Genomic DNA, 47,149 nt, shown 5'->3' on the forward strand with positions numbered 1-47,149 from the left:
GCTTTCACGTCAATTTTTTATAGGTTCCTTTATAATATGTCTCAGCATTTATTAGCAAGCGTGTCTGATGAATCAGACCACCCTATTTCTCATTAGAGAAATGGGAAATTTGCCAAACTACAGTAATTATTTTTATCAAGAAAATAAATGAAAAGAAATGAAGCGATACGCTTATTTCCGTCTGTAAACGGATGGTCTTTAATCGTTAAATATAGCAGATGCGCAGCTTTTTCTTCAACACTTTTGTATAATTCCTTACCGTCAAATGTTTGATATAAGTTTTTTGTAATACTCTCTAATTTTTTCCCAACCTCTTGTCCGAAAAGTTCGCTTGCCTGTTTTTTGGATATAAGCTCTGCCTTAATACTGGAAATAATTTCAACGCAGTTTTCATATCTTAAAACAAATGATGGTTTTTTCCCTTTGATAAGAGTTAATTTATTAGTATCGTATTGTTCTAAAATAGAAATTGATTTTGCATATTCCGATAATAAATTCAAAATCTCTTGTGCCTTGCTTTGTAAAAGTTGATGTCCTGATTTTTCCTGAAGAAATTTAATAGTATTTTGCAATTCTTTAAGTTTTTCAGATTGTAAAAATAACCTTTTTTGATTAATGGTATATCCTTTTACAATATGCTCTTTTAAAACTTTGGTTGCCCATATACGAAATCGGGTTCCCTGTTGAGATTTAACTCTATATCCCACAGAAATAATTACATCCAAATTATAGAAATTTGTCTCGTAAGTTTTACCGTCGCTGGCAGTTATTCGGAATTTCCGAATAACTGAATCCTCAACCAGTTCTCTCTCCTTGAATATATTTTTTATATGTTCGTTGATTGTAGGAATACCTTTCTGGAATAATACCGACATCTGTTTCTGTGTAAGCCAAACAGTATCTTTCTCCAATTTCACTTCAAGTTGAATCTGGTTACTTTTTGTTTTATAAATAACGATGTTGCCCTTACCGGATTTATTTTCGCCGATTTTAGTTTCTGTTGTCTTCATAATTATTTTACTTAAATTTCAATTACACTGGCATTTAGGACCCCAAATCAAATAAACTTCATACTTTCTCTTTAAATCTTTTTTTAACTTTTTCAAATTAGCCGTTAATGTTTTGTCAATTGGTTCTTCCTTCCAATTCCATAACGCCACAATTGGTTGTCTTTTATGACAACGCTTAACTCTACGTGAACTTTTTTTAAGTTTAGAAGATAACTTTTCTATTTTTTTTGCAAAAGTACTAAAACCTGTATGATATTTTGGTTTCATTAATCTTATTTCAACCAATAAACGATCATTAATATTCATATCTATATAACATTTTTTCTTCCCTACGTTTATTGTATCTTCAGTCCATATTTTAATGGGTTGTATTCCATCATTAAGCAAAACATGATATAAATAGCAGGTTATATCATTTTCCTGTTGAGGTTTTATTTTGCCTTTAGAATAACATTGCTCAAGTTTTTCCCAAACTATTCTGAATTTCTTATTGTAAATTCCCATACTGTTTTGAATCTTTCTCTTTACTAAAAATTTTGGAATGATATTATTCTCAAAGTTTTATACCAGTTTCTTCTTCAATATCTCGTTGACCAGTTTCGGGTTGGCTTTGCCTTTGGATTTTTTCATAACCGCGCCAACAAGTGCGCCTATTGCCTGCTGTTTGCCTAACTTAAATTCAGCGACTGCTTTCTGGTTTTCTGAAATCGCTTCGTCAACCATTTTTTCTATTTCTTTTTCGTCTGATATTTGAACAAGTGCTTGTTCTTTAACTATTTCGGAGGCAGTTTTTTTATTTTTGAACATTTGTTCAAAAACGGTTTTTGCGATTTTACCTGATATAGTACCGTTCGCAATAAGTTTAACAAGTTCTGCGAGGTTTTCGGCAGAAACGGGTGAGGCAGAAATATCCTTATTTTCAGCATTGAGTTTGCCCAGCAGTTCTGTTGTTATCCAGTTGGATAATTGCTTTGCAATGGATTGGAGATTGGAGATTGGAGATTGGAGATTGGAAAGGCAATCCTCAAAATAGTCAGCAAGCGCCTTTTCAGAGATTAAAACACTTGCATCATACTCTGAAAGTCCAAACGATTCTACAAATCTCTTTTTACGCGTATTTGGTAGTTCAACAAGATTTTTTTTGACCTCATTTAAAAATTTGTCGTCAATTTCAACAGGTGCTAAATCAGGCTCTGGAAAATATCTGTAATCGTGTGCCTGTTCTTTTGAACGCATAGAAATTGTTGTGCCTGTTTCTTCATTCCAAAGCCGTGTCTCTTGGACAATTTTTTCGCCGTTATTTAATACTTTCTTTTGTCTTTCTACTTCATAATTTAACGCATCACGAACTGCCTTAAACGAGTTCATATTTTTTAGTTCTACTTTTACGCCGAGTTTTTTTTCGCTGACATGCCTCAACGAGATATTAGCATCGCACCGCAGCGACCCTTTTTCCATATCACAATCAGAAACACCGATATATCTTAAGATGGCTTTCAAATTGGTGAGATATTGATATGCTTCTTCAGGTGATGAAATATCCGGCTCGGATACGATTTCCAGAAGTGGGATTCCAGTTCTGTTATAATCAACAAGCGAATAGCCCAGTTCTGTAGAACCAATTGCGTGTAAAAGTTTTCCAGCATCTTCTTCAAGATGTATTCTTGTGATACCTATTTTTTTTGTTTTACTGCCAACATCTATTGTTAAAAAACCATTTTTACAAAGTGGCAGTTCGTATTGCGAGATTTGATAATTTTTCGGTAAATCTGGATAGAAATAATTTTTCCGTGCAAAAACAGAATATTTTGCGATTTCACAGTTAAGTGCGAACCCTGTAAGAACCGCAAACTCAACTGCTTTTTTGTTTAACACAGGCAGCACACCCGGCTGTCCTGTGCAGACCGGGCAGATGTTTGAATTCGGTTCGGCACCAAATTCAGTTGAACACCCACAGAACAGTTTTGAGTTTGTTTTTAAATGAACATGCACTTCTAATCCAATAACAGTTTCGTAATCCATAAAATATCAGTTTTATTATACAAAATTATTGTTATTAAATCAATTGACTTTTTACTGTAAGTTTTGTAAAATTTAATTATTCTTGATATAATGTTACCTGGAATTGATGGGTATACTTTACTCAGAAAACATGATAAAATTTAATAAGGCAAAAAAAATAATTATTGAGAATGTAAAACAACTATCTGCTGAAATCGTGCCGCTTAATGAGAACTGTCTCAATGCCGTTCTTGCCGAGAACATAATTTCACAAGAAAATATACCTAATTGCGACAATTCTGCGATGGATGGTTATGCGGTCAAATCTGCTGATACAAAAAAAGTACCCATCAACCTGAAAATTATTGGTGAGTTAAAGGCAGGCAATATCTTTCCTAAAAAATTGGGAAACGGTGAAGCGATAAAAATTATGACAGGTGCGCCAATACCTCAAGGTGCTGATGCAGTTGTGATGGTGGAAAATACTGAAAGTCCGAAGTCCGAAGTCCGAAGTCCGAAGTTAATAAAAATATTAAAATCAGTAGAACGGGGAGAAAATGTAAGGAAAGCAGGCGAGAATATAAAAAAAGGGGAATTGATTTTAACAACGGGCACAATTTTGACACCTGCGCATGTTGGTCTTATTGCTTCTATTGGAAAAACAAAATTCAAAACATTCAAAAGACCAAAAGTAGTAATCATTACGACTGGTGATGAAATTGTTTCAGCGTCGGTAAAAAAACTTCCAACAGGCAAAGTCAGAAACTCAAATCTCTGGACACTTACAACTCTATTAAAAAGAGACAGCGCTATTCCTGTTCAGTTTGAAACAGTGCCTGATAATATATCCAAAATAAAATCGGTAATTAGAAAAGCAATCTCTGTATCTGATGTAGTAATAGTTTCTGCTGGGATTTCTGTTGGTAAATACGATTATGTAAAAACCGCATTGAACCAACTTGGTGCAAAACTTTTATTCTGGCAGGTTGCAATGAAACCCGGCAAACCATTCGCGTTCAGTAAAATAAAAAGCATTCCTGTATTTTCGCTTCCTGGTAATCCGGTATCAACAATGGTTACATATTTAGAATTGGTAAGACCTGCTGTATTAAAAATGGCTGGTAAACAGCCGGCATCACTACCGGTTTTAAAAGCAACTTTGTTGTTCGGTATCCGAAAAGAACCGGGAAGAAAAGAATTCCTGCGTGGATTTTTCATACAAAAAAACGGGAATTATTTTGTAAAGCCCGTTGATGCACAGGGCTCTGGAATATTGAAATCAATGTCAAACGCAAACTGCTTTATCGTATTAGACGAAAAAACTGCTTTTATAAAAAAGGGTTCGTTGATAGATATAGAAATTTTAGATTTTTGAGGTTTAATCGTTCCCTAGTTAGCGAGAACGTGAGAACATATAATGTCAATCGTATCAATTGTAAAATGTGATTCATACAATGATGTTGGACCTGCAATAATAGAATCGCTAAAACTTCTTGGCGGAACGGAAAAATTTTTTACCAAAGGGCAGAAGGTTTTAATCAAGCCGAATATACTTTCTGCAAAAGCGCCTGAAAAGTCGGTAACGACACATCCCGAAATCGTAAGAGCAATTATCAGAATTGTCAGACGAGTTGGCGCGATACCATCAGTTGGTGAAAGTCCTGGCGGGGTTATTGGCGGTGCTGAAAGATTCTGGGAAAAAAGCGGTATCAAAAAAATCTGTATTGAAGAAAATTGCGAGATGCTGTATTTTGAAAGAACAGGAACCGTTCGCGTGCAATCCAAAAACCCAAAAAACAAAATATTAAAATATTTAGAAATCGCTAAACCTTGTTTTGAATACGATTGCATCATCTCCGTCCCGAAATTCAAAACTCACAATCTTGTTTTTTTAACAGGTGCGATAAAAAATCTTTACGGCTGTATCCCAGGATTACGAAAATCAATGTATCATAAATTTGCACCACATCCTGACGAGTTCTCCGAAATACTTGTAGATATACTCGCAATTGTAAAACCTAAACTTTCTATTATGGATGCTGTGGTCGGGATGGAAGGCGAAGGTCCCGCAGCAGGCAGTCCACGAAATATCGGCTTGATTATGGCGTCTGATGATGCCGTTGCAATTGATACAGTGATGTGCCAAATTGCTGATTTTGATATAACGAAAGTTTATTATTTAAATTCTGCGGCTGCTTTAAAACTTGGAACAAACAAAATTGAAGAAATAAAAATTGTTGGAGCGCCTATTGAAAAGGTTGCATTAGCAAAATTCAAAGTGCCAACTAATTTTTATCTGTATTTTATACCTAAACGGGTTGCAAAATTTTTCGGCAAATTTGTATCAGCGTTACCTGTTATGGATAAAAAAAAATGTACAAAATGTATGACTTGTATAAAGTCGTGTCCTGTGAACGCTATAGCACTTAACGAGATACCCAATGTTGACAAATCAAAATGTATACTCTGCCTCTGTTGCAGTGAACTCTGTCCGGAAAATGCAATAAAAATAAGATACTCATTATTTGTTAGATTATTTTTTCTGTTAAGACAAATCAAACGAGCGTTAAAATAAAACACTTGACAAAATCAAAAAAAAGTGTTATACTAATAGTGTTGAAAAATCCCAACAATCTTTGACTCCAACGATAAAAACACAGATTACGGAGATAAGTGATTCTTCGGTAATCGCTGTAATCGTTCTTTTCAGCAAGAGGCTGATCTGCTTTCGGCATGACAATCAATGACCACGAAAACACGGAGTCACGGAATAGATTCCCGATACAGACATTCGGGAATGACATTACTTGTAATGGAGGACGACTAAAATGGAAGAAAAAAAGGGGGGGAAGTTTCAGCGAAAACAGATTCTGATTAACAAAAAATTTCAGTTCAAATTTGCGGCAGTAATTTTGGTAACATTATTTGTTATGCTTGGTTTGGTAGAATGGGATATTTTTTATACAATGAAAACGATTCTGCCAAAGGTTTTTTTTATGGAAGAAATCAGGCAGGACCTCACTGCATTTCATTTATTACTTGCTGTAAAATCGCTTGTCTTTATGGTGCTGGTTGCATTTATCTCAGTATATTTTTCGCATCGGATTGCAGGACCCATTTACCGACTTGAAAAAGACCTTTTCAGAATGATTGAAGAAAGTGATTTAACAAGACAGTTTCGACTCAGAGAAAAAGACGAACTGAAAGAACTGGCAGATGCATTAAATACAATGACTGCAAATTTAAGAACAAAACTGTTGGCAGATGAGCAGTTTCGTGAAGAAACAAGAGCGCAGATAGATGAGATACAAAAAATATTGAAAGAAAACGAGACGATCACATCAGACAACAGAAACCTGATTCTCTCAAAAATAGAAGCAATCTCAAATGCATCCACAGTTTCACCGGTAAGTTTTAAGATATAAAACGCAGATTACGCAGATGAAAAACGCAGATTACGCAGATGAAAAACTTACTCGCTTAATTGCTCAATCGCTTAATCGCATCCGTGCTTACACGCTTGTTGAGATAATGATAGCGGTGGTGGTTTTAGTGCTTGGTTTGATTCCACTGGTGAAACTGATTGGCGATGCATTGGTTTCTACAAGCGATTTGGGTTCAAGGAGTGTTGCGAACGAACTTGCACAGGATTTGATGGAAGAGATAAAGCAGCGGAAATGGGATGAAACATCTGTGCTTACTAGTTCTACAACAACACCTTCAGAAATCGGAATTACAGCAGCTGAAGCAGCGCAGGGTGAAACTGCTACCAACAAAACAACTTTTGATGATATTGATGACTACAATGTTTTGCAAGACGCAAATGCTGAACACCCGCCAAGAGATGCTTCAAACAACACTCTCTCGCAGTACAGCAAATTTACAAGAAGTGTCACGGTAAGATATATGACATATACAGATTTGGGTGGAGGAACTGGTAGATTTGATCCAGCAGGTGGCACTACCAATTACAAACAGATTGAAGTACGGGTCAGTTGGACCTCCGGCGGTGGAAAAACACGAGAAGTAGTACACCAAACAATAATGGCGAACATTGCCAGAAGATAAGCAAGTACTAAAAAGTGGTTATGTTATTAGTGGTTAAGTGATTAGTTATGGGTAAAGTGAAAAACTATACTGATTTATTGGTGTGGCAGAAAAGTATTGAATTAGTAAAGGAAGTGTATATTATTACCAAAAGTTTTCCAAAAGAAGAAATTTACGGATTAACAAGTCAAATGCGAAGAGCGGCAGTATCAATACCATCAAACATAGCAGAAGGTTTTCTACGCCAACACAAACCAGAAATAATTCAATTTCTATATATTTCACTTAGTTCTTGCGGTGAATTGCATACCCAATTTCTCATTGCTAAAGAATTAAAGTTTGTAAGTGATGAACAACTTAATCACTTATTCACTAATCACTTGTTTTTTATAGTCAGGATGTTGCAAAATTTAATTAAAAGTTTGAAAAATAAATGAAATACAAAAACTTAACCACTTATCCACTTAACCACTTATTCACTTTTTCTAACGGCGTGACCCTTGTAGAACTGATGGTTGTTGTTGCATTACTTGCAATAATTTTCTTCCCACTGGTACAGGTTTTTAAGTCATTTTCAAACGCATGGTGGGCTGGTAAGGCACGAATGTCAGTCCAATCAGATGCACGGGATGCAATGTACTGGTTTGTAAAAGATTTAAAATCCGCATACAGACATTCTGTTGGGAATCTGGTCTCAAACGGCAGGCTTGATTCACCGGGTAGTTTAACTACAAACCCGGATAATTGGGATACCTTAGCAGCCGGTGTGGTAGTAGAAAATTCAACATCAACCCGAGGTGTCTGTATTGGTGTTTCCCAAGGAGTTACATATTCTTCAACATATACATTCCAACTTGTAAACGGGGTTAGATATCTCCTATCAGGTAAGATAAGAAATACTGACGCGCCACTTGGAAAGGGAAGAATTGAGGTTATAAATATAAGCGGGATACCAGTATATGCTTCAACAGAAACAGACCATACATCCTGGTGGGAAATAGTCACAGCCGATGGAAGTAGTGATGGCACATTCCTAATGGCTACAACAGATACTGATTGCATTATCCGATTGTCTAATACTGGTGCTGTGGGCAGTGTAGCATACTTTGAAGATATTTCAGTCGCTCCTAAAAAAGCAGTGCTGGTTGAAGACCCTGATAAACCTGCTGAAACATGGGCGTGGAAAATCCCATATACAGGCGAGATGACAACTGGAACAGGTTATACATTTTTAACACAACAGGAAACAGGTGGTAGCGCACCAAGTTTGGCACGCTTTAGAATCCAGTACACAACCGATAGCTCAGGTAAAGAGCGAAAAAGAATCTGGCGACAACAGGGTAACGAGTTGAACCCATCAACAGGCTGGGAATCTATTGACTACAATCATATTGCGGAGTACTGCACCAAACTTGAAATCGGGTATGAGGTGTCTGATGATTTACTCAAAGAAAATGGCGCTGATAATGGTATCAGTATACATCTTGAATTCAAACGTTCTGCAGGTGGCTCAAAACTACAGCCATACAGTATGAAAACTTTTATATATCCACAGAGCCCATGAGAGGCAATTAAAAATGAAAAATGACGCTTCGCTAAAATTAAAAATTAAAAAACTTTTACCAAGTCGCCAAGTCGCTAAGTCGCTAAGTCGCTACAGTTCAGGTTTCACACTGATTGAACTGATGATTGTGGTTGCAATTGTAGGACTTTTGATTGCGATAGTTGTGCCTAAATTCGCAGGTATAAAACAAAAAGCAACCGAAGGCGCAACAAAAGGCGCACTCGGTACAATCCGCGCTAATATCGCTGTCTATCGTGGTGAAAATATGAATACAGCACCGGTTCTTATTACAAATGCACCTGCAGTAAATAACTGGGATAATACGATGCACCCTGATTTCAGAAACTTCTGGAAAGGCGATGATACACAACTACCTGAAAATCAGGTTGGCACACCAATTGCGCCGAGAACTCGCAGATGCTGCTACAATTCTAATATATATGTTTCAACAAGTGATATAACAACGAATGTTAATTTTGGTCAAGGTGGCTGGTTTTATGGAAATGCGGATGGTGAGATTCTTGTAAATACACCCAATACAGATTTGAAAGGCGAGCACTATACAAACTGGTAGAAAAAAGGCAGGTTAAAGGCAGGTAAACGACAGGTTAAAGGTTAAAGGTTAAAATTAAAAACAAAAAAGGACCTGACAGGATTTACAGGATTAAAAGACAGCCATAGAAATACACAGAATAACACTGAAAGCACCTGTCTGCCGTCAGGCATGGAAAACCTAACAGAATATTCTGTGATTTTCTGTGAAATTCAGGCTAAAAATAAAATTCTGTTAATCATGTCAAAATGTAAGCAAATGCTTACATTTGAATTTTGCTCGTCGGTAAATTTTGGTTTTTCAATTAGGACAAATGTCCTAAACCTGTTCTGAAAAGTGATTCTTTAGGATTAGTTTTTTCTTAATCTCTTACTTTTTACTTGCCGTTAACAGGGAGGCAATTAAATATGAAAAACCTCAAAAAACTATTCACTATTCACTATTCACTATTCACTGCCTCTAACGGTTCTGCACTTGTATTCGCAATGGTAGCGATTCTGTTTTTAGCAGGTGTTGGCTTAACATTTATTTTCTGGCTTTCGTCAGAATCACGGCAAACCGGTAAACGACAGGCGGTAACAAAAGATTATTATATTGCAGAAGCAGGCACAGAAAAAGCACTGCTTGATGTAAAAAATACAGGATATACCTGGCAAAAAGGAACTTCAACACAACAAACTTATATAATCAACGGCGAAAGCGTAACTGTTACAGTTACAAATGTAGGTGAAGAATAATAAAAGAGGCAGATTAAAGGTTAAAGGTTAAAGGTTAAAAAATAGAGCAGGGATGAAAAAAATCTTAATTGCAGTTGCTGCGGTTATTATCGTTGTGGTTGGATTTCTTATTCTTTCAAGACCTAAACTTGATGAAACTGATGCATTCAGGATTTTAGAATCTGCGAGAGCAAATTATAGTCGCGATAATCTTGGTGGCGCATTAGAACAATTCAGATTGCTGCTCAAAAAATATCCGAAATCAAAATATGCGGAAGAATCTCAACGGTTTGTAATTTATATCTATGAAAAGAAACAGGATATTACTGGTCTGGTGGCTGAATACGAAAGATATTTAAAAAAATTCAGGAATACACCATATACTGCAGAATTCTCGTATAAAACTGGCTATATACTTTACAAATTTTTATCAAAAGAAAAGCCAGCACGGGTTGTTTTAATACGGGTAGTTAAAGAATATCCGGATAGCGAGTGGACAAAAAAATCAAAACAACTGATAACAGAGATTTACAAGGCAAAAGGAAAAAATGATGAAATCATAAAACTGGCACAGGAATATCCGGAAAAAGATACTGATAATATTCCTTTCAATATCTCACAAATGGAAGCATACTGGCGAGAAGGCAAACATGACGAAGCATACAATATAGCCAAAAAAATTCCTAAAAAAACCAGTCAAATTCAGGAACATACAATCTACTGGCAACTTCTGGTTAAATACGAGCCAAGCCGTGAAAACTATTCAGGACTCGCAACTGCGTATCAAAAACTCGGCTTTCCTGAAAGAGCACAGGAATACAGAAAAAAAGCGGCACAAATAAAAAAGTAAAAAGTGAAAAGTGAAAAGATATATTTTTCTAATAATTTTGGTAGGGTTGATTGGCAGTTTTTTTTTATATCAGAATACAGCAGAACAAAAATCACAACGATTCTTGAACAAAGGCAACAAATTATTCAAACAAGGTAAATATATAGAAGCGATTTTATCGTATCAGAAAGTACTAGAAAAAGGGGGAGGAGGAGGCGGATTGGGGGGTACTACAACATCTAAAAAAATAGCCGCAGAAGCGCACTACCAACTTGCAACCTCTTGTTTGGCATTAGCGCAGTATTCATCTGCAATCACAGAATATAAAAAGGTAGTAAACGACTACAAGGACTCGCCGTTTGCTGAGGATGCACAGTTTATAGTTGCAACAATTTTTGATGAACGGCTTGGTAATAGCGAAAGAGCGAAACAGGAGTTCAAATTTTATTTAGATAATTTCCCAAATGCAAAATATCGGTTTGAAGCAAAACGCAAACTTTTTAAAAAAAATACTTGACAAATTCATAAAAATTCTTTATAATTATAGTGCCAAGTCGATGTAATTGGCGATGCGCTTAATTATATCGCTTCTGATATAATTCTATATTAGAGGCTGGTTGTATCAGAAATTTGGAATTTGGTGCTTGGAATTTGAAATTTGCCGTTATATCAGGGGGGAATTATGGTTAAAAAATTGATTTCAGGCTTGTGTGGGTTGGGATTGATAATGGTTTTATCAGCCAGTTTGCAATCAGCAGGGCAGCATCTCGGCGAGCAGAATATGCTGGATGTCCAAATCATTTTTTCTAATTCTTACGGCACTACAATCACAAACGCTGCGGGAACTTATTACAATTTCTTCGGCTATACATTCTATGAGAATAAGGTCTACCCGTCTCAGTACTGGGGTAGTTTCCCGCTCTATTTTTTTGGCACACAGGTTGGAGTAACAGTAAAAGTCACCAATAAAGGTCCTCGTGCAAAATCTAAAATAAGAGTCAAGTCAGAATCGTATGCTCTATTAACAAACGGTTCTTCAGGTGTTGCATTGACTGACCCGAAAAGTATTGATGTAGCAGTAAACAAAGGCGAGACAAAAACAATAGATGCATCGTTTGTAGCAGAATACAGAGAAGGCGCTGATTCAGGATTAGACCGCTTTGTTGTTAAGGTTCTACATATAAATGAAGGTGGTGGACCGGGTAATTCAGAACCTGCTTTAATTATGCAAAAAGAAGGTATCTTCTGCCCACCAAAATATAAAAAGTAAATAATATATTTTATGCAGTTATTCGGGTCAATTCGTGATGTGTACCTTTATTCGTAAATAATTCGCGATATAAAAAAAGTACTTGACAAATTGTAGATTTTGTGTTATACTAAAAGTGTAGAGAAGATGAAAAACAATGGTTTTGAGAAAAAATTTGCAGAATTAGATAAGAAATTTGAGCAATATGATAATCTTTTTAAACGCGAAGATATACTGAAGCGGATGGCATTACTATTGTTGAAAGAGCATGAAAAGAATTTGAAAGAACATAAGAAATTGTGGGAAGAGCATGAAAAAAATATGAAAGAACATGAAAAATGGTTAAGAGACCATAATGTAAGATTTGGATTGCATTGGCAAGAGATTCATCGGCAACACAAATAAACAAAATGTTGAGCATAGCGAAATCCCGATACATATCGGGAAAAAAAATACTGATTATTATTGCTGTTTTTGGTGTTTTGTTTTTTGTCTTAAACGACAACTGTGCGGCTTTTGTTTCGCCTGATGAACTTTTACAGATAGCACAACTCACAGAACAAAACCAACTTACTGTTTCAGATATCTTAAAAAAAGCAACTGCGGATAAAACCACGATTTCCTCGCAACCGCTAAAAATTGAAAACATTTCAACACAAAAAACATTAAATCTGAAAAATACATTTCTGGGTAGATGGCAAAGGGAACCGCTAAACTATGCACTAACAGTGCGATGCCTGAGGGCAACGGATGACCTAATTGTCTTCTGCCCGTGTCATCATTATATATTAGAGTTGCGACTATAATTTTTTGTATCAGTGCAGGTTTTGCCCCGCATCTTAAAAAATTTTGCGACTAGATCGCTTATTAAATTTGGTGCGGGGCTATACCTGCATTTTTATTTTTACGAAAAGGAGAAATTGATATGGGGATTGATTATGGTTTATGGAGTATAGTTTTAGCGATACTTGGTGTCTATTATGCGGTTGATTCTAACCGCAGAACAAACAAAACAATAAAAGAATTTCGGGAAAGCACACAAGCGTTAATAAAGAGTGAAGATGAACGTGCAAAACAGATTTTAGAAAAAATTGAAAAACATATTGACGAAGGAAACAAACGCACACAACAGATGATTGATGAAGGTAACAAACGACTTGAAGAAGGCAATAAACGACTTGAAGAAGGTGACAGAAGACTTGAAAAAATTTTAGCACATATTTCTGATAGTTTTGCGAAAGCAATAGAAAAATCGGAAGTAGCAGGTGCTGGCTATTTAAGAGATAAACAATCAGATAAGTAGACGGCACTTAAATGCCGTCTACCAGGAGGAGCAAAATGGCTAAATTTTACAGGTTTATTGACGAACAAGGTAAACGGCACTTAAGTGCCGTTTACAAAACGGACAAAACAGACAAAACGGGAAACAAAGTCATAAAAAAATGGTTTACTGGGCTTTTACTTTCTCACTTTCTCACTTTCTCACTTTCTCACTTTCTTTTCAGTGCACCCTGGTGGGACCTGCGTTTCACCGATGGGAACAACGGCACATATGATACCTCAATTGAAAACATGCTGGAAAGTTACATCTTGGGCTCATCGTCAATGGTATATCTGGCAAACTATTCTATACCATCGGTTGATACGAAAATTACAACCTCTATGAATAACCGTGATAGTGCAGACCTTGATGTAAAATATGTTGGTGATGGTGATGAGGGAAATTATACCGGTTTACAGGCAGGTATTCCAGCTGTGCTTGAACCTGCAGGCAGTCCTATCATGCATAACAAATTCTTAATTATTGACCCGAACTCATCAACTAAAAGAAAATTAGTAACTGGAACCGGAAATTACACTTCCGGTGGATGGGGAACACAGGATAACGCATGGCTGACTATCACAGATACCAATATAATAAACAAATATGTCGCTGAATATAACGAACTATTTGGTGGAACTTTTCACGGTGGGAGTGCAACATCTAATCCGATTACCACTGCAAACGGTATTACGGTTCATACGCTTTTTTCATCTGAAGACGGTCCGTGGCTTGTTAACAATATTGTTGACACCACAATCCGTGCAGCAACCGAGAGCGTATTTTTTGAGACAACCAGTCATGATCCAACAGATACGGGCACGCTTGATTTTGATGAAGCAATCTGGTCTGTTTTAGACGATGCTGAAAAACCAAACTTTTTCTGTGAAGGTGTTGTTAATTCTATGGGTGGCAATCAACCAACTTTCTCAGGAACCGCACTTACCAATTACAATAATAAAGGTGGTTATATCCGTCAGTCAGCAGAGACATCATATGACAAACACCACTTAAAATATGTTGTTATTGATATGGACTGGATCGGTGTTGGCTCTATGAATGCAAACAAATCATCTTCCGAATATATCGGTGCATCAGGCAACGATGAGAACCACATTTTTATAAACGATTTCCGTCTTGCAAGAGCGTTTATGAAAGAGTTCTCAAGACATTATAAATTAGATAATACAGTCGGTTCTGTTGACAATTCTGATGTCACCGAGCCACACGATTGGACAGCACCTGCAGATCCTACAGGGCTATCTGTTACACCTACTGCGAATTCATTTGATGTTACCTGGACAGCACCTGCAGATCCCGGCGATTTCTCAAGATACTATATTTTTATCTCAACATTAAATACAATCGCAACCGCAAAAAATGAAATTACAGAAGCAGATGGTTCCTTCCGTGCATCAGTTTTAAGACCTGAAATGCAGAAAAAAGGGCTTACTACAACCTCCGCAACACTCACAACCTATAATGAAGGCGATACACTTGTTTCCGGAAAAAACTATTATATCGGCGTTGTCTCTGTAGATAAATTCGGGAATGAATCATCAGCACTCACTGGCGGGCCTTATCAACTTGGCGGCAATCAGCCGCCAAACAATCCGGCATCAATGGGACAGTATAAATCAGATGGTATAACAGTAATTACAGAAGGCGGGACAACTGATGAATCAACAGTAAATTTCAAAGCAACTATTTCAGACCCTGATGCCGGGAATGTAAAATTACAGGTAGAAGTGAAACCGACAGCGAGCGCATTTGATGGTACTGGTTTATTAGATTCCGGCTTTGTTGCAAGTGGCTCTGTTGTAACTTTATCAAGCACTTCTATGCCAAACGATAATTATCACTGGCGGGCAGTAGTTATTGATACCTGTTCTGCAAGTTCTTCATGGCTGGAATTCGGTACTGCAGGAAACACTGATTTTACTGTGAATGTTACAGGACCCAACAATCCACCAAATGCACCCACAGGTGGAACAACCACGCCTGATGGCTCTGTTAACTGGATAAATGATAATACTCCACAATTTTCATGGACTTTTTCAGACCCTGATACAGGCGATACACAGTCTGCATACCAACTCACAACCTCAGTTGGCTACGATACACTCAAAACAGCATCAGCAAGCTCGTCACATACGCCAGCTTCAGCACTTGCAGATGGAAATTATACCTGGAATGTAATGGTCTGGGATAATAACGATGCAGTAAGTCCTGTAAGTTCAACTTGGACCGTAAAAATTGATGCCACATCACCTACAACTCCAGCTGGGTTTGATGCCGGATATAATGGCACTTCTTCCACACTTACCTGGAGTGCAGCATCAGATGCAACTTCTGGTATAAAAAATTACAAAATTTACAGAGCAACTGTTACCATAACAGATGCAAACAGAGCAGGTTATTTTTTAGCAAATGATGATGCAACACCGGGCTACACTGACTCAACGGTTCAACTTGGTAAAACATATTATTATGTTGTAACAACTCTGGATAATGCCGAAAATGAGAGTTCTGTTTCAAATAATAGACAGGTTATCTGTGGAGTAGCACCAAATCCAGATGACATTGTAATAAACGAGGTATTTCCAGACCCACCCGGTGCGGATGGTGCTGCTGAACTTGTTGAATTGTACAATAAAGGTAATACATCAGTAAATATAAACGGCTGGCTTTTTGCAGAACGCGGTGAAGCAGGTGATGGTATCTCTGATTACACCGGTGCACATGATAAAGGACAGGCAGGAACTACTCTTCAACCTGGCTGGTATGCTTTAATTGTTGATAGTGATTATGATGGTTCTTACACAACCTGTATAAATGCGCATGCTAATACATCAAACCTGATAATGGTAACAATGTCTGGTTCTTTTGGACTTGCCAACGGTGGCGATACTGTTTGGATTTCTACAAAAGATGCGTCAAACAATACCATCATTACCAGTTCGTTCACTTGGTTAAGTTCAACCGCTGGTAAATCCTGGGAGAAAATATATTCAACAGGGACTGCAATTGACAGGTCTGATTCAGGCAACTGGGATTATTCAACACATGTCCATTTTTCAACTTATTGCACACCGGGATTTGCAAACAGTGTCTCACCGGTTCCTGATACATTTGCACCCGGGAAGGTTGGGCTTGTAACACCTGTAAATAATGCGGTAAATGTTGCAACCACAACTGCACTCACTGTAAATGTTTCAACTGATGCAACGCCAGATATCTATTATTATATTGAATTAGCACTGGATAGTGGGTTCACAACCGGGTTACAAAACTCCGGCTGGATTACTTCAACAAGTTGGAATCCGACACTTGGATATGATACAATTTACTACTGGCGGGTTAAAGCGAAGGACTCAGCACCAACTCCAAATGAGACGACTTTTAAGGGGCATACACTTGATGCAGCCGGCTACGGAACTTTTACAACTGTTGCACCTAATAATCCACCAAATGCACCAACAGGTGGAACAACTACACCCGACGGCTCTACAAGTTGGATAAACAATAATAAGCCAGAATTCGCATGGACTTTTTCAGACCCTGATGCAGGTAATACACAATCTGCATACCAATTAACAACTTCCGTTGGTTATGATACACTCAAAACTGCTTCTGCAACCTCTTCACATACACCTGCGTCTGCACTTCCAGATGGTGAGTATACCTGGAATGTTAAAGTCTGGGATAATAACGATGCAGTCAGCCCAACAAGTGTTAACTGGACTGTTAAAATAGATGCGAGTATTGACAACCCAAGCGCACTGGATGTCGGCTATAATCTTACCTCTGCAACACTTACCTGGACCGCCGCAGATACAACACCGTCGGGCTTGAAAACTTACAAAATCTATCGTGCAACATATTCGTTTTCAGCAACTACAGACCCGAATGTAACAGACCTGAATGGTGCTACTTTAGTAACTGTCTCAACTTATACTGATTCAACTGTTTCTACGAATAAAACATATTATTACGGTGTCACCGCGGTTGATAACGCTACAAACATATCTTTACTCTCAAATATAAAATCAGTCACCACTACAAATTTTGCTAAAAATCCAAAAGATGGTACTGATGCCGACTGGCTAGGTACACCACCAACACAGTACAATTCCGCTACCATCTCTAATAATGAATGGATTTGGAAAGATAGCATAAATGATAACCGTAAATATGTTATTGCGGAAGACCCGAATTGGGATATAACAGAATTCCGTGTTACCGCAGATGCAGAAAAGATATACTTTCTTGTCCGATTGAATGATATCACAGCACTCGCTCAGCCACATATAAATATCGCATTAGATAATGATATTGATGGTACTGGTGTTGACTGGCTTGGTAATTTGGCAGCTACAACTTTAGGTGCTGATTACCATTTAACCGCAGCAGACCATTATGCAGAACGACAAATTTGTATCCATCAACCAACCGGTTTTCTCGGCAAAATAGAACTCTATGCAGAATCAGGAAACTGGTATGCGCCACCAACAAACTTAGATGGTGATGGTAATGGTGACGATTACAATGATGTGAATGTAACAAATAATTATATTGAGTTCGGTGTTGACCGAACTGATTTAGGTATAGATGGTGATAAGACAATCCGGCTTACAGTTGCTGCGTTTCGGAATGATGAGGCTGTAGGCTGGAATAACAATGGCGACACCACCGTTGATAATTCCGGCTCTGATGCTAATGATGTTGTCGGTATACCAAAATACGGATTGAATGACCTTAATAATGATTACGGTACATATGCAAGTGAAGTTGATGACGGTGATATAGATTTCTGGGTCCAGTTAAAAATAGCTGCAAACGGCGCTATCACAAACACGATACCAAATACAGTTGTCAATTTGCAACCACTTGATAACGGAACAACAACCTCTACAACACCTACACTCTCCTGGAACACTTCAACCGACCCTGATACAGGTGATGCTGTCACTTCATATCTGTTAGAATTTAATAATTCAGATAGTCTTGATGGTACCGTAATGTATCGGCTGAATATGACAAGCACATCTTATACAATCCCATCGGCATTAACTGTTGGCACAACATACTACTGGCGGGTCTCTGCAAGAGATAGCTGCGGAACACTTTCTACACAGCCAACCCAGAAGTTTCAGGTAGTAGCAGCAAATAATCCACCAAATGCACCAACAGGTGGCAAAACCACACCTGATGGTTCTACAAGCTGGATAAACAATAATAAACCAGAATTCGCATGGACTTTTTCAGACCCTGATGCAGGTGATGACCAGTCTGCATTTCAGTTAATAACAACAGGTGGCTATGATTCCGGCAAAATTAGCTCATCTACTAAATCACATACACCTCCGTCCCCACTTTCAGATGGCGAGTATACCTGGAATGTTAAGGTCTGGGATAATAAGGATGCTGTAAGCCCTGTAAGTTCCAACTGGACCGTAAAAATTGATGTAACAGACCCGCCGGAACCAGCTTCGTTTGATGCAGGCTACAACGGCACTTCTTCAACACTTACATGGTCTGCTTCAACAGATGCAACTTCCGGCTTGAAAAATTACCGGATTTACAGAGGACCTGTTGCAATAGATGATACCAATAAATCCAGTTATCTTTTGGCAGATGACGATGCAACACCCGGCTATACTGATACAAGCGTCTCTGCAGGACAGACATATTATTATGCAGTAACAGCACTGGATTATGCTGGAAACGAATCCGTCCCATCAGTCAACAAAACAGTGTCTATACCAATCGCTAATTTACTCCCATCCGCAACAGGGCAGTGGCATTTCGGGTTTGAAGCAGATGGTGCAACACTGGATTCTCCACTCTGCTGGCAGGAACCCGGAACGGGCTCGGCATCCGTTGACAATTTCGGAGCCGCATCGCCACATGAAGGCAGCCGCGTCTGCCGGTTTGATAACCTTACATCAGCGTACGGAGCAAGAACAATTATATCGGCAACCTGCACGGTAACTGCAGGGAACAGTTATAACGTAGGCATCTGGGCATATGTACCCGCACTTGCAGGTGCTATTACCGATGTTAAATTCAAAATAGGAATAAAATGGTACGATGCAAGCGGCTCATTCTTAATTGAAAATTCTACAGCTGATATTACTCTTGCTGCATATGATACCTGGCAAAAATTAACATATACTAATGTAACTGCACCATCAGGTGCAACTGGCGGCCGATTGTTCGCAGATGCATATGAATCAAACGCACTGGATTACGACCCGTATCTTGATGATGCTGAATTTATACTCGGCGCTGCAGCAGATACTTCTGCACCGGGTAAAGTTGGGCTTGTAACACCTGCAAATAATGCGGTAAATGTATCAACTACTGCTACACTTACTGTGAATACTTCTACCGATACTACTACACCTGTATATTACTGGATACAAATTGCGCTTGATTCTGCATTCACAACAGGATTGAAAGAAACCGGCTGGCAAACATCAACATCTACTTCGCCAGTATTGGCTAATGATACTACATACTACTGGCGGGTGAAAGCGAAGGATTCCACAACAACTCCGAATGAGACAACTTACAAAGGGCATACACTGGATGCTGATGGCTATGGTAAGTTCGTCACTGCAGCAGGTGCGGTTATCAATAATCCGCCAACCGCACCGACAAATGGCGCTACCAATCCTGATGGCTCTGTTAACTGGATAAATGACCCTACACCACAATTTACTTGGACTTTTAACGACCCTGATGCAGGAGACAGTCAGTCCGCATTTACATGGACCGCAACAGGTCCGGCGAGTTCTGATACCGGCAAACTTTTCTCAACTTCTTCTTCTTATACACCCGGCTCTGCTTTGGCGGACGGAACATGGACCTGGCAGGTAATGTGCTGGGATTTAGCCAATTCATCCAGTCCGTGGAGCGCCTCATGGACGGTAAAAATTGATGTCGCCGCACCGACCACAATAGGAGATGTTTCCGCATCGCTTTTGGGAGGCAGCATACAACTCAACTGGTCGGCGCCGACGGATACATCGGGAGTAAAAAATTACAAAATTTGGCGTTCAACCCAAACATCCCCGACATTAGGTGCAAATCCCGTTCTAATCGCTACCGACGACGCAATTGCCGGATATATTGATTCATCACCTATATATGGCACAACCAATTATTATTATGTGTCAACCGTTGATAACGCTACAAACGAGTCGGCGCTTTCAGCACCAGTCGCATCTTGCTATATAGGTCCTGCAGGGCATATTGTAATCAGCGAGGTAGCAGTCGGCGTAGGGAGCGCTGCGGAAGAATTTGTAGAACTTTACAATCCAACTGATAGCGATATTGACCTGAAAGTACTGCCAAATGGCGGCGGGATATTACGATTAAAAACAGAAGCATCGCCTTCTAATGGTCCTACTATAACTTGGATAAACCAGATAATACGGGCGCATGGCTATTTCCTGTTCGCTTCAAGCCCGGCAGTAAATGGTGTCGCCGCGGATGCCACATATGCTGCAGGACTGGATTCCGACAGCGGTGTTTCTATCACAACGCAATACCATGTCTGGATAGACAGCGTTGCATGGGGAACAACGCCGACAGCAAAATTTATTGAAACAACCGCTATCGGCACCTCTCTCGGAACCGGTGATTCAATAGAAAGAAAGGCGAACGCTTCGTCAACCGCAACAACTATGAAAACCGGCGGGGTGGACGAACTGGAAGGAAACGGTTACGATACCGATAATAATTTAAACGATTTTGTGGTCCATCTGGGATTCCTTAATCCACAAAACTCCGGCTCTACAAGAGAGCCAGTAATTGGAAATATCACACTATCTAATTACGATGTCTGGCCAGATACCGATATCGCTACCGCAACATTTGATTATAAAGTAAAATATGTAAACGCTGTCTCCAGCAATGTCGCACCGCTAATTAGCCAAGTTGTGATTGATGGCACACCATTTTCACTTACCAAACAAGGTATTGATCCATATGACAATGCGTTTTATCAGTACTCAACTACGCTTTCAACTGGAACGCATACATATCATTTCTACTTTGATGATGGTATCGGTAATACTGGCAGAGCGCCTGAAGAGGGAGAATTTAACGGACCCGCAGTAGGTCCTGAATTAGAAAAATTATCCGCTTACGGCAACCTTACAACTAACCCGACTGATTATGCACCGGTGCCAGTCACCGCAACCAAAACATTATATGCATATTTAGCACCGGGCTCTTACGGCTGGTCTAACTATGTTTCAAGTATCACTTACTGGACTTCAACCTCTATATCAACCAGAACAAAAGCGATGAACTACAGCGGCACAAATGAGACCTATAACTACGATGTATTCTGGGTAGAGTTATCCAGTGGTACCGACTACAGAGCAGGTGAATGGTTTTACTTCTATGTTCGCGCAGGTGACAAGAATACACAGCCACCAACATTCAAATTCACAGACGATATGGCTGATGAAAATCTTGATTTGTGGGTTTCAATTGCAGAATCACCAAACCAAAATACTGTTAACTCAGCCCACCTGTTCTTTATTGGCACAGCCGCACCATCACCAGGAAGTTATGAAGCTAAAATCGCTAAACGCGATGAGCCAACTATTACATCAGATGCAGAAGGTTTCCTGAATGATTTCAATTCAGAATGGATACCGGGCTGGAGATTTGGGGATGCTGTAGATGATGGCGCACCGAATAATCTTACATATAATAATTGGGATATTGCGGTAAGCGTTTCTCTGTCACCCAGCGGGCAAAAAGCAAACTGCACATTCTACTATACAACTAACGGTAATACTCCAACAACAAGCGATTGGTCGTTTTCAGGCGGTGCTTCACAATCAAATAATTCAAACTGGAATAAATACGATAATACAACTACCGGTATGGCGGATATACGCGGCTTCTTCCCGGCTGACTTAAATGCCGCAGGCACTACTATCTGGATTTTAGCAGTCGGCTCTGATGGTTTAGGTGGGGGACCTTATACTCAATACTTTAAGTACTCGGTTGGCGCGACACCCGGCACACCAGAAGGCGATAATGATAATAAAATTGTTTTAGGTAGAGGTACTGAGCTGGACGGCAGATACGGCAAATACCCAACAACCGATTTCAACAACTACTCACCATTGAGACATTCACAAAACGAGCCACTCTCATCAACTAACCAGATATGCTATTTCTCAACTGGAACTACTGCTACGCATGGCGATAATCTACAAATCAACGCCTCAAACCTGACTGTTGCTATCGCAGATGGTTTCAGAGATGTATTCTATTCAGACCAGTTAAGGTTCTATCTAAGAACTGCGTTTTGCGATATTTCTGAGGTTAGCGTCTCAACACCAACCCAAGCGTATATCGTCTGGCAGGCAACAACAGTTGCTACACCAACTAATTGGGGTGATTGCATAGCACTACTGAAATATGATTCGTTTGGTGACGACAATCATCAGCCGCATTATCTGAAATATCACTGGCTGGTAGCAGAAAATAGTTCGTTAGAGGGCTACTCGCCTGCTAATCCATCTGACTGCACAAAAGGCGCACCGGAAGGTGCAGAAGTAAAATATGTGTTCAAAGTGCGTGATAATCAGTCAACATCTGAACTTGATTACAGATGGATTTACAAAGGTGCTGGTGGCACACAACGTATCACCAGTAACGCAGCAACCGCACAGGCGAGTCCATTCACATATAAAGTGCTACAAGACGACTACACACGACCTGTCGCATATCTGCCTTATACTATCCCAGGTGTTGGCAGTATAACTAATGGTGGTGTGCTGCCATCAACACATTCTGCACCTTCATGGCCTTCACAGGTGCTCGGCTCTACAACAACAAGCTGTGGCTCTACTATTGAGCAGGTTAGAATCTATGTCGGCTTGTTTGATACCGCAAATGGTAGATTCACAAATGCCGGTATGTCTTACGGGACTTCAATGTTTATTGATAACCCAAATTATGTCCATAATACATTCAGAGACCCACAGATTACTGATAATTCGCTTTATTATGGGAACAATGTCCCTGCAGTCAATACATTACCAACATCCCAGAACTCAGGTATTAAAGGCGGTAGAACCGAGGACGCATATGACGAAGGGCTTGAAGGCAGAACAACGATTGGTAGAAGATATGCACATGATGTCCTGTGTTATTATGTCTGGCGACGACCTGCATCATCAGTTGCGACAAACCAGTGGTCCTGGATAGATATTGACGGCACTGTGAATGGCGCAGAAGTTGCTGACTATTCTGGAACGAACCTTGCTGATAGTACATACCAAATGATAAGAATTGGTAATGTAGATAAGCAGGCGACTGAAGACGACAGTTATACCAGTGTAGAAAGTAGTGCGGCAACCGCGGGATATATTTCAGGAATTGTTTCAATGTCACCACTACAGGTTGATAGCGATGGGAATGGTATCTGGATGGCGAATATTCCAGCACCATCTGATTACGATATTATGTACTCATCTGTTTGCTTCCTGTACTATCGTCTCTGGGCGTGTAATGGTGATAACGACCCGCAGGCGTATTATAATGAAGTCCACGGCGGCTGTAACCCAATCCCAACGGTAACAGGAACCAATTATGCTGGCTCGCATCGTAATAGAATTATCTGGGGTGATTCAATAGCCGACCCTTACGAAAAAACATTTGATGATTCATCCGATGTTTGTAGATGCGGTAGAGTACACGACCGCGATTACGGCTGGGTAGATATTACAAGATTTGCTGGCAAAATTGTATCGCCACCACGTGTGATGATAAAATCACGAGTTACTGTTGGCGGTGTGACAAGAACAATCACAACATATCTGAAAGTAGACCCTGTAACAAAAAAGCCAACAAATATTATATCAACCCAGGTAGGAACCGATTGATAACGGCAGGTTAAAGGTTAAAGGTTAAAATTAAAAGTTAAAGGCAAAAACTTAGTAGTCGGCATTTAAATGCCGACTACTTTTTTTTTACCGATGATATTTCGCGTCTGTTCTGCGTATCGTTCTGCGTCTGTTCCGCGTTCTACAAAAAAAACACTTGACAAAATGCTAAAAATTCTTTATAATTATGTTATTATGAATTTACCACCACAAATTATACAAATTGCAGAAAAATTGAAAAAAATAAAATTGCCGTTTGCTAAACCGCGAGAAGTCGTCGGTGTTGATATCGGTAATTATTCTGTCAAACTGGTTCAGCTGAAATTTGCTAACGGGAAATGGACGCTAGATAAATATGCATCCGCGCTCACAACCAATCCTGAACAAGCAGAAACCACACCACTTGAAAAAAAACAACTCACAGTTAATGCTATCAAACAAATTATCGCGGAGCAGAAAATTACTGCAAAAGATGCCGCAACCTCGGTATCAGGCAATTCCGTAATAGTGCGATATGTCAAATTCCCGAAACTTACTTCCGAGCAGCTTTCTAAAACTATCCAGTTTGAAGCCGAGCCGTTTATCCCGTTCCCGATAAATGATGTAAATATCAGTTTCCAGATACTTGGCGATATCGTAGAAGAAGGCGCTACCAAAATGGAAACGATTCTTGTTGCGGCAAAAAAGGAAATTATCCAGAATAAAATAGATATCCTTCAAGAAGCGGGTTTAAGACCGATTGTGGTTGATGTAGATTCGTTTGCAATTGAAAACGCACTCGCAGTCAATGCAACCGACGAGGAACTCCAAAGTACATATCTTGTAATAAACTGCGGCACCTCAACTACTAATATCAGTATTATTGAAAACGGGACCTCTAGGGTAATCCGCGATATTTTTATCGCATCATCATCGTTTTCTAAAGCAATCCAGCGAAACCTGCAGATTGATTGGAAACAATCCGAAGACAAAAAATTGAAATTCGGTATCCTTGTGACACCTGACGAAAAAGAAAAAGCGCTCTCAAACGGGAATGACGAGGTATTACAACTTTCAACCATCCTGCTGTCGCCTGCAAGAGAATTGATGGCAGAATGCCAGCGGTCTATAGATTTTTATCAGACACAATCTATAACTGAAAAGATAATCAACAAAATATATCTCTGTGGCGCAGGTGCGTTGCTGAAAGGACTTGATAAGTATATAGAATCACAGGCAAAACTGCCTGTTGAGATATTTAACCCGTTCTCAAAAATAGCCACAGAGCCGGTACTTTCGGCTAGTAATATACAGAATTTTTCGCAGTACGCCGTAGCAGTCGGGCTTGCTACACGAACCCGAGATGATGTGAAATAAAGGCAGGTTAAAATTAAAGGTTAAAGGGAAAAATTAAAATAAAAACCAACAATTTTAACCTTTGACCTTTCACTTTTAACTTGTAGTTATTATATGACTAAAATAAACCTTATCCCGAAAGAGCAGATTCCAAAAGTAGAACATCCGGAAATTAAAATTATGGCTATCGGTGCCGGCGTTGCTGTACTGGTTGTGTTGGGTTTTACATATACCTCAAAAGTAGCCCGACGGTCAAAAATCCAGAAAGAAATTATTACAGTTGACAGAGAACTCGCACAACTCCAGACAGTAATTGACCAGATAGCGCGGCTGAAATCACAGCGTGATACTGTGAATGCCAAAAAAAGCGCACTTGAACAACTCGTAAAAACACGACTTGTCTACCCAATCCTGATGGAAAATATGGCAAAAATACTACCAACAGGTTTATGGCTGCTGAACCTGGCTACAAAATCAGCCGATACAAAAACAGAACTGTCATTCAATGCAACCGCATATGATAATTATATTATCGCAGATTTGTTACAAACACTGGAAGATTCAACAATTTTCCAGAATCCAGAAATCAGCGGAATAGTATCCGCAGTTGGTGATAAAGGTGTCCCAATAAAACAGTTCTCAATAAAAGTAGATTATGTGAACCAGATATGGAAATAACGGCAATTAAAAATTAAAAATTAAAAAAAGTGGAGGTTGGTTTATATGGAAACAGGTATCGGGTTGGCGATTGTTGGGGTTTTGTTAAGTTGGGTATGGTACATTAATAACAAGAATAACAACAGGGTAATAAAAGAGATAATTAAAGAGACAACAGAACGAACAGAAAAACTTATTAAAGAAGTTGCAGAACGAACAGAAAAACTTATAGTAGAAGAATCTAAATTAACACGAGAAATGCTTAAAGAGCTATTTGAGAAAATGGATACAAGAGCAGAACAGCGCCATGAAGAAGTTATAGAACTATTAAAGAAAGGTTTTGGTGTAGCAGGTTCACACTGAAGTCACTGAAAACACTGAAAAATATGAGAAAACTAACAAATCAGGAAAAAGGCGCAATCGGAGTCGTAATCCTTGTAGGTTTATGGGCGTACTGGAAATACCTGTATAAACCTATCACAGGCGAGATTACACGGCTAGAACAGGATTTAGAACAGAAACAGGCAAAACTTGATGAAACCCGCCGTGCTGCACAGGAACTTGAAGTGCTGGAAGCTGAGTTCAAAATAATAGAAATTGAAGCGCGAGAAATGGAGAAAAAATTGCCAAAATCAAAAGAATTGCCTAACCTTATCAGAAACCTAACCAGAAGTTTGGAAAAACATAAACTGAATATCCAGAATTTTACACCGTCAAAAGAAAATCCAAAAGCATATTATTCAGAAATACCTATTTCTATGCAGTTAACAGGCTCATATCATAATCTGGCTAATTTCCTGGCTGAAGTAGGCCAGTATGAGCGTGTATTTAATGCATTTGATATTATTCTGACACCTAAGCCACCAACTAAAGAATCGCCGGATACAATCTCAGCATCACTGAAACTGGCTACATATATGGCAAAATAATGAAAACAGAAATTAAGAATTCAGAGATTAAGAGATTAAGAGATTTGGAGATTAGGGAAAAAACCAACCCTAATTCCCTAATTTCTATTTTCCTAATTTCTATTCTCTTCTCTCTATTCTCTGCTTCTTTTATTGGTTGCGGGAAGAAGTCAACACAACTGACACAGACATCTCAGCAGATTACACCAAGACCGAAACCAAAGATTCCACAATATGTTCCACCACCACCTTTACCAAAATATACTTATACTGGCGGAAAATATCGCGACCCGTTGATTCCTGCGGGTGGTAGTTATTCATCATCAATTATCGCAGGTGAAGGTGGCACAGTATTATCAGATGAACAACTCGCTACATTACAACTCAAAGGAATCTTTAGAGACCCAAAAATAGGCGGTATCGCGTTAATCGCAGATACATCCGGCGGGTCATATATCTTGAAAAACGGGAAATTATACGATAGAAAAAATAAAATTATACCAAAAGTAGCAGGTGTTATTGGCAAAAATATGGTTACGCTTTTTAGTGATAATACTAAACTGGAATTAAAACTAAGAAAAGGTGGGGAGGAAAAGAAAAAATGAAAAATTCAAAATTCAAAATTCAAAATTGGTGGCAATTGATTTTACTTCTTACTTCTTGTTTCTTGCTTCTTGCTTCTTCATATGCGTCTCAACTAAAAGACATCACTGTAAAATCTGCAGAAAACCAAGATACACTGACTGTATCGGTTTCTTCAAAAACAAAGTTCAATATATTCAGTATGTCTGAACCAAGCCGACTGGTTATAGAATTAAGCAACTGCGAATACGCAATAACCAGCAAAATAACCGCTGAGACAAGTTTCATAAAAGGAATCCGTAGCGGACAGTATCAGGATAAACCTCGAAAAATAGCACGGATTGTTGTTGACTTAAAAAAGCCGGTGCGGTTTTCATCAAAATCAACAAATAACGAAATATCTATCACACTTAAAGAAAAAGTTATTACAGATTCATCAGTTCGAAAATCTACTGAAACTGTAAAACCAGAAGTCGCTAAATCTACGAGTGCTGTAGTTAGCAAACCTAAACCTAAACCTAAACCAGCGCCTAAAAAGAAAACTGCTACACCACCCCCTACAATTGCAAAATCTACAGAAACTGTAAAGCCAGAAGTCGCTAAATCTACAATTACCGTCGTTAGCAAACCTAAACCAAAAAAGAAATCTATTACTACAATTGCAAAATCTACCGAAACTGTAAAGCCAGCAGTCGCTAAATCTACAATTACCGTCGTTAGCAAACCTAAACCAAAAAAGAAATCTACTACTACAATTGCAAAATCTACCGAAACTGTAAAGCCAGCAGTCGCGGCACCAGCACCTACACCCACTCCTGCACCTACACCTGCTGCCAAGCCAGAGGAGATAGTAAAACCCAGCACTGCACCAATAAGTATCGCTAAAGTAACAGAACCGAAAAGGGTGGAAAAAGTAGAAATCAAACCCAATATACCTGATAAAGAACATCTGGAACTTGTGAAAGAAATAAAGGAAAAAGGAACTGTGCCAATTACACCAACAATCAGTAAAAAACAGAAAGCAAAAAAGCCAGAAGCAAAAAAACCGACCCAACAGACTCAACCAACCCAACCCACTCTCAAATCCGGTGAATTACCAAAAGACCTGGTCACACTTGATTTCACAGATGCGGATATAAAGGATGTACTTCAGGTGCTCGCAGTAAAAACCGGGATGAATATCATCTACAGCGATGATGTCACCGGCACTGTCTCACTCCATCTTGAGAATGTGCCATTTGACGAAGCGATGTCGCTTATCCTTCAAATGAAAGGATTTGTTTTGCAACAGGTTGGCACAAATATCCTTAGAATAATGACACCTGCAACACTTGCTAAAGAACGCGCAGATGCAGTCCAGGTAACACAGATTTATCAACTGAGTTATGCTAAAGCATCGGATATGAGCGCCAAACTAACAGCTATTATGACTGCTGAAAACCAGAAAATTACCGTCCAAACCGACGATAGAACCAACAGCGTAATAGTTACATCTACACCGGAAGGGCTTTTGAGAGCACAAACACTGATAAAGAAGTTAGATGTGAAGCCCGAGCAGGTCTTGATAGAAGCCAAAATTGTAGAAATACAGTTTGAAACTTCAAAAGATTTAGGTATTGAATGGAACCTTGCAAAAGGCGATATCGCAGGTGGCGATACTTCAGGAATCGGTACCTCTGATAGTGATTCTGTTGATTATGGCGCGACTGAGGAAGACAAACGAGAACCTTCAGGTGTAGGTGTTGCAGCACCTTCAGCGAGCACTGTGGGTTCATTTACATTCGGTTATTTCAAAAGCGATATGTTATTAACTGCACGGCTGGCTGCTGCGCAAGCCAAAGGTAATGCCAAAGTCCTGTCTCAACCACGCGTCGCAACATTGAATAATATGGAAGCAAAAATTGTCGTTGGCGACCAGATACCTATCCCGCAAACTACCGTAACAACCGCTGGTGCTACGCAATCTACCACTTACATAACAACAGGAATCCAATTAACAGTAACACCAACAATAAATGCAGACGGCAGAATCACAATGAACGTGAAACCAGAGGTTTCTTACGCTGGTGGAGGCACACCACCGCGAATATCAACCCGGAATGCAGAAACTACAGTGCTGGTAAAAGATGGCGAAACAATAGTGATTGGCGGTATGATAACAGACCAGGAACGAAACAGTATTTCACAGGTGCCGCTGTTAGGCGACTTGCCGGTGCTTGGCAGTTTCTTCAAGAATCAGCATAATGAAAAAACCAAAACGGAACTTCTTGTATTTGTAACACCTTACATAATGAAAGAATAAAATAAGGTTACAGGTTAAAGGTTAAAGGTTAAAATTAAGAAAATATCTGGACTACAACAACAAGTTAATAGGACGCAGATTTTCGCAGAAAAAACAGATTTAAAATTTATATTTTAAAAATCTGCGTACATCTGCGTCCAAAAAAGGAAATTCCTATGCTTTTCAATTAGTACAAATGTACTAATTCAATTTTTGCTCAATCTTTTAATTTTTAATTACCTTTTTTAGTGTTTATTCGTGTTAATTCGTGGTTAAAAAATTTTCTTGTGAATAAATTTCTATTAAAACATGCTAAACTGAAACCTAAAATAGCAGTAGTTATTTCCGATAAAGAAGCTAATAATACAATAAAAAAACTATCCGGAATTGACATTTTAGAAATCAGAGTAGACCAGTTTAAGAAGTTAAATCTTGAGTATATAACAGATATTGTAAAAATCAGAAAACAAACAGGACTGCCACTGATTTTAACTGTTCGGAGTAAAGAAGAAGGTGGCGAAAAAAAAATCACTGACACAGTAAAACTTGAGATTTTCAAGAGAGCTATCAGATTGGTTGATGTTGTGGACATAGAATTAAAATCGGATATCATCTCAGCGGTTGTAAAACTTGCTAAAAAAAACAAGAAAACGGTTATTGTCTCGTTTCATAATTTTAAGAAGACACCTGTAAAAAAAGTATTAACAGGTATCGTAAAAAAAGCTAAAAAGCTAGGCGCTGATATAGTTAAAATCGCAACACAAGCAAATAAGCCAGACGATGTTGTTAACTTGATGGAGTTTACCCGAAAATATAAAGCCCAAAATCTAATCACTATTTCGTTAGGTAAAACTGGTAATATATCCCGTTTAATTTCACCGCTGTTTGGTTCTTTGATTGTTTACTCTTACATCAACAAACCATATGGGACAGGTCAGCTGCCATTGACTGTTTTACAAGACCATTTGCGGCTGTATTACCATTAAGAAAAAAAATTGTAACTATCTATTTTTTGCTTGACAAAATTTATTTATTTTGTATAATGAATAAACCAAAGTATTTACCACTGAAGCACAGAATCACGGAATAATGTCATTCCCGAATGCCTCTGTCGGGAATCTATTCAGTGTTTCAGTGGTTAAAAGAATAAATATGTTTGAAAAAGTGGATAGCAGATTTGAACAGGTAGACAGGCAAATTACCAGTCTTTTTACCCGTTTAGCTGTTGGTTTTAGTATCATTGGTTTCCTTATCGTTTTATTTGGTTTTCTAAGATAAGAATGGGGACGGAGGAAAGTAGTTGCGAGGTTTCCTCGCCTATCTTGATATAGTGCTGATGTTTTAACCTCGTTATACTGAAAGTCCAATATGATGAATACGGCAGTTGATACATTAAAGATTTTTGAACGGTTAAAAAAAGCCGACCTTACTGAAAAAGCTGCTAAAGAAATAGCCGAAACTTTTAAAGAAACCATAGAAGACCAACTTATTACAAAGGTATATCTTGACCAAAGATTGGCAGAACTTAAAACCGAAATAATCAAATGGGTTGCAGGTATGCTCGTAGCCCAAGCCGCAATAGTAGCCACTTTGGTAAAACTTTTATGAATTAAGCAGGGATAAACCTCAATATGGCTGTAATTGCTATACCACGAATTTTACGTGAAAAACTTTCAGATGAAGGCGCTGATGCACTGGATTGGACAGTTCGCTTCCATTACCACTGTTTTGTTTTTATTCTTCAAAAGATAAAGCATTATATCTTTAAATAACCAAATGGGGTCAGAAATGGATAATACTAATAAGATTCTAAAAGAGTTAGTAAAGTTTGTGCGGGAACAGCGAAAAATGAATGTTCAGTTCCATGCTGATATGGAAAAAGCAAACATTGAACAGCATAAAATGAATATGTATATTGAAAAACGATTACAACTACATTATACATTACTCCGTGAACAACGGGAATGGTTAAAGAATCATGAAGTAAGATTAAAAACAATAGAAGTAAAATAAAAATAATATGCGAAAAATAGGAATTGTTGCTGTTTTATTTTTGTTGTGTTTCATCACTCTAAACAAAACATTTGCTGTAAGTATTGAGCAAGGGAATGTCTCATGGTCGCCTGAGTCTTATACGAATACAATAAGTTGGTCTGATGCAGATCCGCTTTTTTCAACTTCGGTAGTATATTACCATGTATTCCGTCAGTTCGGTCAGGCAACTCCTGAATATCAGAAGTACACTATTAACGGTGCCGACAACATTTATCCCGGTTATTATGTTAATCCCTCTACTAAAAATGGTTCCATTTACCTGGGTTATACAGATGAAACAACTTTTACAGACCAAGTTTCACCAATGTGTGATACCAATTTTGGTGCGGATTATAGGTACCTCGTGGTTGCATTAGATACTGGAACTGCTGAATGGCCACGAAATCTCGCTAAAGATCAGTCCAATATTCGTATTACTACAGAGTATTATTTTACTGCCGATGAACTTGATTTTATCCATAATATGAAACGGGCAGATGCAGCCGGCTCACAGGATGGCTTCGGGCAGAAATGGACTTTTACATATAAACTTAAATGGGATGCCTATATAAATATGGAAATATATTCTCCAAACGGAACATTTACATATAGTTCGTCAGATGTAGACACTGTTTATGATGGTGAACGCTCTAATACTAGCCCTCAAGCCCTAATAAAAACAATAGTTGATTATACAAACTTAACAAGCGCAGCAAGAAGTTTCCAAATGGCAGATAACAGCTATACAAATGAAGAAGTTTGGGATTGCAGGGATTCGTCAGGAAATGTCGTTCCTAACGGCGTTTATTATGTCTTATTCAAAGCATACACGCATAACCCTTATACAGGCACTCCACGGTTCGTAGGACAGTGGTTTGGCTGTATACCGGTTGATATCCTGCGAATTACAAAAATAACAACACAGGGTATTTCGGGTTCAGGTGGTACCGCTTCAATCGGCTATACTATCAATGGCGATGCTAATGTGTATATTTTAATATGTTCTTCAGGAACTGCGTTTACTCGCGCTACATCTGAAGGTGACTTAACATTTCTTGGTAGTAATACCTATCATTATTATACAGGGTTTCCACTGCCACTTAATGACGCAAAAACTGCAGTTGATGCGTCAAAATTGAAAAAGGTGCTTGTTTTTTATCGGAAATATGGAACATATACAGAAACATGGAATGGCTTAGACCAAAATGGCGGCACTTTAGCAAATGGTATCTATGCTGTTTCATTTGCTGGACGGGATGGCTACGGGAATAATGCGCTTAATGCACAGGGTAATGACGGACCTATTGAAACAACTATTACTATTGATAAAACAGCGGCAGAAACAGCACAGGATTCTACAGCACCAACTATCAGTAAATGGTATGTCAATAGTAGCGAAATTTCAGCAGGTCAGACAATAGATCAGCCAATTACCTCTGTAGCAGTTGATATTGCAGATGAAACCGGTGGCTCCGGTGTGAATATCAGTGCTTGCACAATCAGTTTAACACTTACAGGTGCTACTACAACATCTGTCTCAGGCACTACTACTAACGATGGTACGGATACATTAACATTTACACCAACCCAAACTGTAAATACAAATGGTACATATACAATCAGTATAACAGCAATTGATACAACTGGTAATTCGAAAAACTATACCCGCAGTTTCTCAGTTAGTATAACAGCCGCGGGGACTGTTACTTCGTTTGAAAATTCGGTCAAGGCATATCCAAATCCTGCAAAAAGAGTTAACTTGGCAACAATCGCATATAACATAACCGCTGCTTCAACACTTTCACTTGAGATATACAATATACTTGGTGAGTTAGTTTATACGGATGAATGGGAAGATACCTCCGCGGGTTCAAAAACAAGAACTTGGAATTTGGTAAATGGTTCAAAAAATGTAGGCGCTAAAGTAGGTAGCGGCGTGTATATCTATAAAATAACAGCAAAAGATGGAACAAGCACATACTCAGTAACCAAAAAATTGATAGTGATACAATAAAGAAAGGCAGGTTAAAATTAAGGTAAAAATGAAAATGAAAAATAAAAAATTAATAACCCAAGAAGAATACTTTAAAGAAGCAGTCAGATACTATAAAAATGCAAAAAATTTGTTAAAACAGACAAAAGTTGAATATAATAGGTATCAGGATTTAAAGCATGTTAGAGAATCCGCATCTACATGTTATTTATCTGTTCTGTTTGCTATTAATGGTTATTTGATAAAACGCGGAATCCCGGCTGACAGGATTCCAACTTCTATTACACAATACTGGGAATTGTTGAATAAGAACCTTGTGCATAATGGCAAAATCAAAAGCGCATTCCAAACTGTATATGAAATATTACATATCACAGGATATTATCGCGGTACAGGTGATGTAAATGCAATAAAAGGAGGTTTTGAAAAAGCAAAATTGGTTATTGAGACATTAACCGGTGAAAAAATAAAATAGGGACGGAGCAAATTAAATGGAAATCGGGTTGAGTATTTTTGGCGTGATAATGGGTTTCGTGTGGTATCTTAATAACAAAAGCAATAACAGAGTTATTAAAGAAATTACACAAAGGACAGAAGAACTTATTCAACAAAACCATAAAGAAACACAAAGTTTGATTCAAGAAACTCAAAGTTTGATTCAAGAAATGCGTAAAGAAACCCAAAATCTGATTAAAGAAGAAGGTAAATTAACAAGAGAATCAACAAGAGAGTTGATAGAAAAAATTTCACTTTTAATAGTGAGTGATGGTGAAAAAACAAGGGAAATCCTCAGAACATTAAAACCCGCTTAAAGGCTAAAATGAAAACTGTAGAAATTATTCTTGCTTCTTGCTTCTTGTTTCTTGCTTCTTGTCTTTTTGCATCTAACGAAGGCACTGCTACCGCTACATTCCTGAAATTAGAACAGGGTGCAAAACCTATCGGGATGGGCGGCGCATTCACTGGAATCGCAAATAACGCAGACGGCATATACTATAATCCCGCAGGGCTCGGTTCTCTTACTAAAAAAGAGGTCTCAGTTACATATTCCGCAATGTATCAGGATATGATGAGTTCATACCTGTCGTTTGCATTGCCTACATATAAATTTGGCACCTTCGGGCTTGGTATCACATATCTTACTGTAGATAAAATAGAGAAAACGAATGATGATGGAGTTTCGCTTGGTGATGCAAAAATCTCTAATTTAGCCGGCGCGGTTTATTATGCCAAAAAATTAGATATGCTCGCTATTGGCGGCGGAGTGAAGTTTATCCAGCAGGACTACGATGCGGCAAAAGGCTCAGGACTAGCAGCGGATGTCGGCGGGCTGTTTACAATTGTCAAAGATAAACTATCACTGGGATTATCAGTGCTGAATCTCGGTCCGAAAGCAAAAATAGGCGATACAAAAAATAAACTGCCACTGATTATCCGCGGCGGTATCGGATTTACGCCAGTTCAGAAACTTACTATCGGCAGTGATTTAGAAAAACCAAACGATGCAGATATGAAACTGCATCTTGGCGGTGAGTACGCATTCAGCCCGCTAATGTCAGTCCGTATCGGCTATGAAACAATGAAAGATATCGGCGGCGGCTTAACCGCAGGCGTTGGGATAAAAAACCAACTCGGCGGTGAAGGTGGGCTGGGCGGTGGCGAGAGCTTTTTCGGTTCATCAGCATCAAAAAAAGGTGCAATAACTTTCTGTATTGATTATGCATATGTGTCATATGGCGAGTGGGAAGCCACACACAGGATTTCCGTCGGACTCCAATTTTAATAATTTAATTTTTGATTAAAGCCACAGAATTTCACAGAAAATCACAGAAAAATGTCATTCCCGAATGCCTCTGTCGGGAATCTATTCAGTGTTATTCTGTGTTCATCTGTGGCTGATTATTTTATGAATAACGAAGATGTACTTGTTTATATCAAACAAGGCGATGCTTACAAAATAGCAGGTAATATCACATTAGCAATTTCAGAATATCAGAAAGCATTAAAAATAGAACCAACGAATCCTACCTCACTGCTGAAACTTGGACAGGTCTATGAAACAAAAGGCGATACTGATAAAGAACAGGCGTTTTATCTGCTCGCACAAAATGTTTACGAGAAAGCACTCTTGAAAGAACCGAATAATCCGGAAATACATAATTCAATAATTTCGCTCGGTGTTAAACAGAACAGAATTGATTTGCTCGTTAAACAGTACAAAGAAAAACTGGCAAAAGAGCCAACAAATCTTGTGCTGGTGGAAGCGGTTCGGAAACTGGCAACAATATCAATGGTGAGTATTCCACCACAGGTACAGATTGGTAGCGAAAAAAGCGGCTGTGCTAAAATTTTTATTGATTATGTTTTCCCATTCGTAGGAATTATACCATTGCTTTTAGGTGTAATGATACCAAAACTAAAAATCTTGCAAACACCGGGTATCGTAATAGTAGTTGCCTACCTTATCTATAAATTCTCAACTGCTAAAAAATCAACCAAAAGCAAACAGTGGTAATAAATTTTTTTATTGCAACAACCCTGATAATCTCGCCGTTAATGCGTGCTTCATGGGATTTGTGGGCACAAACAATAATACATCTGATAACACTCCTTGCAATTTTAATTTTGATTTTTAAAAAAGAAACCTTTCTACCTTTCTACCTTTCTACCTTTCTACCTTTATTCATATTCACACTTTTTTGTTTTATATCCATTTTTACTTCGTTCAATTTCTACGAATCCAGAAACGAATTTTTTAATATCTTGAATTATATCGCAATTTTTTATCTTGTAAAATATACAGATAAAAAATATATCATACCGCCGGCTCTGATAAGCGGATTGATTCTGGCGTTTTACGGATTTTATCAGAAAATTTTTATAGGCGGAAATATCGCGTCTTTTATGAATAACCCTAATATCTTTGCCGGCTATCTTGTAGGACTTATATGTCTGACTTTTAGTTCCTTTATCTATAGACCCCAGAGCCCAACCGAACAAATGTTCGGCACCGAACACTTGTTCGGTTACTGTTTGCTTATTATTTTTGTAGCGGCGCTTGCGTTGACCGGTTCAACAGCATCTTGGATTTCATTAAACTTTGGATTTTTGGTTTTTTGTTATCTAATTAAAAAGCGCCTACCTAAAAAATATATCTATCTCCTTGTTGGAATATCCGTTTTTTTGATTATACTAAAACTAAACAGCAGGGATTCGTTTAACAGAATTATATGGTGGCTTACAGCGGGAAAAATGATTTTATCAAAACCTTTTACAGGTGTTGGACTGAATGCTCTTGCAGATGCCTACCCGAAATATAAATTAAGTGGACTGAATTCTGTTTATGCGCATAATTATTTTTTACAAACTGCCGCAGAAATTGGACTCTTCGGATTTTTAGCATTCCTCTGGTTTCTTGTAGAAATTTTTAGGCAAACAAAAACTGCTGAAAATAGCTCGTTTTTTGTCGCAATCTCTGCAATGCTTATTCACGGCTTTTTTGATTATTCATTGTTGATACCGGCAAACGCAATCTTATTATGGGCTTTTTTAGGTATTTGCTCAAGAAAAGAAAAACCTGTTCCAGTAACACTTACACAAAACCAAACAACTATTTTTAAATGGCTGGCTGTTTTTTTTGTTTCAGCCGCAATTTATTCACTGACAAAAATCTTTCTGGGTAACCGCGAAACCGCAATGGGCAAATACCTGCTTGACCAAAAAAAATATAATACCGCACAACTGCATTTCAATAAAGCATTACAGTATGATAGAAACAACCCGCAAACATATCTCTATCTTTCTAATGTTTATCAGGAATACTTTAAACTTACAAAATACTATACATATTTAGACGAAGCGGAAATTGAACTTAATAAAGCAGCAAAGTTGCAGAAAAAAAATTATGAAAATATCCGAAACAAATAAACTATTTGCTATTCACTGTTTGCTATTCGCTGTTTTTCTGCTGACACCTTTTTTTAACGGCTCAAAAGACCCAACTGCGATTTTTGTGTTTGAGACGGTTGTTTTTATCGTTTTTTTTATCACCATAAACTTTCACAAAATACAGAAAACTTTAATAGATATCCCAATTCTGTTGTTTTTGATATTCACGGTTTTTTCAACTGCAACTACTTTATACTTGAATTCTTCGGTTAATATGTTATTTCTTGTTCTTTCATATCTAATGTTTTTTTATTGTTTGATTACTGTTTATAACAAGGTATTTCGTAAATTTTTTTATGATGGGCTTGTCTTGATTTCATTCATAATTTCAGGAATTGTAATACTCCAGTTTTTTTCTGGCAAAACACCAAAGGCAACATTCCCAAACCCGAATTTAGCAGCTGGATATATTTCTGCAGGCGCATCGTTTATTCTGGCGTTTTTATTTTTTAGCGAAACCAAACTAAAAACAAAAATTGCTTTTTCTATACTGTTTCTGGCTTTCTGGATTGCAATCGCATTAACGCATTCAAGAGGCGGATTGTTTTCATTACTCTGCGGAATTCTGACGGTTTTTTTCTTAAAGTTTAAAAAATGGGGAATATTCATTTTTACCATCGGAGTTTTGATTGTATTCATTTCGCTTCCTAAAGGAGTAATAACAAATATCGTGAAAATGGATGGCGGTGATGTATACGCTTTCAAGCGATTAGAAATATGGAATGCTGCTATAAAGATAATCAAGGAGAATCCTGTTTTAGGAACTGGTCCCGGTAATTTTGAACTTCTATTTTACAAATACAATTTTCCTGCGAATAATCTACTCGCAAAATATGCTAAAATTACACGGTTCGCACATAACGAATTTTTGCAAATCGCAGCAGAAGGCGGGCTTTTTGCGTTTGCTGTTTTTGTGTGGATATTAATAATCATCATTAGAAGTGCATTAAAAAGTTCTAATAATTCAGTAGTTGTTTTTGCAGCAATACTCGGACATTCATTTGTTGATTTCAATCTGCATCTGCCTGCTACAATGTTTGTTTTAATTTTTGCAACCGCTGATATCCTTTACGATACACAAATTGACCCGTATAAATACGAGAACAATTTACCCCGCCCCTATAAGGAGCGGGGTTTACTGAAATTCCTAAACATTACGAATACTCGTAGATATATTATATTTCTCCTGTTAGCATTATTTGTTTTTAATACGCTAAATTTTTTCTTGAAACCAATTGATGCAGAAAAATACAAAAAATTGGCTGATAAATTTGTTAATACCCAGCCGGAAAAAGCAGTTGAACTTTATAAAAAAACAGTAAAATACTCACCAAACGATTTTGACTATCGACGGCAACTTGGCGAATTGTTCTATTTAACCAATAGAAGAACTGATGCGATTGAACAGCTAAAAAAATCAGTTGAATTGAACCCGAACAGCACATTTGCTATTATGTCGCTTGCCAAAATCTATTATGATACACAGGAATTTAATAAGGCTGAGTTTTATCTGCTTAAAGCGTTACATAACGAACCTAATTATTTAACTGCACGGTATTTTCTGGCAATGACAGCCGAAAAACAACATAGATTTCAGACCGCAGAAAAGGAATATCAAAATATTATCTCAATTTACAAATTATTTCAAGGAACAAGTTCACCATCTATCCAAACTGCCACTACCCTGTCAGGTTATGAAAAAACATTGCTTTCTATTGATATTGCAGATGTTTATAATTCACTCGGCTTCTTTTATATGAATACTGGGAAATTGCAGGATGCGATTGTTAATTACAATATCTCGTTAGAAATAAAGCCGGTAAATGCAGTTGCATACTCAAATCTGGCATCTGTCTATTTTATTGAGAAAAAATATTCAGACGCATTACATTATGCAAACCTTGCAGCATATTACGAACCTGAAGAACCAGCACATCTGAAAAATCTTATTTTAATATATCAAAAACTTCATAACGATAGCGAAATAAAACGGCTGAAGAATAAAATAGAGTTTTTAGAAAAGCAAAATTATGTCAAGGAGAGATAAACTTTATATTATTTTTTTGTTGCTTATTGTAATCTTTCAGTATTCTGAAATTATTTTTCAGCAGAAAATATTTTTTATACGGGATTTGACTTATATCTTTCAACCATGGAAATTTGCAGTATGTGAATCGCTGATTAACGGCAAAATGCCATTGTGGAATCCGTATTCCTACTGCGGAATGCCATTACTGGCAAATTTTCAGTCAGCTGTTTTTTATCCGTTTTCAGTATTTTTCTATATCTTCGGGTTCATACCGGGACTTAAATCTTATATTATCTGTCATACATTTCTGGCTGCATTATTTTTGTTTTTATATCTTCGTTCAAAAAAAATAAAAAGTATCGCATCATTTACTGGCAGTGTACTTTTTGCATTTGGCGGTTATTTTATTACTAAAATTGAGTTTCTGAGTATTTTAGGGGCAGCTGTCTGGTTGCCGTTAATACTGCTTTTTTTTTCAAGCAATTGCAACACTTTTATCTGCGGACTGGCAGCCGCAATTTCACTGTTCGCTGGCTATCCACCAGTTCTGTTTCTTATTTTCATATTGCTTTTTGTTGAAACAGTTGTGGAACAAAAATATAAAAGATTTCTATATGTAATCATTTTTAGTTTACTCATATCAGCAGTCCAGATTCTGCCATCAATAGAACTTATTATAAACTCTGTAAGAAAAACCGGGCTTATACTATCAGATGCGGTTGCTTGGTCTATGAAGCCAGCCGATTTTTTAGCGCTGATATCACCTGTGTTTTTAGAAAAAAATATTACAGACAAATTCTCAGGCGAGAAATACTTCTGGATAAAATCATTCTGGATTGGATTTGTTGCAACTATAGTTCTACTTGTTGGAGTAGTTCTATCGTTCAAAAAGAATTCTACTCTCGAAACTAAAAAGTTGGTGTTGTATTTTTTTCTGGTCGTTTTTTCACTACTTTTTGCACTCGGTACAAGAACCTGCGTTTTCCAATTTGTTTATAGTTATGTTTCCGGCTTTAATTTTATCAGATACCCTGCACATATATTATTTATCCCGTTTTTTATATTCGTTATGCTAACTGCTACAGGAATTCACCAATTAAGAAAAATATCAGGTTTTGTCTCTTTTTTAATTTTGGTAGAACTCTTAATTTATGCCTATAGAATTCAGCCTATAATAGAATACAAGTATTATTCTGAAAAAGGACCTGTTACAAATTTTTTGCTGTCGGATAAATCAATGTTTAGATTCTTTTTAACTCCAAAGACAACCTGGTCAGCAAGAATTAAAGTGCCTGATTATGGCAATATCGGCTGGTATGTATTAAAGGACCGCCTGCAAGGACTCTCAGCAATACCATTTCATCTCTTTGATGCAGGCGGTGTAGGAGAACCTTTGGAAATAACGGAACACTATAATTTAATCACAGAAGCACAGAAAAAAAATAACGCAGATGAAGCAAATGAACTTTTATCAAAAATGAATGTAAAATATCTTTTGAGTGATTACCAATTCCCATCTCATTCTCCTGTTGAGTCAACAAAATGGGAACTGGTGTTCAGGAGTCATTTATTCGTGTATAAAAATAAAAATTTTGTAGATAGAAGTTTTATAGTTGATAATAATAATAATAATAATAAAACTGTTGAGTTCATTATCTACGAACCTGATAAAATAAAAATTGAAACAACAAATTCAGGTATGCTGATTCTATTAGATACTTTTTATCCGGGATGGCAGGCATTTGTTAATGGCAAAAAAACTGATATGGCAAAGGATACTTTTAGTTCTGTTTTTCGTTCAGTAAAATTACAAAATGCGCCAAACTATAAGATATATTTTTTGTATAATCCCGCTTTGTTCATTCTCGGGCTGTTGATTTCGTTGCTTATAATTGGTATAATAGTTAGTTGTGATATATCTACTTTTACCGGTATTTAATGAAGCGAATGGAATAGAAATTCTATTTAAAAGTATTGGATACCAACTTTCCAACCTGCCACATTCTGTTGTGCTCGTAAACGATGGTTCTACCGACGAGACTGTTAATATTTTAATTAATTTCTTAAAAGGTTTACAGCAGAAACTTACCTTAAAAATTATAAATCACGAAAAAAATTTAGGGCTCGGTGCAGCAATGCGAACAGGTATAAACTATGTTTCTACCGTTATTCAGGAAAACGATATTTTGATAACTATGGATGCTGATAATACACATCCTGTTGGTTTAATCACAGAACTTGTAAAAAAAATTCAAAACGGTGCTGATGTTGTAGTTGCATCCAGATACACAGCAGGTGGAAACGAAATCGGGTTAAAAAAGTTTAGAAAAATTTTAAGCGGGTTTGCTTCGGCATTATTAAAACTCTTTTTTCCAGTAAAAAATGTCACAGATTATACAAGCGGTTACCGTGCATATTCCGGAAAAATTATCAAGAAAGCGAGAACATATTACAGCGATAATTTTGTTACTGAAACCGGTTTTACCTGTATGGCTGAAATTTTGATAAAACTTTCTAAAATCAACGCTTCGTTTGATGAAGTCGGACTCGTTTTACGGTATGACTTAAAAAAAGGAAAAAGTAAAATAAAAATAATAAAGACAATCTTTGAATATCTATTCCTTATATTGAAACTTAAATTCTTGCGGTTATAGTACAAATGTACTATAACTGCCGACTGAAAAATTGCCAAAAATGAGAAAACAAGTAATTCTGTTTCTGGTTTGTACCTTGTTTTTTTTCAATGGTATAATTTTTACTAATAAGATATTTTTTTTTAGAGATATACTTAATCTTTTTATGCCTTATCGGCTTTTTGCAGCAGAGAACATTCAAAATGGAGTTCTACCATTATGGAATCCTTACACTTTTTTTGGTCAGCCGTTTCTGGCCAATCCTGAAACATCTCTGTTTTATCCTTTCACTATTTTGTTCTATATTTTTAAGTTTTCTATTGCATACAAACTTTTTATTGTTATACATTTTTTTCTCGCGGCATTACTCTTCTGGTTGATTGCTAAATTGTTAAATGCTAAAAATTCGTTCACACTTGTTGGAGCAATTGCATGGACATTCGGTGGCTATCTTTCAACAAGAGTAGAGTTTTTAAGTATTTTAGGCAGCGCTGTATGGTTACCTGTGGGATTGTTCTTTCTTAACAAAAATAAAAAAATTTTGTTAGCACTAACTCTTGCAATACAGATATTTTCAGGTCATCCGCAAGTGTTTTTTTATACTCTTATTTTTATGCTGTTTTTCCTGAATAAGAAACGATTTGGCACTTTGCTAACTGCATTATGTTTGACATTTTTTCTGACTGCAGTACAGATAATACCATTCTGGGAGTTTGTTCAAAACTCAAACAGGACAGATGGTTTAACTTTTGAAGAAGCATCAAGTGTCTCGGTAAAGCCAACTGAAATTTTTACAAATCTACTACCAAAGAAAAAAATTGATATCAGAGATAGTTATTGGTTGAAATCATCTTATATCAGTTTGTTTCCGTTAATTTTTGTTATTATTTATTTTTTCCAAAAAAATACTACCAAGAATCTTATTTTTCCACTTGCAATAATAATAATTCTTGCATTAGGCCGATATACACCTGTGTATTACTATCTCTATAAATATGTTTTGCCATTTTCAAAAATACGCTATCCTGCTGCAATTATGTTCTTGTTTGTATTCATTTTAGCGTCTATGATTGCACAGGTAAAAACAGAACAATTTAATAAGTTTATCCCAATAATTTTTTTGATAACATTTTTTGATTTATATCTCAATTTCAAGAAATTTAATCCGACGATTTTTTTAGAACTGCTCAGTTTAAAAACAGAAAATATCTTTTTGTTACAAAAAATCTCTAATGGCAAAAAATACCTTGTTTTGCCGGATGCTTATTCACAAAATAAGACATATTACGATTTCATAAATACACTTCCAACGAATATAAATATACCGCGCCACATTTATAACGCATCCGGCTATGACCCCCTAACTACAGAAGGAATAGAAACTTTCACCGAAAAATTAAGACAAAATCCTGATGCTAAAATGTTGTCCCGATATAACATAAAATATGTAATAACAACCAAAAATATGAGTAGCGATTGGAAAAGAATTACGAAAAATCTTTATGAAAATAAAATTACACTTCCCAAAAATGTAACTATTAACCCGCAGAGTTTTCAGCCAAAATATATTATTTTTTTAACTGGTTTATGGCTAACTATTATTAGCAGCATTTTAATACTAACTTTATGAAACTAAAAATCTGTATGCTGTTGGAAAGATTTTATCCTGTTGTCGGCGGCACTGAACTTCAGGCACAGCGATTGGCAGTCGCACTTATTAATTCCGGTAATGATGTTTTTGTTCTCACAACACGACTTAGTGGCTTTTTAAAATTTGAAGTTATAGACGGTTTGAGTATCTATAGAAGCTTTTCGCGTGGCAAAGGGACTATTTCTTCACTTTTTTTCTTGTTTTCATCATTTTTGTTTCTTCTTAAAAATCGTCAAAAATATGATATTATCCAGGTTTATCTCGCTTCATCTCATGCATTTCCAGCGATTATTATAAAAAAATTGCTCGGGAAAAAAATTATACTGAAATTTGGCGGTGCCAGAAAAACTGGTGATATTGAGACCTCCACTGCAAAACCTTGTGGAAAACTAAAACTTAAAATTATATCTCAAAATTTTGACGCTTTTGTTGTTCCAAGCAAAGAAGTTTATCAGGAAGTTGTTTCTGCGGGATTCCCTGAAAAAAAGATTTCTATAATTGCTAATGGCGTTGACACCAGCAGATTCCAGCCGGTCAGCGATAATGAAAAAATACGATTAAGAAAGTTGTTCAACTTCCCTTCTGAAAAACTGATTTGTGTTTATACAGGAAGGATAGAAAAAGGGAAGGGGCTTGAAATTCTGCTTGAAGTATGGAAAAAAATACCCGAAAAAATTATGCTTCTAATTATTGGAGAAGGTCTATTATTGGACGAATTAAAAAAGGCATTCCCACAAAAAAATATCCATTTTTTTGGATTCCAAAAAAATGTAGCGGATTTCCTTGCTGTAAGCAATTTGTTCGTTCTGCCATCTTTCGGAGAAGGATTATCTAACGCACTTCTTGAAGCAATGAGCAGTGGACTTATTATTTTAGCGAATAACATACCAGCCAATGCAGAAGTGATAACTGATAACCATAATGGTCTTTTGATAGATTTTAGAGACATAAATAAAGCTGGTTCTACTATTTCCGCTATATCTACAAATATAAACTCCTACCTGAAACTTGGAATTCATGCACGGCAAACCGTAATTGAAAAATTCTCACTGCCTTACATCGCTAAAAAATATTTTCAACTCTACAAAAAAGTACTTGACAAAACCTAAAAAATTCTTTATAATATATTTAGAACATTTAATACATATTAAACGCTATGAAAAATAATACATTCAATCAAGAGTTTATCAGAATCACTGGCGAGCTGGGTGCTGCACTGGGGCTTAACAGAAGCATCGGACAGATTTATGGACTTCTATATATGAGTGATAAGCCGCTTTCACTTGATACTATTGCCACGACACTCAAAATGAGCAAAGGCAGCGTTTCACTGAATATCAGGGAACTTGAAAGATGGGAGGCAGTACAGAAAATATGGGTTAATGGAACAAGAAAAGATTTTTACGAGGCAAACTCCGATTTTGTAAGTGTCATCTATAAAAGAACAAGAATGCGGATACAAAAAATTTTAAATAACTTCAGTTCTGCAATTGTTGGTTTTGAGAAAAGGAATTCATTATCTAAAATACAAAAAGAAAGATTAGTCCAAATTAAAGAGATACAGAGTCTGTTTGGAAAAATTGCTGATAATTTACCCGACGAAATTTCAGCAAAAAAATTGACAAAAATTTTGTCTACGTTGAACGCAGTAAAATTCATCTTACAAAAATAGAAAATTACAATGTCTACAAACATAAAAATCGCTAAAGCATATTTAATACTTACTGCTGCAAGTATTTTAGGACATATATTGAGTATGGGCAAAGAAATACTTGTAGCAAATTATTTTGGAATTACAAAAGCAATGGATGCTTTTTATACTGCATTGACAATACCCAACTGGATAACTCCTATATTTTCATCACCATTTATTCTTATTTTTATTCCGATTTTTACAAAATATAAATTAACAAATAAAGAAGAAGCAAACAGATTGGCAAGTATTCTCATAAACTACACATTCATTGTGCTTATTTTGATAACATTGTTTGTCTTTATTTTTTCTCGTGCCATCATCCAATTTGGATTTTGTGGATTGGATTCGGAAACCAGCATCACTTCTATAAAAATACTCAGGATAATTAATATAACCATCATCTTCACTGTGCTAGTAACTATAAATACTGTAATACACAATGCAAATGAACATTTTTTATGGCCTGCAGTTTCACAAATGTTTGTTACGATATGTACAATTCTTTTCATCTTATTTTTTGCAAAAAAATGGGGAATCTTTGTATTTGCTTGGGGTTTGCTTATCGGTTTAATTATACAATCACTTTTTTTAATCCCATTTACTAAACAACAAGGGTATAAACATTATTTTGATTTTAGATGGAATCATCCAGAATTAAAAAAAATACTAAATTTAACCTTTGTTCTTATTCTTTTATCAATTATTTCTGGATTTAATGCGCCAATTAACAGGATAATGGCATCTTGGTTACCGACGGGAAGCATTGCTGCACTCGGTTATGCTGATAAACTGGTTCAGGTGCCACTGATAGTTTTTTCAGGTTCTATTGCCACTGCAATATATCCTTTTATTTCCAAACAATTAGCCGAAAACAAAATTGAAGAAATGAAAGATGCTCTTGCAACCAGCATAAAAATGATGGGATTTATATTCATACCGCTTGCTGTAATTATGATTACTCTGGCAAAACCTGTAATACAACTCTTATTTCAACGGGGTGCATTTGACGCACAAGCCACAGATTTAACCTCTAAAATTTTTATCTGCTTTACCTTCCAACTTTTCTCAAATTATGCTTTGGTAATTATGTTAAGATTAATTTTTGCATTTCAGGATTTATTTAGCATTCTTAAAGTAACCGTTATCGGTATAGTATTTACTATACTGTTAAATTATATTTTTATAAAAAC

41 protein-coding genes are annotated in these 47,149 nt (G+C 37.2%); 37 read left to right on the forward strand and 4 right to left on the reverse strand.

Going from position 1 to position 47,149, the window contains the following annotated elements; all coding sequences use genetic code 11:
- Positions 1 to 92 precede the first annotated feature (92 nt).
- The 3 genes from AB1349_03965 to gatB are packed head-to-tail and all read right to left on the reverse strand — an operon-like array spanning position 93 to position 3,032.
- Positions 93 to 1,010, reverse strand: coding sequence for a virulence protein RhuM/Fic/DOC family protein (locus AB1349_03965; GenBank protein ID MEW6556494.1), 918 nt, complete (start codon positions 1,008 to 1,010; stop codon positions 93 to 95).
- Positions 1,011 to 1,028: 18 nt separating this feature from the next.
- The gene (locus AB1349_03970) at positions 1,029 to 1,514 is read right to left on the reverse strand and encodes a hypothetical protein (GenBank protein MEW6556495.1); all 486 of its coding nucleotides are present in this window, start codon (positions 1,512 to 1,514) and stop codon (positions 1,029 to 1,031) included.
- 57 nt (positions 1,515 to 1,571) lie between these two features.
- A complete protein-coding gene (gene gatB / locus AB1349_03975) occupies positions 1,572 to 3,032 on the reverse strand; it encodes an Asp-tRNA(Asn)/Glu-tRNA(Gln) amidotransferase subunit GatB (GenBank protein MEW6556496.1) in 1,461 nt (486 codons plus the stop codon).
- Between the two features lie 106 nt (positions 3,033 to 3,138).
- On the opposite strand from gatB, the gene glp reads away from it, so the two are divergent.
- From glp to aroD, 22 genes are all read left to right on the forward strand, one after another.
- Positions 3,139 to 4,386 (forward strand): gephyrin-like molybdotransferase Glp, encoded by a 1,248-nt coding sequence (gene glp / locus AB1349_03980; protein ID MEW6556497.1) that lies wholly within the window; start codon positions 3,139 to 3,141, stop codon positions 4,384 to 4,386.
- Between the two features lie 42 nt (positions 4,387 to 4,428).
- Positions 4,429 to 5,586, forward strand: a complete 1,158-nt coding sequence (locus AB1349_03985) for a DUF362 domain-containing protein (protein MEW6556498.1) — start codon at positions 4,429 to 4,431, stop codon at positions 5,584 to 5,586.
- Positions 5,587 to 5,839: 253 nt separating this feature from the next.
- Positions 5,840 to 6,436, forward strand: coding sequence for a methyl-accepting chemotaxis protein (locus AB1349_03990; GenBank protein ID MEW6556499.1), 597 nt, complete (start codon positions 5,840 to 5,842; stop codon positions 6,434 to 6,436).
- A 16-nt stretch (positions 6,437 to 6,452) separates the two neighbouring features.
- Entirely contained in the window at positions 6,453 to 7,079 is a 627-nt protein-coding gene (locus tag AB1349_03995) for a hypothetical protein (protein MEW6556500.1), read from the forward strand.
- A 47-nt stretch (positions 7,080 to 7,126) separates the two neighbouring features.
- The gene (locus tag AB1349_04000) at positions 7,127 to 7,495 is read left to right on the forward strand and encodes a four helix bundle protein (protein ID MEW6556501.1); all 369 of its coding nucleotides are present in this window, start codon (positions 7,127 to 7,129) and stop codon (positions 7,493 to 7,495) included.
- Positions 7,492 to 8,622, forward strand: a complete 1,131-nt coding sequence (locus AB1349_04005) for a prepilin-type N-terminal cleavage/methylation domain-containing protein (protein MEW6556502.1) — start codon at positions 7,492 to 7,494, stop codon at positions 8,620 to 8,622. Before AB1349_04000 ends, AB1349_04005 begins: the two co-directional genes overlap by 4 nt.
- Before the next feature lie 13 nt (positions 8,623 to 8,635).
- Positions 8,636 to 9,196, forward strand: a complete 561-nt coding sequence (locus tag AB1349_04010) for a type II secretion system protein (GenBank protein ID MEW6556503.1) — start codon at positions 8,636 to 8,638, stop codon at positions 9,194 to 9,196.
- Between the two features lie 386 nt (positions 9,197 to 9,582).
- Complete coding sequence (locus AB1349_04015) at positions 9,583 to 9,912, forward strand: hypothetical protein (GenBank protein MEW6556504.1); 330 nt, start codon at positions 9,583 to 9,585, stop codon at positions 9,910 to 9,912.
- Positions 9,913 to 9,964: 52 nt separating this feature from the next.
- Positions 9,965 to 10,741 carry an outer membrane protein assembly factor BamD gene (gene bamD, locus AB1349_04020; GenBank protein MEW6556505.1) on the forward strand — a complete coding sequence of 259 codons (777 nt, stop codon included), beginning with the start codon at positions 9,965 to 9,967 and terminating at the stop codon, positions 10,739 to 10,741.
- A gap of 10 nt (positions 10,742 to 10,751) precedes the next feature.
- Positions 10,752 to 11,237, forward strand: a complete 486-nt coding sequence (locus tag AB1349_04025) for a tetratricopeptide repeat protein (protein ID MEW6556506.1) — start codon at positions 10,752 to 10,754, stop codon at positions 11,235 to 11,237.
- A gap of 165 nt (positions 11,238 to 11,402) precedes the next feature.
- Positions 11,403 to 11,990 (forward strand): hypothetical protein, encoded by a 588-nt coding sequence (locus AB1349_04030; protein MEW6556507.1) that lies wholly within the window; start codon positions 11,403 to 11,405, stop codon positions 11,988 to 11,990.
- Between the two features lie 126 nt (positions 11,991 to 12,116).
- The gene (locus tag AB1349_04035; GenBank protein ID MEW6556508.1) at positions 12,117 to 12,374 is read left to right on the forward strand and encodes a hypothetical protein; all 258 of its coding nucleotides are present in this window, start codon (positions 12,117 to 12,119) and stop codon (positions 12,372 to 12,374) included.
- A gap of 5 nt (positions 12,375 to 12,379) precedes the next feature.
- On the forward strand, positions 12,380 to 12,775 hold the full coding sequence (locus AB1349_04040) for a hypothetical protein (protein ID MEW6556509.1): 396 nt from the start codon (positions 12,380 to 12,382) through the stop codon (positions 12,773 to 12,775).
- Positions 12,776 to 12,894: 119 nt separating this feature from the next.
- Complete coding sequence (locus tag AB1349_04045) at positions 12,895 to 13,272, forward strand: hypothetical protein (protein MEW6556510.1); 378 nt, start codon at positions 12,895 to 12,897, stop codon at positions 13,270 to 13,272.
- Positions 13,273 to 13,307: 35 nt separating this feature from the next.
- Positions 13,308 to 24,212, forward strand: a complete 10,905-nt coding sequence (locus AB1349_04050) for a lamin tail domain-containing protein (GenBank protein ID MEW6556511.1) — start codon at positions 13,308 to 13,310, stop codon at positions 24,210 to 24,212.
- Positions 24,213 to 24,281: 69 nt separating this feature from the next.
- A complete protein-coding gene (pilM, locus tag AB1349_04055) occupies positions 24,282 to 25,568 on the forward strand; it encodes a type IV pilus assembly protein PilM (protein MEW6556512.1) in 1,287 nt (428 codons plus the stop codon).
- Positions 25,569 to 25,661: 93 nt separating this feature from the next.
- Positions 25,662 to 26,225: a PilN domain-containing protein gene (locus AB1349_04060; protein MEW6556513.1), complete on the forward strand. Its 564-nt coding sequence runs from the start codon at positions 25,662 to 25,664 to the stop codon at positions 26,223 to 26,225.
- A 45-nt stretch (positions 26,226 to 26,270) separates the two neighbouring features.
- Positions 26,271 to 26,567, forward strand: coding sequence for a hypothetical protein (locus AB1349_04065; protein ID MEW6556514.1), 297 nt, complete (start codon positions 26,271 to 26,273; stop codon positions 26,565 to 26,567).
- 23 nt (positions 26,568 to 26,590) lie between these two features.
- Positions 26,591 to 27,133: a type 4a pilus biogenesis protein PilO gene (gene pilO / locus AB1349_04070; GenBank protein MEW6556515.1), complete on the forward strand. Its 543-nt coding sequence runs from the start codon at positions 26,591 to 26,593 to the stop codon at positions 27,131 to 27,133.
- Positions 27,133 to 27,717, forward strand: coding sequence for a hypothetical protein (locus tag AB1349_04075; protein ID MEW6556516.1), 585 nt, complete (start codon positions 27,133 to 27,135; stop codon positions 27,715 to 27,717). The genes pilO and AB1349_04075 overlap by 1 nt, the downstream gene beginning before the upstream one ends.
- Positions 27,714 to 29,996, forward strand: coding sequence for a type IV pilus secretin PilQ (gene pilQ, locus AB1349_04080; GenBank protein ID MEW6556517.1), 2,283 nt, complete (start codon positions 27,714 to 27,716; stop codon positions 29,994 to 29,996). The genes AB1349_04075 and pilQ overlap by 4 nt, the downstream gene beginning before the upstream one ends.
- Positions 29,997 to 30,262: 266 nt before the next feature.
- Entirely contained in the window at positions 30,263 to 30,961 is a 699-nt protein-coding gene (aroD, locus tag AB1349_04085) for a type I 3-dehydroquinate dehydratase (protein ID MEW6556518.1), read from the forward strand.
- Positions 30,962 to 31,054: 93 nt separating this feature from the next.
- On the opposite strand, the gene AB1349_04090 is transcribed toward aroD, so the two are convergent.
- Positions 31,055 to 31,342 (reverse strand): hypothetical protein, encoded by a 288-nt coding sequence (locus tag AB1349_04090; GenBank protein ID MEW6556519.1) that lies wholly within the window; start codon positions 31,340 to 31,342, stop codon positions 31,055 to 31,057.
- Position 31,343: 1 nt separating this feature from the next.
- Here AB1349_04090 and AB1349_04095 point away from each other — a divergent pair, with 1 nt between their 5' ends.
- From AB1349_04095 to murJ, 15 genes are all read left to right on the forward strand, one after another.
- Entirely contained in the window at positions 31,344 to 31,583 is a 240-nt protein-coding gene (locus AB1349_04095) for a DUF1640 domain-containing protein (GenBank protein ID MEW6556520.1), read from the forward strand.
- A 180-nt stretch (positions 31,584 to 31,763) separates the two neighbouring features.
- The gene (locus AB1349_04100) at positions 31,764 to 31,988 is read left to right on the forward strand and encodes a hypothetical protein (protein MEW6556521.1); all 225 of its coding nucleotides are present in this window, start codon (positions 31,764 to 31,766) and stop codon (positions 31,986 to 31,988) included.
- A gap of 7 nt (positions 31,989 to 31,995) precedes the next feature.
- Complete coding sequence (locus AB1349_04105; protein ID MEW6556522.1) at positions 31,996 to 34,023, forward strand: T9SS type A sorting domain-containing protein; 2,028 nt, start codon at positions 31,996 to 31,998, stop codon at positions 34,021 to 34,023.
- A 34-nt stretch (positions 34,024 to 34,057) separates the two neighbouring features.
- Entirely contained in the window at positions 34,058 to 34,477 is a 420-nt protein-coding gene (locus AB1349_04110; protein ID MEW6556523.1) for a DUF5618 family protein, read from the forward strand.
- Positions 34,478 to 34,493: 16 nt separating this feature from the next.
- Positions 34,494 to 34,814: a hypothetical protein gene (locus AB1349_04115; protein MEW6556524.1), complete on the forward strand. Its 321-nt coding sequence runs from the start codon at positions 34,494 to 34,496 to the stop codon at positions 34,812 to 34,814.
- Positions 34,815 to 34,822: 8 nt separating this feature from the next.
- Positions 34,823 to 35,785, forward strand: a complete 963-nt coding sequence (locus AB1349_04120; GenBank protein ID MEW6556525.1) for a PorV/PorQ family protein — start codon at positions 34,823 to 34,825, stop codon at positions 35,783 to 35,785.
- Between the two features lie 123 nt (positions 35,786 to 35,908).
- Positions 35,909 to 36,517, forward strand: coding sequence for a tetratricopeptide repeat protein (locus AB1349_04125; protein MEW6556526.1), 609 nt, complete (start codon positions 35,909 to 35,911; stop codon positions 36,515 to 36,517).
- Positions 36,511 to 37,929: an O-antigen ligase family protein gene (locus tag AB1349_04130; protein MEW6556527.1), complete on the forward strand. Its 1,419-nt coding sequence runs from the start codon at positions 36,511 to 36,513 to the stop codon at positions 37,927 to 37,929. The genes AB1349_04125 and AB1349_04130 overlap by 7 nt, the downstream gene beginning before the upstream one ends.
- Positions 37,907 to 39,997, forward strand: coding sequence for an O-antigen ligase family protein (locus AB1349_04135; GenBank protein MEW6556528.1), 2,091 nt, complete (start codon positions 37,907 to 37,909; stop codon positions 39,995 to 39,997). The genes AB1349_04130 and AB1349_04135 overlap by 23 nt, the downstream gene beginning before the upstream one ends.
- Positions 39,981 to 41,918 carry a hypothetical protein gene (locus AB1349_04140; GenBank protein MEW6556529.1) on the forward strand — a complete coding sequence of 646 codons (1,938 nt, stop codon included), beginning with the start codon at positions 39,981 to 39,983 and terminating at the stop codon, positions 41,916 to 41,918. Before AB1349_04135 ends, AB1349_04140 begins: the two co-directional genes overlap by 17 nt.
- A complete protein-coding gene (locus AB1349_04145; protein MEW6556530.1) occupies positions 41,890 to 42,633 on the forward strand; it encodes a glycosyltransferase family 2 protein in 744 nt (247 codons plus the stop codon). The genes AB1349_04140 and AB1349_04145 overlap by 29 nt, the downstream gene beginning before the upstream one ends.
- A 40-nt stretch (positions 42,634 to 42,673) precedes the next feature.
- Positions 42,674 to 44,242 carry a hypothetical protein gene (locus AB1349_04150; GenBank protein ID MEW6556531.1) on the forward strand — a complete coding sequence of 523 codons (1,569 nt, stop codon included), beginning with the start codon at positions 42,674 to 42,676 and terminating at the stop codon, positions 44,240 to 44,242.
- Complete coding sequence (locus AB1349_04155; GenBank protein ID MEW6556532.1) at positions 44,239 to 45,372, forward strand: glycosyltransferase family 4 protein; 1,134 nt, start codon at positions 44,239 to 44,241, stop codon at positions 45,370 to 45,372. The genes AB1349_04150 and AB1349_04155 overlap by 4 nt, the downstream gene beginning before the upstream one ends.
- Before the next feature lie 47 nt (positions 45,373 to 45,419).
- The gene (locus tag AB1349_04160) at positions 45,420 to 45,935 is read left to right on the forward strand and encodes a hypothetical protein (GenBank protein ID MEW6556533.1); all 516 of its coding nucleotides are present in this window, start codon (positions 45,420 to 45,422) and stop codon (positions 45,933 to 45,935) included.
- Positions 45,936 to 45,944: 9 nt separating this feature from the next.
- Positions 45,945 to 47,149, forward strand: a 1,205-nt coding sequence (gene murJ, locus AB1349_04165; GenBank protein MEW6556534.1) for a murein biosynthesis integral membrane protein MurJ, incomplete at its 3' end; no start/stop codon positions are given.

Source organism: Elusimicrobiota bacterium (assembly GCA_040757695.1).
GTDB lineage: Bacteria > Elusimicrobiota > UBA8919 > UBA8919 > UBA8919 > JBFLWK01.

What these genes read in the sequence shown, in the direction of transcription:
- AB1349_03965 (MEW6556494.1), bottom strand. Translation starts at nt 1,010, where the DNA reads ATGAAGACAACAGAAACTAAAATCGGCGAAAATAAATCCGGTAAGGGC.
- AB1349_03970 (MEW6556495.1), bottom strand. Translation starts at nt 1,514, where the DNA reads ATGGGAATTTACAATAAGAAATTCAGAATAGTTTGGGAAAAACTTGAG.
- gatB (MEW6556496.1), bottom strand. Translation starts at nt 3,032, where the DNA reads ATGGATTACGAAACTGTTATTGGATTAGAAGTGCATGTTCATTTAAAA.
- glp (MEW6556497.1), top strand. Translation starts at nt 3,139, where the DNA reads ATGGGTATACTTTACTCAGAAAACATGATAAAATTTAATAAGGCAAAA.
- AB1349_03985 (MEW6556498.1), top strand. Translation starts at nt 4,429, where the DNA reads ATGTCAATCGTATCAATTGTAAAATGTGATTCATACAATGATGTTGGA.
- AB1349_03990 (MEW6556499.1), top strand. Translation starts at nt 5,840, where the DNA reads ATGGAAGAAAAAAAGGGGGGGAAGTTTCAGCGAAAACAGATTCTGATT.
- AB1349_03995 (MEW6556500.1), top strand. Translation starts at nt 6,453, where the DNA reads ATGAAAAACGCAGATTACGCAGATGAAAAACTTACTCGCTTAATTGCT.
- AB1349_04000 (MEW6556501.1), top strand. Translation starts at nt 7,127, where the DNA reads ATGGGTAAAGTGAAAAACTATACTGATTTATTGGTGTGGCAGAAAAGT.
- AB1349_04005 (MEW6556502.1), top strand. Translation starts at nt 7,492, where the DNA reads ATGAAATACAAAAACTTAACCACTTATCCACTTAACCACTTATTCACT.
- AB1349_04010 (MEW6556503.1), top strand. Translation starts at nt 8,636, where the DNA reads ATGAAAAATGACGCTTCGCTAAAATTAAAAATTAAAAAACTTTTACCA.
- AB1349_04015 (MEW6556504.1), top strand. Translation starts at nt 9,583, where the DNA reads ATGAAAAACCTCAAAAAACTATTCACTATTCACTATTCACTATTCACT.
- bamD (MEW6556505.1), top strand. Translation starts at nt 9,965, where the DNA reads ATGAAAAAAATCTTAATTGCAGTTGCTGCGGTTATTATCGTTGTGGTT.
- AB1349_04030 (MEW6556507.1), top strand. Translation starts at nt 11,403, where the DNA reads ATGGTTAAAAAATTGATTTCAGGCTTGTGTGGGTTGGGATTGATAATG.
- AB1349_04035 (MEW6556508.1), top strand. Translation starts at nt 12,117, where the DNA reads ATGAAAAACAATGGTTTTGAGAAAAAATTTGCAGAATTAGATAAGAAA.
- AB1349_04040 (MEW6556509.1), top strand. Translation starts at nt 12,380, where the DNA reads ATGTTGAGCATAGCGAAATCCCGATACATATCGGGAAAAAAAATACTG.
- AB1349_04045 (MEW6556510.1), top strand. Translation starts at nt 12,895, where the DNA reads ATGGGGATTGATTATGGTTTATGGAGTATAGTTTTAGCGATACTTGGT.
- AB1349_04050 (MEW6556511.1), top strand. Translation starts at nt 13,308, where the DNA reads ATGGCTAAATTTTACAGGTTTATTGACGAACAAGGTAAACGGCACTTA.
- pilM (MEW6556512.1), top strand. Translation starts at nt 24,282, where the DNA reads ATGCCGACTACTTTTTTTTTACCGATGATATTTCGCGTCTGTTCTGCG.
- AB1349_04060 (MEW6556513.1), top strand. Translation starts at nt 25,662, where the DNA reads ATGACTAAAATAAACCTTATCCCGAAAGAGCAGATTCCAAAAGTAGAA.
- AB1349_04065 (MEW6556514.1), top strand. Translation starts at nt 26,271, where the DNA reads ATGGAAACAGGTATCGGGTTGGCGATTGTTGGGGTTTTGTTAAGTTGG.
- pilO (MEW6556515.1), top strand. Translation starts at nt 26,591, where the DNA reads ATGAGAAAACTAACAAATCAGGAAAAAGGCGCAATCGGAGTCGTAATC.
- AB1349_04075 (MEW6556516.1), top strand. Translation starts at nt 27,133, where the DNA reads ATGAAAACAGAAATTAAGAATTCAGAGATTAAGAGATTAAGAGATTTG.
- pilQ (MEW6556517.1), top strand. Translation starts at nt 27,714, where the DNA reads ATGAAAAATTCAAAATTCAAAATTCAAAATTGGTGGCAATTGATTTTA.
- AB1349_04095 (MEW6556520.1), top strand. Translation starts at nt 31,344, where the DNA reads ATGATGAATACGGCAGTTGATACATTAAAGATTTTTGAACGGTTAAAA.
- AB1349_04100 (MEW6556521.1), top strand. Translation starts at nt 31,764, where the DNA reads ATGGATAATACTAATAAGATTCTAAAAGAGTTAGTAAAGTTTGTGCGG.
- AB1349_04105 (MEW6556522.1), top strand. Translation starts at nt 31,996, where the DNA reads ATGCGAAAAATAGGAATTGTTGCTGTTTTATTTTTGTTGTGTTTCATC.
- AB1349_04110 (MEW6556523.1), top strand. Translation starts at nt 34,058, where the DNA reads ATGAAAAATAAAAAATTAATAACCCAAGAAGAATACTTTAAAGAAGCA.
- AB1349_04115 (MEW6556524.1), top strand. Translation starts at nt 34,494, where the DNA reads ATGGAAATCGGGTTGAGTATTTTTGGCGTGATAATGGGTTTCGTGTGG.
- AB1349_04120 (MEW6556525.1), top strand. Translation starts at nt 34,823, where the DNA reads ATGAAAACTGTAGAAATTATTCTTGCTTCTTGCTTCTTGTTTCTTGCT.
- AB1349_04125 (MEW6556526.1), top strand. Translation starts at nt 35,909, where the DNA reads ATGAATAACGAAGATGTACTTGTTTATATCAAACAAGGCGATGCTTAC.
- AB1349_04135 (MEW6556528.1), top strand. Translation starts at nt 37,907, where the DNA reads ATGAAAATATCCGAAACAAATAAACTATTTGCTATTCACTGTTTGCTA.
- AB1349_04140 (MEW6556529.1), top strand. Translation starts at nt 39,981, where the DNA reads ATGTCAAGGAGAGATAAACTTTATATTATTTTTTTGTTGCTTATTGTA.
- AB1349_04150 (MEW6556531.1), top strand. Translation starts at nt 42,674, where the DNA reads ATGAGAAAACAAGTAATTCTGTTTCTGGTTTGTACCTTGTTTTTTTTC.
- AB1349_04155 (MEW6556532.1), top strand. Translation starts at nt 44,239, where the DNA reads ATGAAACTAAAAATCTGTATGCTGTTGGAAAGATTTTATCCTGTTGTC.
- AB1349_04160 (MEW6556533.1), top strand. Translation starts at nt 45,420, where the DNA reads ATGAAAAATAATACATTCAATCAAGAGTTTATCAGAATCACTGGCGAG.